Below are 56628 nucleotides of genomic sequence, written 5' to 3'. Positions count from 1 at the left end.
TGATCTACACCACGCTGGACTGGTGGACCACCTGCACCGGCAACTCCAGTGCCTTCGCCGCCACCAACCCGTTCTGGATCGCCAAGTACAGCTCCACCCCGCCGACCCCGCCGGCCGGCACCGCGACCTGGACGATGTGGCAGTACGCCGACTCGGGCGTCTTCCCCGGTGATCAGGACCGCTTCAACGGCAGCTACACCCAGCTGCAGGTGCTGGCCACCAACCACGACTGACCCGTCCCGCCGCGGCGGACCATGCCGCGGGTTAAGACCACCGTGAGCCCGCGGGCGGTCACCGGCATCCGATCCCGGTGGCCGCCCGCGGCTGCATCCCACGCCGGACGGACCAGCCGGGTCTCACGCCGGACGGACCAGCCGGGTCGGGCGGATCAGCTGGTGGGCACCCAGAACCGCAGCATGCCGCCCCGCTCGTCCTCCAGCACCCCGCCGTTGGCCTCGATCACCTTGCGGGAGCCGATGTTGTCGACGTCGCAGGTGATCAGCGCCTTCTCGATGCCGAGGCCGGCCGCGACCGGCAGCGCGGCCCGCAGCATGGCCGTGCCGTACCCGCGCCGGCGGGCCTTCGGGGCGATGTCGTAGCCGATGTGGCCGCCGTGCTCCAGCAGGGCCGGGGTCAGCCGGTGCCGGATCCGGATGGCACCCAGGAACTCCGCACCCTCGGCCCACCAGTAGGTGCTGGAATGCACCCAGTTCGGCGGCGGTGGCAGCGAGGTGTCGCCCTGCGCGTGCAGCTCGTCCAGGAACCGCGCGAGGCCGGAGTCGGTGTGCCAGTGCGGAGCGGACTCGCGCAGCTGCCGGCCGAGCGCGGAGTCGTCGTCCGGGCCGCCCCGGCCCTCGGCGGCGAAGTCGGCCATCGCCGCACGGAAGGACGGCGCCAGCGCGGTACTGGGTCGCACGAGTTCGGGCATCGGGCCATGGTGGCCGCCCGGCCGGTGCTCAGGCCAGCGAATTTCCGGCTTCGGCGGCGCGCAGCTGCTCGACCTCGGCGGTGATGGCGGCCATGATCTCGTCGGTGACCTGCCGCAGCAGGTCGGCGGTGAGCTCGGCGTCGTGGTACTTGCTCAGGTCCAGCGGCTCGCCGAGGCTGGCCTCGTGCCGGTGCCGGGGGAACGGCCGGAACCGGCCGCGCCGGCCCAACGTGCGGTGCGCACCCCACTGGCCCACCGGGATGACCGGGACGTCCGGGCAGGCCAGTGCCAGCCGGGCCACCCCGGTCTTGGCCTGCATCGGCCAGTAGTCCGGGTCGCTGGTGATAGTGCCCTCCGGGTAGATGATCACGCACTCGCCGTCGCGGAGCGCCTGCTCGGCCGCGCGCAGCGAGTCGGCGGCCTGGCTGGAGGATCGGTACACCGGGATCTGGCCGGCGCCGGTCATCATCCGTCCGATAACCGGCCAGCCGAACACGCCGGACTTGATCAGGAAGCGCGGGATCCGGCCGGACTGCCAGATCATCCGGGCCATCGTGGTGGTGTCGGCCTGCGAGATGTGGTTGACCGCCACCAGCACCCCGCCGCGGGCCGGCATCCGGTCCAGGTGGTGCCAGCGGATCTTGAAGAACACCGAGACCAGCGGATAGATGATCACCACGCACAGCCGGATCCAGAAGCCGGCCTTGGGCCGGTGCGCTCGGGTCATCGGCTGCTCCTCGGTGGCCGCTCCGGGGATGTCGCGGTGTTGCGGTCATTCCTACCCCGGCGGTCCGAGCGCCGGACGGCCGGGGCTGGGACGTGTCGCACCGGGCCGCCGGAAAGCAGCACCGTCTCCTGAGTCCGCCAGCCTGGCCCGTCCGAGCGGCAACCGCACGCTCTAGGATTGTCGCGGCTGGCGAGGCTTGCTCGCCCCGGCCGGCGTGGCGCAACTGGTAGCGCACCCGACTTGTAATCGGGCGGTTAGGAGTTCGAGTCTCCTCGTCGGCTCCACCTCGTGGTCAAGGTGATGCGGTCACTGACCGGACGACAGCTTGGCGACGAAGACGTACCGATCGCCGCGGTACCAGCTGTGCACCCACTCGATCGGCTCGCCCGCGGCGTCGAAGCTGTGCCGGCCCAGCACCAGCATCGGTGAGCCGGTGTCGGTGTTGAGCAGCTCGGCCTCGCGCGGCGACGCGGCGGCGGTCTCGATGGTCTCCTCGGCGGCCACCGGCGCCGTGTCGTAGACGTCGGCCAGCACCTGGTACAGCGAGGACGCCTTGCGGACGTGGGAGATCAGCCCGGGGAACCGCGCCGCGGACAGGTAGGAGGTCTCGACCGCCATCGGGGTGCCGTCCACCAGGCGCAGCCGCTCGATGCAGTAGACCGCCGCGGCCGGCTTGATCGCCAACCGGGCGGCGATGTCCTCGGTGGCGCGCTCGCGTACCGCATCCAGCAGCTGGGTGCTGGCCGAGTAGCCCGCCGCCGCGGCCTGCTCGGTGAAGCTCGTCATGTGCAGCGGCCAGGCGATCTTCGGCTCGGCGACGTAGGTTCCCGATCCCTGCCGGCGTACCAGCCGGCCCTCGCCCACCAGCTCGCTCAGCGCCTGCCGCACTGTGGTCCGCGACGTCGCCAGCTCCACCGTGAGGACCCGCTCGGTCGGCACCAGGCTGCCCGGTTCGAGCGTGTCGATCAGCTGCAACAGGTGCCGCTTGACCTGGTAGTACTTGGGCTCGCGGGCACCGGAGGGGTTGATGTCGAGGACCACTGCTTCCCTTCTCCGAGCCCGGTCTGCCGGCCGGGTGACCCGCTGATGACGAGAGACTACCGGCCGGACGCCCACAGGTTTACACCATTGACAACCCGTTCGGATCCCGGACACTATCAGAATTGTCTAGTCCATTTGGAGCGGAGCCGTCTTGTCGATCGATGCCGAGATCTCCCGGCTGGCGCTGTCGTGCACCCTGCTGGGCTACCTCGGCCCCACCCCGCCACTGTGGCTGCTCGGCGCCCTGGAGGCGGGCCTCGGCGGGGTGGTGTTGTTCGGCTCCAACCTCGGCGACGGCACCGGGGTCGCCGAGCTGACCGATCGGTTGCGGGCGGCGGCCGGCCGCGAGATCGTGATCGCCCTCGACGAGGAGGGTGGCGACGTCACCCGGCTGGACACGGTGCGCGGCAGCAGCTCGCCCGGCGCCGCCGCGCTCGGCCGGCTGGGCAACCTCGCCGTGACCGAGGAGGTGCACGCCGCGATCGGCGTCCGGCTCGCCCGGGCGGGCGTGACGCTGGACCTGGCGCCGGTCGCCGATGTCAACCTCGACCCGCTCAATCCGGTGATCGGCCTGCGGTCCTTCGGCGACGACGCCGGCGCGGTCGCCGAACAGGTCGCCGCCGCCGTGCGCGGCGTGCAGCGCGCCGGAATCGCCGCCTGCCTCAAGCACTTTCCCGGCCACGGCGCCACTCGCGCCGACTCCCATACCGAACCGGCCGTGCTGGAGCGCAGCCGGGCGGAGCTGGCCGCGGGAGAACTGCTCCCGTTCCGGGCCGGCATCGCGGCGGGTGCCCGCTCGGTCATGATCGGGCACCTGCTGGTCCCCGCCCTGGACCCCGACCGGATCGCCACCGTCAGCCCCGCGATCGTCACCGGGCTGCTGCGCGGCGAGCTCGGCTTCGACGGCGTGGTGGTCAGCGACGCGCTCGAGATGGCCGCGCTGGCCGGAACGCTCGGCATGACCGAGGGCTTCGTCCAGGCCCTGGTCGCCGGCGTCGACACGCTGGAAACCGGAGCACAGGACTACCCCCAGCTGGTCCAGGCCATTCCGTCGGCCGTGCAGGACGCGCTGCGCACCGGCCGGCTGACCGAGGACCGGTTGGTCGAGGCCGCCGAGCGAACCGCCCGGCTGGCCGGAGCCGGCAACGCCGGGAGCCCGGTCGGGAGTGCGGTGCCGGACGGCATCGAGTCCGGCTGCCTGGAGGTCCTCGGGACGTTGCCGGCGCTGCACCGCCCGCTGGTGGTCGAGTGCCGGACCCGGCCCGGGGTGGCGTCCGGGGAGCTGCCGTGGTCGCTGATCGACGAGCTGGCCGGCCTGCTCGACGGTGTCGACGGGCTGCGCGTCGACCGTCCGGTGGACGGCGGCGAGCTGCTGCGGCTGGCCGAGGGGCGGTCGCTGGTGCTGCTGGTGCGCGATCCGGACCGCGAGCCCTGGCAACGCCAGCTTCTCGAGGTGGCCGCCCGGCATCCCGACGCGGTGCTGGTCGACGCCGGCTGGCCGACGCCGGCACCACCCGGCCTGCCGGTGCTGCGGACCCGCGGCATCGCGCCGGGACTGTTGCGAGCGGCCGCGGCCGCCCTGGCCGGCCGGGCGGCGCCCCGGCGCCGGGAGGTGGACCCGGTGTGAGCACCGCACCCGCGCCGGACGGCAGCAAGCCGGACGGCAGCAAGCAGAACAGCACCGAGCAGAGCAGCGCCAAGCCCGGCGCCCTGATGGCGGCCGAGATCGCCGAGCAACCCGCCGTGCTGGAGCAGCTGCTCGCCGACGGGCTGGCCGAGATCACCGAGGTGGCGGCGAGGATCCGGCGGTACGCGCCGCGCTTCGTCGTGCTGGCCGCCCGGGGGACCAGCGACCACGCGGCGCTCTACGCCAAGTACCTGGCCGAGATCCGGATGGCGGTGCCGGCCGGGCTCGCCTCGCCGTCCAGCATGACCGTCTACGGCGCCCGGCCGGCGCTGGACGGCGTGCTGTTCCTGGCCGTCAGCCAGTCCGGCGGGTCACCCGACCTGGTGGACTCGCTCAGCGTCGCCCGGGCCTGCGGCGCGTTGACGGTGGCGGTGACCAACAACCCGGGTTCGGACCTGGCGGCCGCGGCCGAGGTGCACGTCGACGTCCGGGCCGGTGTGGAACGCGCCGTCGCCGCCACCAAGACCTACACCGCGGAGCTGCTCGCGCTGTACCTGCTGCTGGCCGGCGATCGGAACGGCACCACGCCGGCCGAGGCCGCCGCACCGCTGGCGGCCGCGGCCGAGCGCACCCTGGCGACCGGCGCGGGGAGCACGGCCGCGCGCCGGTACCGCCGGGTGGACCGCCTGGTGCTGACCGGCCGGGGATACTCCTACCCGACCGCCCGGGAGGCCGCCCTGAAGCTGATGGAGACGTCGTACCTGAGCGCGCAGGCCTTCTCCGGCGCCGACCTGCTGCACGGTCCGCTGGCGATGATCGACGCCGCGGTGCCGGTGATCGCCCTGGTTCCGCCGGGCCGCGGCGGGGCGGCGATGGCACCGGTGCTGGAACGGCTGGCAGCCCGCGGCGCCGACGTGCTGCCGGTCGGCCGCCCGGACGGGCTAGCGCTGGCCAGCACCGGGATCGCCGAGGAACTGCTGCCGATCCTGGAGATCCTGCCGCTGCAACAGCTGGCCTGGCGGCTGGCGCTGGACCGCGGCACCGACCCGGACCGCCCGCGGGGACTGGCGAAAGTCACCAGCACGTGGTGAGCGGGGACCGTCCGCAGCTGGACCTGCTCCGGCCGGAAGAGACCGTCGACCTGCTGCTCGACGCTGAATCGCGCGTGGTCCCCGCGGTGCGCGCGGTCGCCGGGGCGATCGCGGCCGGCGCCACCCTGATCGCCGCCAGGTTCGCCGCCGGCGGCCGGCTGCTCTTCGCCGGCGCCGGCACCTCGGGCCGGATCGCGGCCGCCGAGGCCGCCGAGCTGCCCGGCACGTTCGGCCTGGACCGGCACCGGATCGGCTGCCGGGTCGCCGGGGGCGGCGACAGCACCGACTCCGACGAGGACGATCTGGCCGGGGCGGAAAGGGATATCGCCGAGCTGGCCGTCACCGGCGCCGATGTGCTGGTCGCCGTCGCCGCCAGCGGCGCGACCCCGTACACCGTTGCCTTCGCCGAGGCCGCCCGCCGGGCCGGGGCGGCCGTGATCGCGGTGGTGGCGGTAGCCGGCTCACCGCTGGCAGACCTGGCCGAGGTCACCATTGCCCCGGTCCTCGGCCCGGAGGTGCTGCGCGGCTCGTCCCGGCTCACCGCGGGGACCGCGCAGAAGGTCGCCCTGAACGCCCTCAGCACCGCGGCGATGGCGCGCGCGGGCCGGGTGCACGGCGACCTGATGGTGGACGTGGTGCCAGCCAACGCCAAGCTGCGCCAGCGGGCCGCCGGGATCGTGGCCGAGATCGCGGGGGTGGGCCAGGCCCAGGCCGGCGAAGCCCTGCGGCGCTGTGACGACGACGCCCGGGCAGCTGTCCTGATGCTGGTGGCCGGCCTGGAACCGGACGTGGCCCGCCGCCGCGCCGCGGCGCACCGCTCGTTGCGCGAAGCCCTGGACGGCTGAGGTTTCTCCCGGCTCCGAACGGGACTCGGCGCGCTCTTGGTAACAGTCGGGTGTCGGCCCGCCGATGCCCTTGACACCGAAATGGTCTAGGCCAATACTTCGGATTCATCTAAACCAATCTGGCATTGGTCCGAACCCATCGGCGCACCATCCAACCTACGGAGGCCGGTTTTGAAGCGCACGCTAACGGGTGCCATCGTCCTGGCTGCGACCCTGGCCGTGGTGGCCACCGGCTGCAGCTCCGACAAGAAGTCGAGCGCCAAGGCCGACGCCTCGGTGTTGAGTACCGACGGAGCGGGCAAGACCATCAAGGTCTGGCTGCAGAGCGACGCCCAGAAGGGCTGGCCGGACGTGGTCGCCCAGGCGAGCCAGCGGTTCGAGCAGGCGACCGGCGCCAAGGTGGACGTCCAGTGGCAGCAGTGGTCCAACTACACCACCAAGCTGGACTCCACGTTCGCCGGCAGCAGCGGCATTCCGGACGTCGTGGAGCTGGGCAACACCCAGACCGCGTCCTACATCGCGGCCGGCGCCTTCCTCGACCTCACCCCGGCCAAGGGCCAGTTCGAGAACTCGGCCAGCTGGCTGCAGGGCCTGACCGAGTCGGGCACCTCGCCCAGCGGCAAGCTGATGGCGGTGCCGTACTACGCCGGCAGCCGGGTGGTCATCTACCGCAAGGACCTCTGGACCAAGGCCGGCGTCAGCACGCCGCCGACCACCCTGGACGAGCTGTTCGCCGACCTGGACAAGGTCAAGGCCGCCAACGCCTCCGACCCCCGGTTCTCGGCTTTCTACATGGCGGGCAAGAACTGGTACGCGGCGATGTCGTTCGTCTACGGCGCCGGCGGCAAGATCGCCGAGCAGAGCAACGGCCAGTGGGCCGGCACGCTGGAAAGCGCGCAGGCCCAGCAGGGCCTGGAGCGGTGGAAGGAGCTGGCCACCAAGTACTCGGTGGGCGGCGCCACCAAGGACGAGTCCGACCAGGACGCGATCATGGCCCTCGGCCACACCGGGGCGATCCTCGGCAACGGCTGGGAGGTCGGCGCGGTCACCGACAAGAAGAGCGGCAACCCGGCGTTGGCGTCCAAGCTGGACACCTTCCCGATGCCGGGCACCGCGGCCGGCCAGTACACCCCGTCGTTCCTGGGTGGTTCGGATCTGGCCGTCCCGGCCAAGGCCCCCAACGCCGGCCTCGGCGCGCAGTGGGTGAAGTACTTCACCGACACCACCAGCCAGACCGCGCTGGCCAAGTTCGCGATCCCGAACACCACCTCGCTGCTCGGCGTGTACCAGGGCCAGGCGCAGGCCAACCAGTCGACCGGCGAGGCGGCGAAGAACACCTGGTTCGTGCCCAACACGCCGAACTGGGCCAATGTCGAGAGCGGCAATATCCTGCAGAACATGCTCACCTCGATCGCGACCGGCAAGAGCAGCGTGGCCGACGCGGCCAAGGCTGCCGACACCGAGATCGCCAAGACGCTCAACGCCACCGGCTGACGGGTACCACCTCGCGGTCGCGCCGGACGGCGGGTCACCGATGAGCACGGTGCGGGCAGGCGGTAGTCCACCTGCCCGCACCGGTTCTTTGCAGGAAGAGGAGTAGATGACCGCCACGGTTCCCGGAGCGCCTCCGCCGGCACTGGTCCCCGGCACCACCGGCCGGCGCGGCCGCCGCGTCCGTGGCGGCGGCCTGCCCTACCTGCTGATCCTGCCCACGGTGCTCGTCCTGCTGGTGGTGGTGGCCCAGCCGCTGTTCAAGATCGTCCAGCTCTCGTTGCAGAAACAGGAATCCGGCAAGTTCGCGCTGTTCCACTCCGGCGCCAGCACCCCGTTCGTGGGTCTGGCCAACTTCCGGACGGTACTGAGCGACTCGACGTTCTGGACGGTGCTGGGCCGGACCGCCGCGTTCACCGCGATCAACGTGGTGCTGAGCATGCTGATCGGCATCGGGATCGCGGTGCTGCTCAACCGGGTCTCCACCTGGGCCCGGTTGACGCTGATCGCGGTGCTGCTGTTCGTGTGGGCCATTCCGACGACGGTGTCCACGCAGGTCTTCTACTGGCTGTTCAACAACCAGTTCGGCGCGGTCAACTACCTGCTGGACCAGCTGCCCGGGGTTCACATGCAGGGCCACGACTGGTTCGCCGATCCGCACCAGGGGCTGGCGGTGATCGCGGCCGTGGTGATCTGGGGCGCGGTGCCGCTGCTGGCGATCTCGCTGCACGCCGGAATCGGCCAGATCCCGAAAGAGGTCCTCGAGTCGGCCCGCTGCGACGGCGCCGGTCCGTGGCAGGCTTTCCGGCACATCACGTTGCCGTTCCTGGCTCCGTTGCTGGTGATTCTCACGACGCTGTCGGTGATCTGGGACTTCGGGGTGTTCAACCAGATCTGGTTCATGCGCACCGGCCATCCCGAGCCCGGGTACCAGACCATCGGCATCTACATGTACTCGACCGGTGTCGGGTCCAGCCACTACAACACCGGCGCCACCATCGGCGTGCTGATGATGCTCGGGCTGGTCGGGGTCATGGTTTCCTACATCCGCCAGCTGCTCCGGATCGGGGATGCCGCATGAACCGGAAGCGGGCCGGAAGATGAGCGTGACCACCGACCAGGTCCCGGCCGTGCCGGCCCTCTCGACGCCGCGGCCGCCGGCCGGACCGGCGCGCCGCCGTCGTCCCCGCCGGCGCAGCTACGCCACCGCCGGCTGGAACACCCTGGCCCTGGCACTGGCCGTCCTGTTCGGCTTTCCGATCTACTGGATGGTGAGCACCTCCTTCAAGACCAGCGCCGACATCAACCGCCTGGTTCCGCAGTTCTGGCCGCGGCACCCCACGCTGGACGGCTTCCGCGAGGTGCTCGCCGACCCGATCTTCCGGCAGGACCTGGCCAACACCTTCGTCATCACGCTCGCCGCGGTCGCCGTCAGCGTCGTCATCGGCTTCTTCGCTGCCCTTGCCATCGCCCGGTTCCGCTTCGCCGGCCGCCGGGTGTTCGTCTTCGCGGTGCTCATCGTGCAGATGATTCCCCTGCTGGCACTGACCATTCCGATGTCGCTGCTGCTGGACCGCTACCAGCTGAAGAACTCGCTGCCCGGCGTGGTGCTGGCCTACCTGATGTTCACCATGCCCTACACAGTCTGGACGCTGCGCACCTTCATCGCCAACATCCCTGTCGAGCTCGACGAGGCGGCGATGGTGGACGGCTGCAGCCGGTTCCAGACCTTCTACCGGATCATCCTGCCGCTGGTCGCCCCCGGCCTGATCGCCACCAGCGTCTACGGCTGGATCCTGGCCTGGAACGAGTTCGTGCTGGCCAACACGCTGCTTCTCGACAACAGCAAGCAGACCGCGATGATCTACCTGCTCATCTTCCAGTCCAGCCCCACGCACGGCGCCGACTACGGCGGCCTGATGGCGGCGGCCGGCCTCACCGCGCTGCCGGTGGTGGTGCTGTTCGTGCTGTTCCAGAGCCGCATCTCGGCCGGGCTCACCGCCGGCGCGGTGAAGGGCTGATCGGGGTGGACATCTCGGGGACCGGCGCCGCGGTCGACGTGCTCGCCATCGACGTCGGCGGCAGCGGCATCAAGGCGGCGCGCTACGACCGGGACGGGCTGGTGCTGGAGGCGTTCCGGGTGCCGACGCCCCCGCCGTCCCGGCTGGCCGACGAGGTCACCGGCGTGGCGCGCCGGCTGCGCGGGCCGGGCACCGCGGCGGTCGGTGTGGTCGCGCCCGGGGTGATCGCCGACGGGGTGCTGCGGTACGCCGTGAACCTGGGTGTCCGCGACCTGCCGCTGCGCGAGCTGGTGCGAGAGACGGTGGCGCTGCCGACGACCCTCGGCCACGACCTGGCCGCCGCAGCGCTGGCCGAGAGCGCGGCCGGCAAGGAGGACCTGCTCTTCGTCGGTCTCGGCACCGGGATCGCCGCCGGCCTGGTGACCGGCGGCGAGCTGTGGCGGGGCGCGAACGGAATGGCCGGCGAGCTGGGGCATGTCTGCGTGGTGCCCGGCGGCGAGCCGTGCGGCTGCGGCCGGCTGGGCTGCCTGGAGGTCTACGCCTCGGCGGCCGGCATCGCGCGCCGGTACGCCGTCCGGACCGGCTCCGCCGCTCCGGGCCTGGATGCCGCCGCCATCGCCGGGCGGCTGGCCGGCGACCCGGCCGCGGCGGCGGTCTGGGCCGAGGCCGTCGAGGCGCTGTCGGAGGCCCTGGCCACCGCCGTCCTGCTGCTGGACCCAGCCACCGTGGTGCTCGGCGGCGGGCTGGCGCTGGCCGGCCCGGCATTGTTCGACCCGGTCCGGGCCGGCCTGCGAGCCCGGTTGCGCTGGCGGCCGGCGCCGGAGGTCCGTCCGGCGCTGCTCGGCGCCGACGCGAGCCGGGCCGGTGCCGCACTGCTGGCCTGGCGACTGCTGGACGATGCCGAAGTTGACACGGCAGCTGCCGGAGAACTCCCGGAGGAGGGCGCAGGCCGATGACCGTGCTGACCGGAGCGCAGGTGGTGAGCCCGACCGGGGTGCTCGCCGACGGCGAGGTACGGATCGCCGGCGGCCGGATCGTGGCCGTCGGCACAGGTTCGGCGCCGGCCCAGGAGGAGCGGATTGACCTGGCCGGCTGCTGGCTGGTGCCGGGCTTCGTGGACCTGCACATGCACGGCGGCGGCGGCCACGACGTGACCCGGTCGGCTGCCGACCTGACCGCGGCGGTCCGGTTCCACCGCAGCCACGGAACCACCCGCACCCTGGTGTCCCTGATGGCCCAGCCGGTCGACCAGCTGTGCGAGCAGCTCGGCTGGATCGCCGAGCTGACCGCCGCCGGCGAGGTCCTCGGCGCCCACCTCGAAGGCCCGTTCCTGAGCGCGGCCCGGTGCGGCGCGCAACGGCCGGAGAACCTGCTGGCCCCCGATCCGCTGGTGCTCGGCAAGCTGCTGGAAGCTGGCCAGGGATCGGTCCGGACCATGACGGTGGCACCGGAGCTGCCCGGTGCCGCCGGGCTGATCGCCGACTTGCTCGCGGCCGGCGTGATCGCCGCCGTGGGGCACTCCGACGCCAGCTACGAGCAGGCGGCCGAGGCCTTCGCCGCCGGTGCCACGCTCGCCACCCACCTGTTCAACGCGATGGGCTCCTCGCTCGACCACCGCGCCCCGGGGCCGTCGGTGGCCGCCCTGGACGCGAGTGTGTTCGTCGAGATGATCAACGACGGCGTGCACGTGCACGACGCCCTGACCCGGCTGGTGGCCCGGGTCGCGCCGGAGCGGCTGATCTTCATCACCGACGCGATCAGCGCCGCGGGCATCGGCGACGGCGAGTACACCCTGGCCGACCAGACCGTGCGGGTCTCGGCCGGCAATGCCTGGTCGGAGGCGGACCGGCTGGCCGGCAGCACCCTCACGATGGACGAGGCGGTCCGCCGGGCGGTGCACCAGGTGGGACTGGGCATCGAGCAGGCGGTGGCCGCGGCAGCCACCACCCCGGCCCGGCTGCTGGGCCTGGCCGACGAGTGCGGCGCGATCCGGGCGGGCCTGGCCGCCGACCTGGTGGTGCTGGACGCCGACCTGCGGGTGCGGCGGGTGATGGTCGGCGGCGACTGGCTGGACGGCTGACGCCAGGTCCGGCAGCACCCAGAAGCCGGTGCCCACCCGCGGCCGGCCCGGACCGAGCCCGGACATGCCGGTGCGGCGGCGACCGGAGTCGCCGCCGCACCAGTTTGTCGTGCGAGAGGTGTTGCCCAGGACTACTGGACGACCCCCAGGGCGTTCACGATGCCGGCGCCGTAGAAGCCGTTGTACTCCGGCGTCCCGACGCAGGTGGCGGTGAACTCGGCCGACCGGCCTTCCTGGGTGTAGGACTGCACGCCGCCCGCCGGGCAGGCGTGGTCGGTCGCGGTCGCGGCCATCAGCGCCGCCACCGCGTCCGGGGCCATGGTCAGGCCACGGCTCGGGTCGGCGTCCTTGACACCGTGTGCGCTGACCGCCAGGGCGGCGACACCGGTGACGTGCGGGGCGGCCATCGAGGTGCCCTGCAGGTACTGGTAGAAGCCACAGTCGCCCTCGTCGTTGCAGGCCTTCTGCACGCCGAGCGCCGCACCGGCCGGGGTGATGTTGAGGTCGGCGTCGACGTAGCCGAGCTCGATCATCACGTGGGTCGGCGCGGTGGACAGGATCTCGTTCTCGTTGGTGCGGTAGCTCGGCGTGCCGAAGCCATCCCGGAACCAGCCGCCCGGAGCGGAGAAGTCCAGCTCACCGCTGGTGAGGTCGGTGGTGTAGTTGGAGTAGTCCGACTTCTTGCCCGACGGGCCGAGCGCCGAGGTGGCCAGCACGTGCGGGCCCTCGGCCGGCAGGTTCAGGCAGGTGGCGTTGGAGATGGTGCGCAGGTGCGGGTCGGCGCCGTAGTCCGGGCTGGAGGTGTCCGGACGCGGGTTGGACATGTCCTGGTGCTCGTTGCCGGCCGAGTTGACCAGGGTGACGCCGTGGGCGTGCGCGTAGTTCAGCGCGCGGGTCATCGCCTCGATGGTGACCTCCTGGGAGGCCGCCTCGGCCGGGCTGTCCTGCGGTGCCCCGCCGACGCAGTTGTAGAGCCACGGGTCGAGGTAGAAGGACATGTTGACCACGTCGATGCCGACGTCACCGGCGTAGGTGAGGGCGTTGGTCACCGGGCCGAGGAAGAAGTAGCCCGAGTCCTGGCCGCCCCGGATGTTGACCAGGGTGACCTTGGGCGCCACGCCGCTCAGGCCGAAGCCGTTGGCGGCGGCGGCGATGGTGCCGGCCACGTGGGTGCCGTGCTCGTTGTCGTCCCAGCTGGCCGGGTCGACGCAGCCGGCGAACTCGCACGGGCCGTCGATGTCGGGCATGTCGGTGACGAAGTTGCGCGACAGCTTGGTGCTGAAGTTGGTCTTCAGGTCCGGGTGGAAGCCCTCGATGCCGGTGTCCAGCACGCCGACGGTGACCCGGTGGTCGCCGGTGGTGATGTGGTGCGCCTCGGGGGCGTTGATCATGTCCATGCCCCACAGCAGGCTGTCCAGCGGGTCACCCTGCTTGGCCTTGGGCGCGCTCGGCGCGGCGGCCACTCCGGTGGCCAGCTGGGCCTCCTTCTCCACCGCGTTCGGGGAGGTGGTCGGCGCGTAGCCGATCGAGCGGTCGCGGCCGACGCCGGCCACGCCGGTCAGGCCCAGGGTCTGCGAGGCGAAGGCGGTGTTGGTCGAGGTGACCACGACCAGCCCGATCGCCTGGTTGACCGAGGTGACCGTCGCCCCGCTGCCCTGCAGCTGCTGGGCCAGCGCCTGGGCGGAGCTGCCGGTCTTGGCGAGCACCAGGTAGGACGTCGCGGCGCCCTGGGTGGACTGGGTGGTGGTGGCGCCCGTGGTGGCGGCGCCCGCGGTACTGATCGCTAGTGCGGGTACGGTCAGAGCTGCGGCGGCTGCCGCAACGACGATCCGTGATCTGCGCATGAAGGGTCGGCTCCTGGAGTAGGGGTGCGCCGAAGCGCCCGGTGATGGCGTCAATCTAGGCACCAGATGTGAAAATGTGAATCCCGAGTTGTCTTCCGGGCCCGGTAGCCTGCTGTCTACAACCGATCGTGCCCAGTTCGTTCGGCTGTGTTTGTCCTGGTTTCATGCCATGCCGAGCAGGGGAGGGCCGCCATGAGAGTCGCCCTGTTCGCGACCTGCCTGGTGGACGGCCTGTTCCCCGACGTCGGCCGGGCCACGGTGCGGCTGCTGCGCCGGCTCGGCCACGAAGTGAGCTTTCCCGACCAGCAGTCCTGCTGCGGCCAGATGCACCTCAACACCGGCTACCCGGCGCAGGCGCTGCCGCTGATCCGCCGGCACACCCGGGTGTTCCGGGGCTACGACGCGATCGTGGCGCCCAGCGGGTCGTGCACCGGCGCGATCCGCCACCAGCACGCCGACACCGCCCGCCGGTTCGGCGACGACAAGCTCGCCGAGGCCGCCGAGGCGATCGCCACCAGGACCTACGAGTTGTCGGAGTTTCTCGTCGACGCCACCGGCGTCACTGATGTCGGGGCGTACTTCCCGCACCGGGTGACCTACCACCCCACCTGCCACTCGCTGCGGCTGCTGCGGGTCGGCGCCAAGCCGCTGACCCTGCTGCGGGCCGTGGAGGGCATCGAGCTGGCGGAGCTGCCGGCCGCCGAGTCCTGCTGCGGGTTCGGTGGCACTTTCGCCCTGAAGAACAGCGCGGTGTCGCAGGCCATGCTGGCCGACAAGGTCGCCGCGGTGGTCGCGACCGGCGCCGCGGTGTGCTCGGCCGGCGACTCGTCCTGCCTGATGCACATCGGCGGCGGGCTGTCCCGGCTGCGGGTCGGCGCGCGCACCCTGCACCTGGCGCAGATCCTGGCCAGCACCCGCAGCGAACCGGCACTGGTATGACTTATCTGGGCATGCCGACCGCGCCGCCGGGCGTCGGGCAACTGCGCGGTAGCGAGCCGTTCCCGGCCGCGGCCGAGACGGCGCTGGCCAACGCCCAGCTGCGCCGCAACCTGGCCAACGCCACCAGCCACATCCGCGCCAAGCGGGCCGCGGTGGTCTCCGAGGTGCCGGACTGGCAGCAGCTGCGGGCCGCGGCGGCCGCCATCAAGGACGACGTGCTGGCCCACCTGGACGACTACCTGGTGCAGCTGGAGGCCCGGGTCACCGAGCGCGGCGGGGTGGTGCACTGGGCCCGGGACGCCCGCGAGGCGAACCGGATCGTCACCGAGCTGGTGGCCGCCACCGGCTCGCGCGAGGTGGTCAAGGTCAAGTCGATGGCCACCCAGGAGATCGGCCTGAACGAGGCGCTGGCCGAGGCCGGCATCGCGGCCTTCGAGACCGACCTCGCCGAGCTGATCGTGCAGCTGGGCGACGACCGGCCCAGCCACATCCTGGTGCCTGCCATCCACCGCAACCGGACCGAGATCCGCGACATCTTCCTGGCCGAGATGGCCGGCGTCGATCCCGGCCTGACCGACGACCCGGCCGCGCTGGCCGAGGCCGCCCGCCGCTACCTGCGGCAGAAGTTCCTCACCACTCCGGTCGCGATCAGCGGCGCCAACTTCGCCATCGCCGAGACCGGGACGCTGGCGGTGGTCGAGTCCGAGGGCAACGGCCGGATGTGCCTGACGCTGCCCCGGACGCTGATCACCGTGATGGGCATCGAGAAGCTGCTGCCTACCTTCGGCGACCTGGAGGTGTTCCTGCAGCTGCTGCCACGCTCGTCCACCGGGGAGCGGATGAACCCCTACACCTCGATGTGGACCGGTGTGCATCCCGGCGACGGCCCGCAGGAGTTCCACCTGGTGCTGCTGGACAACGGCCGGACCGCCACGCTGGCCGACGAGCGCGGCCGGACGGCGCTGCGCTGCATCCGGTGCTCGGCCTGCCTCAACGTCTGCCCGGTCTACGAGCGCACCGGCGGGCACGCCTACGGCTCGGTCTATCCCGGCCCGATCGGCGCGGTGCTCTCGCCCCAGCTGACCGGGGTGGCCGACAACGCCAGCCTGCCGTTCGCCTCCACGCTGTGCGGAGCCTGCTACGACGTCTGCCCGGTCGCCATCGACATCCCGTCCATGCTGGTGCACCTGCGGTCCCGGGTGAACGCCGACAAGGCGGCCGGCCACCGGCTGCCGACCGTCGAGGCGGCCGGCATGACGGCGGCGTCCTGGGCGATGCGCGGGCCGCGGCGCTGGCGCTGGCTGCTGCGCGCCGCCCGGCTGGGCCGGTGGGCCCGGCTGGACCGGCTGTCCCGGTCGGCGTGGGGACGCCGGCTGCTGCCGCCGCCGCTGTCGTCCTGGGCTGCCGCCCGGGACCTGCCGGAGCTCCCGGCCGGTTCGTTCCGCGACTGGTGGGCCGGTCAGCGATGACGGCCCGCGAGGAGGTGCTGGCCCGGATCCGCTCGGCGCTGGCCGGCGGTTCGGAGGGCTCCGCGGCGACGGGGCCGGCCGAGATCCCGCGGCACTACCGGCACGCCGGCGCGCCGGCAGCTGGCCCGGCGGAAGCTGATTCGGCGGGAACCGGTCCGGCCGAGGGTGCTGACTTGGTCGAGCTGCTGGTGGACCGATTGGTGGACTACCGGGCCAGCGTCACCCGCACCGAGCCCGCCGAGGTGCCCGCCGTGCTGGCCCAGCGGCTGGCCGGGCACGGCATCGGCTCGGTGCTGGTGCCGGACGGCTTTCCCGCCGAGTGGCTGGCCGCCAGCACCGCCGAGCAGCGCACCGACGAGGCGCTGACGCCCGCCCAACTGGACCGGATCGACGGCGTGGTGTGCACCTGCCGGCTGGCCATCGCCGAGACCGGCACCATCGTGCTGGACTCCGGCCCCGGCCAGGGCCGCCGGGCGGTCAGCCTGGTGCCGGACTACCTGCTGGTCGTGCTGCACGCCGGCCACGTGGTGGCCGGGGTGCCCGAGGCGGTGGCCGAGCTGGGCCCGGCCCGGCAGCCGGACCCGGGTCGTCCGGGAGAGCCGAGCCGGCCGCTGACCTGGATCAGCGGGCCCAGTGCGACCAGCGACATCGAGCTGAACCGGGTGGAGGGCGTGCACGGCCCGCGCACCCTGGACGTGATCCTCGTCCAGGCGGAGCCGGCCGGGGCCGCCCCGCCGGAGGGCGACCGAGCCGCCGCCGGCTGACCGGCCGGTGGTCGTCTGTTGCAGCTTGCCCTGTTGGTTGTGGTGTCTGCAAAGGCGTCCATAGGATTCTGGCGGTAACCGCCCGTCCCCCCGTGTGAAGGACCTGACGATGATCCGCGTCTGCGCGCTGGCCGACCTGCCACCCGGCGAGATGCTGCGGTTGAAGGGAAAACCGCCGATCGCCGTGGTGCACACCGAGGACGGCCAGGTGTTCGCCGTGGACGACACCTGCACCCACGAGAAGGCCTCGCTGTCCGAGGGCCTGCTGGAAGGCTGCTTCGTCGAGTGCTTCCTGCACAACGCCCGGTTCGACCTGCGCACCGGCGAGCCGGACGAGGACGGCCCGGCCGACCGGCCACTGCGCACCCACCAGGTCGCCGTGGTGGACGGCGACATCTACCTCACCGGCGCGCCCGCGGCACGGTCGGACCAACCGCGCGCGTCGTGAGGCGGATCGCCGTCGTCGGCGCCTCGCTGGCCGGCGTGTCGGCCGCCCGGGCGTTGCGCAAGCAGGGCTACGACGGCGAGCTGGTGATCGTCGGCGACGAGGCCGAGCAGCCCTACGACCGGCCGCCGCTGTCGAAGACGCTGCTGGCCGGCGAGGCGGACGAGGCTGACATCCGGCTGCTGCGCGACGGCGAGACCCTCGACGCCGACTGGCGGCTGGGGGTCAGCGCCACCGGGCTGCGGCCGGCCGACCGCAGCGTGTCGCTGTCCGACGGCACCGACCTGACGGTGGACGCGGTGGTTCTGGCCACCGGCGCCCGGCCCCGCCAGCCGTGGCCCGACCCGCCGGCCGGCGTGCATACCCTGCGCACCCTCGCCGACGCCCGGGCGCTGCGCGACCGGCTGCGGCCCGGTGCCCAGCTGGTGGTCGTCGGAGCCGGCTTCATCGGCGCCGAGGTGGCCTCCACCGCGCGCGGCCTGGGCGTGGACGTCACCGTCGTGGAAGCCCTGCCCACCCCGCTGGCCGCCGTGCTGGGCGAGGAGTTCGGGGCGGTCCTCGCGGGCCTGCACGCCGCGCACGGCGTCCGGTTGCTGTGCGGCGTCGGGGTCAGCCGGCTGGTGGGTTCCGTCCAGATGGAAGGGGTCGAGCTCGCCGACGGGCGGCTGATTCCCGCCGATGTGGTGCTGGTCGGAGTGGGCGTCCAGCCCAACGTGGAGTGGCTGGCGGGCTCCAGCCTGGACGCCCCGGGCGGGGTGCGCTGCGACGCCTACGGCCAGACCGGCATTTCCACGGTGGTCGCGGTCGGTGACTGCGCCAGCTGGTATTCCCCCGAGCTGGGCGGCTACTACCGGCTGGAGCACTGGACCGCCGCCCGCGAGCGGGCACCGATCGCGGTGAGCGCGCTGCTGTCCGGCGGGCGCGATCTGATCGCGGACCGGCCGCCCTACGTCTGGTCCGACCAGTACGGCCGGACGCTGCAACTGGCCGGGCTCCCCGCGGGCGCCGACTCGGTCAAGGTCGAGGAGGGCTCGGTGGCCGACCTCGACTTCCTGGCGGTCTACCGGCGCGGCGAGCGCCCGGTGGCACTGCTCGCCCTCGGGCAGGCCCGGGCCTTCCTGCGCCGGCGCAAGCAGCTCGTCGCGGAGGCTGCCGGCCGGGCCGGCCAGCCGACAGCCAGCGGCTGAATCCTTCCGGGCTGGGCGCAGCCATCCGGTGACACGGTAATTCCGCCTCCGCGCAGGCACCGAAAATGTGAATTTACCGATAATTATGTGAATTCACGTAGGTCACACACAATTACCGGCACCATTCGGCGCGATATCGGCATTCGGCCGAGAAATCCCAGCCGCACTGGAGGCACTGAATGAACCATGCCCGGTCCCTGCGCCGGCGAAGCCTGGCGGCGATCGCCGCCCTGGCCAGCAGCGTCGTTCTCGGAGTGGGAGTTCCGGCCCACGCCGCCGACTCCGGCGCCGACACCGACAGCGAGTCCGCCGAACTGATGGCGCGCTTCGGCGAGATGGATGCCGCTCGCACCGCGCCCACCGGCCTGGTGGCCCCCGGGGCCTACTCGGCCGCCTACGCCCAACTGTCTGGCCTGCCGGCAGCCGCCGGGTCCTGGACCGAGCTGACCAGGACGCCGTACAACGCAGACGATCCGCGCTACCGCGATCCGAGCGCGTCCAACTCCAGCGGGGGCGCCGGCTACGTCACCGGCCGCATCCAGGGCCTAGCGGTGGACAACGCCTGCGTGTTCGCCGGGGCAGCCGGTGGCGGTGTGTCGCGCTCCTGCGACGGCGGCACCCACTGGACGCCGATCAGTGACACGCTGCCCACCCAGTCGGTCGGCTACCTCGCGGTCGCTCCGGACGGCGCGCTGTGGCTGGCCACCGGTGACGGCACCACCGGCTCGTCCACCTATGTCGGCACCGGCGTGTACCGGCTGGCCAGCCCGGACAGCTCGAGCTTCACCCCGGCCAACCGGATCGGTGGTACCGAGCTGGAGAGCCAGGTGATCCGCAAGCTGGTCTTCGACGCGCCCAGCAACAAGGTGTTCGTGGCGGCCTCCCGCGGGGTCTACTCGCACCCGCTCAGCGGCGGCGCCAGCACCGCCTGGAGCAGCATCCTCGCGCCGTGCCGCAGCGGGCAGACCAGCTGCGCCGACGTGAACTCCAGCTACTGGGACATCGCCAACGACGTGGCCGTGCAGCCCGGCACCAATGGCCAAACCATCCTGGCCAACGTCGCCTGGCGCAGCGGAGCCGCCTACAACGGCTTCTACCTGTCCACCAACGCGGGCACCAGCTGGACCAAGATCAACCCGACCGGCGCCATCAACCCCAAGGACGTCGGCAACGCCACCTTCGGCTACGCCGCCGACGGTTCCCAGCTCTACGTGGTGCTGGAATCGCCGGCCCAGCTCAACGCCGGCGCGGCCAGCGCACTGGCTGGCGTCTACGTCTCGCGTACCGGCGCGGTGGCCGGCCCCTACGACCAGATCGCCAACACCTCGGTGCTGGCACAGAGCGGCTCGGCCGAGCGCAAGCAGCGGATCGGCGGCGGCTACCAGCCCGGCGTGCAGGCCTGGTACAACCAGTTCGTCGGTGTCGACCCGGCCAATCCCAACCACGTCTACCTCGGCCTGGAAGAGGTCTACGAGAGCTGGGACGGCGGCCTGAGCTGGAACACCATCGGGCGGTACTGGAACTTCGGCTTCGCCTGCTGGAGCTACCTGGACTCGCAGAACACCTGCGACGGCAACGTGATCCACTCCGACCAGCACACCATCGCCTTCGGCACCGGCTCCTCGGCCGGCCAGGTGTTCGTCGGCAACGACGGCGGCGTGTACCGCCGGTCGATAGCTCAGGGCACCACGTCGTGGACCTCGCTGTCCCGCTCGGGCCAGCTCGATGCCCTGCAGTACTACTCGGTCGCGGTCGGCAAGAACGTCCAGCCGGGTGCCGCGCCGGGCTCGGTCCAGGTCTGGGGCGGCCTGCAGGACAACGGCGTTTCGCTGCTGGACTCGACCAATTCCGGCCTGGTCTCGCCGTTCGGCGGTGACGGTGGCGACCAGCTCGTCGACCCGAACAACGGCTGCCGCACCGTCGGCGAGTACACCAACCTGACGCTGCAGATGACGCTCAACTGCGGCAAGGCCGACGGCAGCCCCAGCTCGGACAGCGCGATCATCGACATCGATCCGGAGGATCCGCTGGCCCGGTTCATCGCGCCGTTCAGCGCCGACCAGACCGACCCGGGCACCTGGGTGGCCGGCGGCGAGTTCGTCTGGGTGAACACCAAGACCTGGGCCTCGACCAGCGGCGACGACTGGACGCAGGCAGCCGACAGCGGCGCGGGCCACTCGATCACCTCGCTGGCCAGCCGCAACCACACCGTGTGGGCCGGCTGGTGCGGCGCCTGCAACCCGGGCAGCACGTTCAACCGCGGGCTGCTGTCCAACGTGGGCGGCAGTGGTTACCACCAGGTCGCGATGCCCTCGAACGTCCCGCTGCGGATGATCACCGGGGTCACCCCGGACCCGGCCGACCCGGCCAGCGCGTACGTGGTGTTCGGCGGCTACTCCCGCACCTGGACCGACGGGCCGGGCAGCTTCGCAGCCGGCACCGGCCACCTGTGGAAGGTGACCGCCACCGGCACCGTCGACGCGGCCGGCAACGAGCAGGCCAGCTGGACCGATGTCAGCGGCAACCTGCCCGACATCCCCGGTGACTACCTGCTGATCACCTCGTCCGGCCGGGTGGTGATGGGTACCGACCTCGGCGTTGTCGAGACCACCCTGACCTCGCTGCGGAGCGGCTCGCCGTCCTGGTCGCGGGACGCGGTGCCGGCCACCATCGCCACCAAGCTGGTGGCCGGTCCGGACGGCAACCTCTACGCCGCCACCTACGGACGGGGGATCTGGCGCACCACCCTGTAACGGCTGCGGCCGGCAACGGCCTCGGCTGGTAGGAGATCCATCCGGTAGTGGCTTCGGCGGCCGGGACGCGAACCTGCGCGTCCTGGCCGCCGATCGCGTCCGGGCGCAAGGTTAGGCAGCCGGTGAGAAGTTACTGCGGTCACACCGAGGCACGCTTGCTGCTGTCGTCACCGGCCGCCCGACATGTGGGCGGCCGGATGAGCACCAGGAGGCGACGGATGCCCAGCTGCAGTCTGTACCAGGTCCTGGCCACCGCCCGGTGGCACGGCGCACCGGCGCTGATGGTCGATGTCAAGTGCCGATCACCCCGCGACGGCGAGCTGATCTCCAGCGAGCGGCTGGAGCCCTACGTCCGGTCGCTGGTCGCCGGCGGGGTCGATGCGCTGTCCACCCCGACCGATCCGGTCTACTTCGACGGCAGCATCTCCACCGCCCGGCGGATCCGGGCGCTGGCCGATGTTCCGTTGATGCGCAAGGAGTTCTTCACCACCGTCGAGCAGATGGACGAGTCCGCCGAGGCCGGCTTCGACGCGGTGCAGCTGGCGCTGAGCAGCTTCGTCGACCCGGTGCTGTTCACCGCCCAGAAGGCCCGTGCCGAACAGCTCGGCCTGGAGGTGGTGGTCAGCGTCACCGACTCCCTGCAGCTGGAACGGGCTGTGGCGCTCGGGGCAAACGCGATCAGCATCAACTGCCGCGGGCTTGCCGCGCTGCGGTTGGAGAGCCGCAGCGCCGGGTACGGCCAGGTGCTGGCCAGCCTGGTTCCGCGGCACGTGTGGGTGGTGCTGGAGAGCACGGTGAGCGGCCGGGCCGACATCGATGCCGCCGCCCGGGCCGGTGCCGACGGCGTGCTGATGGGTACCACCGTCGCCAAGAGCGCCGACCCAGCCGGGCTGTTGCGCTCGCTGCGGCCCTCGGCCGCACCGCTGCGCGCCGTGCTCGAGCCGGTGCCGTCGGCCGTTGCGCTGCGGCCGGCGCCGGGACCGGAAACGCCTCCGGGTCCGCCGCTGCCGATCAGCGCCTGAGCACTACCGGATGCGACAAGCCGAACGCGCCGTCAGGCCGGGTCCAGCGACGATTCCTTGTGCGCCGCGCGCGCTCCGGTCTTGTCCGACTCGACGATCCAGTAGGGCTCGTCCTTGGAGGCGTTGAACTTCTGCCCGTCGTGGGTGAACGGCGCGGTCTTCTTCTGCACGGTGCGCCCGTGCGTCTTGCCCTGCGAGGTGTTCCAGCTGACCTGATCGCCTGTGCTGAGTGCCATCGACCCACCGTACAAGCCGGGGCATACCGAGCCCGGCGGGGTCCGAGGTGAGACAGTGACCGCATGACGCAACTTCCCGCCTGGTCCTACCAGGGCACCGTGCCGTTCACCGGCGACCTGTCCGTTCTCGAAGCGGTCCTGCACTCCGGCCGGGTGGCCGCCGCCGAACGCGGCTACACCGCCGAGCCGCAGCGGATCGAGACCGAGGAAGCGATGCTCAGCCGGCCGGACGGCAACCCGGAGTCCGACCTGCTGACCGCGGCGCAGGCGGCGGCCGCCGGCGTGGAGTTCAGCCCCACCCTGCTGCGGTACCGGATGGAATGGGCACCGGAGCCCGACGGCACCGAGCGCTGAACCGGCCAGAACCGAAGGGCCGACCCGCCGCGGCGCCGGCCGGCCCTCGGTTCGGAAGCTTGCCGCTGAAGCAGCACTGAGGAGAAGACGCCCGGGCAGCTGAGGAACATCCTGACGGTGTGGTCAGCCGCCCTGCGGTCGCGGTGCCCGGCTGCTTCCGGGCCGCCGGCTGGCTACGGTCGAGAGGTGGCCCGTACCGATCCGCCTGCCGCGACGGCACCCGGCCCGCCCGGTACTCCGCACACTCCGGCCGGCGCGGTCGGCGCCGCGCTGCGGCAGTTCTACGCCGACGCCACCCGGCTGGACCTGAGCCAGTCCGATCCGGTGGTCGCCGGCCGCAACGCGCTGGGGCTGCTGGCGCCGCTGGCCCTGGCCGCCGCGCTCGGCAGCCCGGCGGTCGGCGTCCAGGCGGCCATCGGCGCGCTGCAGACCGCCTTCGCCGACCGGCCCGGCCCGTACCGGCTGCGGCTGGCCCGGATGCTGGTCACCGCGCTGGCCGCCGGCGTCACGGGCGGGTTGGCCGCCGGGTTCGGCACCAGCCTGCTGGCCTCGGCGGTGCTGCTGGCGGCCTGCGCGTTCGCCGCCGGCCTGCTGCTGGCCGCCGGACCCAGCGCCGCCCAGGTGGGGGTGGCGGCGACCGCCTGCGCGCTGGTGCTCGGCCACCTGCCGCAGCAGCCGCTGGCCGCGGTGTACACCGGCCTGCTGGTCTTCGCCGGCGGTGCGCTGCAGGCGGTGCTGGCGATCGCGGCCTGGCCGCTGGGCCGGCACGGTCCCGAGCGGCGGGCCCTGGCCGCGCTCTACCGGCGGTTGGCGGGGCTGGCCGAGCAGCCGATCGACGCCGCCACCAGCCCGCCGCTGGGCGAGGCCATCGCCGCCACCCGGGCGGTGCTCAGCGGTGCCGGCCACGACCACGGGCCGAGCGTGGAGGCCTACCGGGTGCTGCTGGACGAGGCGATGCGGGCCCGGCAGGACATCCTGGTGCTGTCGGGCTACGCCGACCGGCTGCGCCAGGACGGGCTGGCCGAGGCGGACTCCGCGATCCGCGCCGAGCTGGGCACCGCCGCCGCGGTGCTGCGCAGCATCGCCGCCGCGCTGCAGGCCGGTGGCCCGGTCGACGCCCAGCGCACCGACCAGCTGCTGGGCAGTGCTGGCAGTGCTGGCCGGCAGGCGCTCGGCGGATCGCTCACCGAGCGGGCGGCGGCCAGCCGGCTCGCGAGCCTGGCCGGCCAGCTGCGGGCGATGGTGGAGACGGCCCGCACCGGTGCCGGCGAGGGCCGCCAGGACGAGGACGCCGGCCGGCCGGGTGCCAGCATCCGGTTGCGGGATCCGATCGGAGTGGTACGCGCCAACCTGCACCTGAGCTCCCCGGCGCTGCGGCACGCCGCCCGGCTGGCGGTGCTGGTGCCGCTGACCGACGTGCTCACCCGGGCGGCCGGCGTGGAGCGCGGCTACTGGGTGTCGCTGACCATCCTGGTGGTGCTGCGCCCGGACTTCGGCTCGACCTTCCAGCGCTCGCTGCTGCGGGTGGTCGGCACCCTGGTCGGGCTGTTGCTGACCAGCCTGGTGCTGCACTACCTGCTCGGCGACTGGCAGCCGGGCACCATCGTGCTGCTGGGCCTGCTGTTCTTCGGGGTGCGGCTGGCCGGCCAGCCGAACTTCGCCTGGACGTCGGTGTTCCTGGCCGGGCTGGTGGTGCTGCTGCTGTCGCTGGCCGGCTTCTCCGCGCACAGCACCGTGGTGGACCGGTCGATCGACACCGTGCTGGGCGGGGCCATCGCGCTGGCCGCGGCGCTGGTCTGGCCGAGCTGGGAACGCGGCCAGCTGGCCTCCCGGCTGGCCGACCTGCTGCAGGCCTACCGGGACTACCTGCAGGCGATCGTGGACGCCGGCGCTGGTGCGGCGCGGCGGTCGGCGACCCGCAGCCAGGCCCGGCTGGCCCGGTCGAGCGCCGAGGCGTCGCTGGACCGGGCGCGTGCCGAGCCGGTGGACTCCCAGGGGCTGGTGGAGCTCGGCAGCGCGGTGCTGGCGCACAGCCACCGGCTGGTGCACGCGCTGACCGCGCTGGACGCCACCCGGCGGGCCAGCGAGAGCTATGCCACGGTGCCCGAGTTCCGGGCCCTGGTGGACGCGGCGCTGGCAGCGATCGAGGCACTGGCCGGCGCGGTGCGCGACGGCCGGCGACCGGCCTGCCCGGCCGGCCTGCGCGACCTGCACGCCGAGCTGACCCGGGCGCTGGACCCCGCCACCCGTCCGGACGCCCCGCTGCCGCCGGAGCTGGCCGCCACCGTGATCGAGGCGACCGACCGGCTGGTGGACAGCCTGAACTCGCTCGCCGCGGTGCTCACCGAGCCACCCGGCCGCTGAGCACCGACGGTCCTGGCCGACTCCCTCCGAGGAGGAGTATGCTTGCCGATAGGCAAGTAAATAGAAGGCGGCGGGGCAATGCAGAAAGTGGCGGACGAGCGCCCGGTGCGGTTCGCCGGCGCGGACGTGGACCGGTTGCGGATCGCGCTGGGCCGGATCGCCCGGCAGGTGGACCGGCAGGTGTCCGGTGACGGAATGACCCGTACCCAGCTGTCGGTACTGGCCACCATCGCCCGGCTGGGCCCGCTGGGCCTGGGCGAACTGGCCGACATCGAAGGGCTGAACCCCACCATGCTGTCCCGGGTGCTGGGCAAGCTGGAGGCGTCCGGGCTGGTGTCGCGGGCCACCTCCGAGGCCGACCGGCGGGCCGTCCGGGTGCAGACCACCGCGGCCGGCCGGGCCCTGCAGCAGCGGCTGCGGCGCCAGCGCAGCCAGCTGTTCGCCGCCCGGCTGGCGGGCCTGCCGGACGAGCAGGTGGCCAACTTGCTGACCGCCCTGCCCGCGCTGGAGACACTCGCCGAGCACCTCACCCGGCCGGCACCCCAACCCGCTCCGCAGCCGGCCCGGGCGGGCCGGTGACCTCGGTCGCCGGAGCAAGCCGGCAGACCTTTGCCTCCCTCGCCAATCCCAACTTCCGCAGGTACTTCGCCGGCCAGGCCGTCTCGCTGGTCGGCACCTGGATGCAGACCGTGGCGCAGTCCTGGCTGGTGCTGCAGCTGACCGGCTCGGGCACCGCGCTCGGCCTGGTGGTCGCGCTGCAGACGTTGCCGGTGCTGCTGCTCGGGCCGTACGGCGGGGTGGTCGCCGACCGGGTGGACAAGCGCCGGCTGATGATCGCCCTGCAGGCCATGATGGGGCTGCTGGCCCTGGTGCTCGGCCTGCTCACCGTCTCGGGCCTGGTGCGGCTGTGGCAGGTCTACCTGCTGGCGGTGCTGCTCGGGCTGAACAACTGCTTCGAGAACCCGGCCCGGCAGGCCTTCGTGCTGGAGATGGTGGGCCCGGCCCACCTGCGCAACGCCGTCAGCCTGAACTCGGTGCTGGTCAACGCCGCCCGGGCGGTCGGCCCGGCGGTGGCCGGCCTGATCATCGCCACCGGCGGCACCGGGGTGTGCTTCCTGATCAACGCCGCCAGCTTCGTCGCGGTGGTATTCTCGCTGGCCACCCTGGACACCGCCGCGCTGCAGCCCGCGCCGCCGGCCAGCCGGGCCCGCGGCCAGCTGCGCGAGGGCCTGAGCTACGTCCGGCGGACCCCGGAGCTGGCCGTGCCGCTGGCCATGATGGGACTGATCGGGTGCCTGGCCTACGAGTTCTCGGTGACCCTGCCGATCGTGGCCAAGGAGACCTTCGGCGGCGGCGCGCAGGTGTACGGCTTCATGACCGCGGCGATGGGCCTGGGCGCGGTGGTCGGCGGGCTGTGGGTGGCGGCCCGCGGCCAGGTCGGCATCCGGGCGCTGGTGCGATCCGCGGCGGTGTTCGGAGCGGTGATCGCGGCGGCCGCCCTGGCCCCGACGCTGCCGCTGGAACTGCTCGCCCTGACCCTGGTGGGCGCGGCCAGCGTCGGCTTCCTGGCCAAGGGCAACTCCAGCCTGCAGCTGGCCTCCTCGCCCGGCATGCGCGGTCGGGTGATGGCGCTGTGGGCGGTGGCCTTCCTCGGCTCCACGCCGATCGGCGGCCCGATCGCGGGCGCGGTGAGCGAGCAGTTCGGCGGCCGGGCCGGTCTCGCGCTGGGCGCGGCGGCCTGCCTGCTGGCGGCGGCACTCGGCGCGCTGGTGCTGCGCCGGCTCGACCCGGCCCTGGCTGCTCCCGCCCGGTCGGTGGCCGTCCGGCAGGGCGACCCGCCGGAACACTCCCGGCGGTTGCCGGCAGGCGGTGCCGGCCGGCCGGCTACCGAGGAGATCCAGCAGCCCGGGGCGGCCTGAGCAGGTGCTCGGCCAACCGCTCCAGGAACTGCCGCTGGCTGGTGATCAGGCGTTCGGCGGCCTGCTCCGGCGTGCACCAGGCCAGCCGGTCCAGCTCGGGAAAGCGCTGGATGCGTCCCGACCCGCGCGGCCACTCCATCTCGAAGGTGCCCAGCACCACCGCATCGAGGTCCACCTCGGCCTCGAGCGCCCAGGCGGTGACCTGCTTGCCGCCGCTCTGGGTCACGGTGCCCAGCTCGACGAGCTCACCCTCGGGCACCGGCAGGCCCAGCTCCTCGGTGAACTCCCGCCGGGCGGCCTGCAGCGGCGTCTCGTCCGGGCCGTACTCGCCCTTCGGGATCGACCAGGCGGCACTGTCGCGCCGGCTCCACAGCGGCCCGCCCAGGTGACCGATCAGCACTTCGAGGTGCGGTTGCCGGCGGAACAGCAGCAGTCCGGCGCTGCGCTTGGCTGCCATGGGCAGCAATTGTCCCGCAGCCGGCGGCGGGGCTGAGCAGCCGTGTCCTCGACCGAGTTCGCGCTGCTGCTGCTGGCCGGTGCCGCCGCCGGGCTGGCCGGCGGCACGGCGGGGCTGGCCTCGGTGATCAGCTACCCGGCGTTGCTGGCCGCGGGCCTGCCGCCGGTGGCCGCCAACGTCACCAACTCGGTGGCACTGGTCTTCAGCGGCGCGGGATCCTCCCTCGGCGCCCGGCCGGAGCTGCGCGGCCAGGGCCGGCGGATGCGGGTGCTCGGGGTGGCCGGCACGCTGGGCGGCGCGCTCGGGGCGGTGCTGTTGCTGCTCACCCCGGCCGGCACCTTCGAGAAGGTGGTGCCGGTCCTGATCGGCGCCGCCTCGGCGTGCGTGCTGATCCCGCGGCCGCGGGCGCCGCGGCACACCACCGGCTCCGACGCCCGCTGGGTGGTGGCCGGGGTGTTCGGGGTGTCGGTGTACGGCGGCTACTTCGGCGCCGCCTCCGGCGTGCTGCTGCTCGCCCTGCTGCTGAACGCCACTCCCGACTCGCTGCCGGTCAGCAACGCGATCAAGAACGCGGTGCTGGCGCTGGCCAACGGCATCGCGGCACTGGGCTTCGCCTTCTTCGCCGACGTCCGGTGGCTGGCGGCGCTGCCGCTGGCGATCGGCTTCTTCGCCGGCGGCCTGCTGGCGCCGATGGTGGTCCGCCGGCTGCCGGCCGGGCCGCTGCGGCTGCTGATCGCGACCCTGGGAGTGGCGATCGCGATCCGGCTGGGACTGCGGGCCTACTGACCGCCGGCCGGGCGCAGCTGGTCGTCGACGAACTCCGGACGTCCGGCGTACCAGCCGGTGGCCGCCGAGCAGAGCAGCGCGAGCATCAGCAGCACCAGCGGCCAGGTCCAGCTGCCGGAGACGCCGAGCAGCACGCCGACCAGCAGCGGGCCGGTGCCGGCCAGCAGGTAGCCGATGCCCTGGACGAACGCCGACAGCGCCGTGGTGGTGGCCAGCTCGCGGGAGCGCAGCCCGATCATGGTCAGGCTGAGCGGGAACATCCCGCTGCCGACCCCGCCGAGCAGCATCCACAGCCAGGCGCCGCCGACCGGTGCCGCCAGCATGCCCAGGTAGGACACCGCGCTGGCCAGCGCCAGCCCGAGCACGATCAGCCGCTGGCCGCGCACCGCCAGCGCCGGGATCACCATCGACACCGGAATGGACAGCGCCGAGTAGAAGGCCACCAGCAGCCCGGCCCGGCCCGCGGAGAGGTGGTGGTCGCGGAAGAAGTCGGTGAACCAGCCGAAGGCGATGTAGGCCTGGAAGGACTGGGTGGCGAACATCAGGGTCAGCGCCCAGGCCAGCTTGCTGTGCAGCAGCCGGCCCAGCGGCACCCGGTCCGGCAGCTCGGCGCGCTCCGGGCGGTCGCCGGCCAGCGTGGGCAGCCAGGGCAGCACCGCGACCGCGGTCAGCGCGGCCCACGCGCCGATGCCGAACCGCCAGTTGTGCCCGCCCAGGTCGGCCAGCGGCGCGGACAGCCCGGCGGCGGCGGTGATGCCGAGCGCCAGCACGGTGGTGTACACCGCCGTCATCGTCCCGATCCGGTCCGGGAAGTGCTTCTTGACCAGCGACGGCATCAGCACGTTGGCGATCGCGCCGCCGGTCAGGGCCAGCATGCTCAGCACCGCGAACAGCCAGACGCTGCCGGCCACCGCCCGCAGCACCAGGCCGGCGGTGGCGGCCAGCAGCGCCGCTGTCACCAGCCGGTGCTCGCCGAACCGGTGCGCCAGCCGCGGGCCCAGGAAGCCGATGCCCGCGAATGCGATCACCGGCAGCGTGGTCAGCACCCCGGCGACCGAGGACGAGGCGTGCAGGCCCTGCTCGATGTCGGTCAGCAGCGCGCCGACGCTGGTCACCGCGATCCGCATGGTGAGCGCGGTGAGCACCAGGGCGGCCAGGATCAGGCCGCGGTGCGGCTCGTGCCGCCGGTCCGTGCCGGCCGGCCCGGAATTGCGGAGCTGGACGGCGGAGGAGGCAGGCGGGGTCACGCTCAAGGACAACGGCCGGACGTCGGGACGGCATTCCCGCCGTGACCGGCGCCTCAGGCCGGCACGTCCTTTCGGCCGGGACCGGGCTTGGTGCGTCCGGCCCGGGACTGGCAGGATGCGGCGGTGGCGACATATCGGATCTGCGTGTTTTGCGGGGCCAGTGCCGGGGCGTCCCCGGAGTACGTGGCACAGGCCTACCTGCTCGGCGGCGAGCTCGGCCGGCGCGGCATCGGGCTGGTCTACGGCGCCGGCGGGGTCGGCGTGATGGGCGCGGTGTCCGACGGCGCGCTGGCGGCCGGCGGCGAGGTGATCGGGGTGATCCCGCAGGCCCTGATGGAGCGCGAGTACGGCCGCCTCGACCTCAGCGACCTGCGGGTGGTGGCCACCATGCACGAGCGCAAGGCGTTGATGCACGAGCTGGCCGACGCCTTCGTGGTGCTGCCCGGCGGGCTCGGCACCCTGGAGGAGATGTTCGAGACGCTGACCTGGGCGCAGCTCGGCCTGCAGCACAAGCCGCTGGTGGTGCTCAACATCGGCGGGTACTACACGCCGCTGCGCAACCTGCTCGGCCACGGCGTCGCCGAGGGATTCCTGACCGCGCGGGACGCGGCGCTGGTGCACTTCGCCGACACGGTGGACGAGATCTGGCCGGCACTGCGGCTGGCCGGCACGGCGCGGGACTGACCCGTCCCGAGCGCAGGCTACTCCAACTTCTGCCCTATTTATTAACTCCAGACGTTTATAGACGGTACACACCTTATATGCGATGCTGTGGACGCTTCGCGCCCAGCGTCGGTAGTGCCGCGGCCCCGTGCGAAGCGCACCGCGTACCTCGGCCGAGGCACTAGTGGGGAAGTCGTGTGAACACCGTTGCCGCCCCAGCAGCCGCTCCACCCGCCGCTGCTCCACCCGCCGGGTATGCCCCCGCGAACCTGTCGCTGCACGGCGTCCGCCAGCTCCGGCAGGCCCGGCTGGACGAGACGCTGGCCAAGCTCGCCGCCCTGAACATCGCGGTCCCGCCGGTGCAGTACGTCACCTGGATCGGCGACCTGCAGCAGGGCGACGGCGGCAAGGGCGCCATGGTCGACCGGTTGGGCCCCAGCCACCAGCTGGTCGTGCGGACCCAGGGCGGCGACAACGCCGGCCACACCACGGTCTACACCGGCGCCGACGGCCGGGACGTGGTGATCAAGAACCACATCGTGCCGTCCGGGCTGCGCCACCCGGGCTGCATCGGGGTGCTGGGCAACGGCGTGCTGGTCAATCCGGAACGGCTCTCCGACGAGCTGGCGGCGTTCTCGGCCCTGGTGCCCGACATCGCCGGCCGGGTGCTGGTCAGCTCCCGGGCGCACCTGGTGCTGCCGCTGCACCGGCTGGTGGACGGCTACCAGGAGGACCTCAAGCGGCAGTCCGCCCACGAGATCGGCACCACCCAGCGCGGCATCGGCCCGGCCAACGTCAGCAAGGTCAACCGGATCGGGATCCGGGTCGGCGACGTCGCCGACCTCGACCTGGTCGAGCAGCGGCTGAGGGCCAACGTGCAGTTCTTCAACCTCGAGCAGTCCGAGCTGGCCCGCAACCTGGACTGGCTCGCCGGCTACCGCGAGCTGCTGCTGTCGCTGGCCACCGACTCGCACCGGCTGATCAGCACCGCGGTGGCGGCCGGCTACTCGGTGCTCTTCGAAGGCGCCCAGGGGCCGCTGATCGACCTCGAGCACGGCATCTACCCCTACGTCACCACCTCGCCGACCGCGATCTACTCCGTCGGCAGCGGCAGCGGGGTGGACCTGAGCAGCGTGACCCGGCGGGTCGGGGTGCTCAAGCTCTACCAGACCATGGTCGGCAACGGCGCGTTCGTCTCCGAGGACCACGGCCCGCTGGCCGACCGGCTGCGCCGGCTCGGCGCCGAGGTGGGCACCACCACCGGACGGCCGCGGCGCTGCGGCTGGCTGGACCTGGTGCACGCGCACTGGGCGGTCGGGCTGAACCGGTACACCAGCGTGGTGCTGACCAAGCTCGACGTCCTCGACGACTTCGACGAGATCGGGGTGTGCATCGCCTACCAGCGCAACGGCGTGATCGAGGCGCACTTCGAGCCGGAGCACCAGGTGCTGATGGAGTGCACCCCGGTCTACCGCTACTTCCCCGGCTGGAAGTCCGACACCACCGGCCTGCACAGCTACTCCCAGCTGCCGGTGCAGGCTCGCGAGCTGATCGACTTCGTCGCCGACTACCTCGGGGTGCCGATCGGCGGGGTCACCAAGGGCCCGCGGGACAGCGACATCCTGGTCCCGGCCGGCTCCGAGCTGGTGCCGATGCTGGCCGGCGCCTCCCCGGCCGGCTGAGCCGCCCGTGCTGGACCGCTACACCAGCCCCGAGCTGGCCGCGCTGTTCTCCGACCGGTGCACCTTCGAGCTGTGGCGCGAGGTGGAACTGGCGGTGCTGGAGGCCTGGGTGCACGCCGGCGTGGCGCCCGCCGCGGCGCTGGCCGCGGCGGCCGCCGTCCCCGCTCCCACGCCGGAGCAGGTCGCAGAGGAGGAACGCCGGACCCGGCACGACGTGGTGGCCTTCGTGCACGCCTGGACCGCCGGCATGCCGCCGGCCGCCGCCGGCTGGGTGCACCGCGGGGTGACCAGTTCCGACATCGTCGACACCGCCACCGGGCTGCGGCTGGCCCGGGCCGGCGACCTGCTGGTGGCTGCCGCCGATCGGCTGGTGGCCGTGCTGCGCGAGCACGCCCTGGCCCACCGGCACACCGTCCGGGTCGGGCGTACCCACGGCCGGCACGCCGCGCCCACCGTCTGGGGCTTGCGGGTGGCCGACCTGGCGTTCGGGGCGGCCCGCTGCCGGGACCGGCTGGCCGAGGCCCGGGACGCGGTGGCGGTGGCCAAGGTGGCGGGCCCGGTCGGCAGCTACGCCGGGCTCGGTCCCGGGATCGAGCAACGGGTCGCGGCCGGCCTGGGCTTGCGGACCGGCCCGGCCGCCACCCAGGTGGTGCTGCGGGACTCGATCGCGCACTGGACCTGGTGCCTGGCGCTGCTCGCCGGGATCTGCGAGGCGGTCGCGCTGGAGGTGCGGCACGGCGCCCGCTCGGAGCTGGCCGAGCTCGCCGAGCCCTTCGCGCCGGGCCAGGCCGGCTCCTCGGCGATGCCGCACAAGCGCAACCCGGTCACCGCCGAGAAGATCTGCGGCCTGGCCCGGGTGGTGCGCGGCTACGTCACCCCGGTGCTGGAGGGGGTGGCGCTCTGGCACGAGCGCGACATCTCGCACTCCTCGGTGGAGCGGATCTGCCTGCCGGACGCCGCGGCGATCACCGAGCACCTGCTGGCCAGCACCGCCGACCTGGTCACCGGCCTGGTGGTGGACGCCGACCGGATGCGTGCCACCCTCGACGCCGCCGGCGAGGTGGTGTTCAGCGCCGCCGCGCTGGACGTGCTGCTGGAGGCCGGCCTGGACCGGCGGCAGGCCTACCGGCTGGTCCAGCAGCATGCCGCGGGGCCGGACTTCCTGTCCTCGCTGTACCAGGCGGCCCGGGCCGCCGGCGCCGAGCTGACCCCCGAGCGGTGGGCGGCGGTGGCCGACCTGGACCGGGAGCTAGCCGAGGCCGGCGTGGTCTTCGACCGGCTCGCCGGGCTGCGCTGAGCAGGCGGCCAGCAACTGCCGGGCGGTCGCGGCGTCCGGGGCCACCGCCACCGGCATCGGGTTGCCGCCGGCCAGGTCGAACGGGGTGCCCGCGGCCGTCTCGGTGTGCCCGCCGGCCTCAGCATGCAGCAGCAGGCCGGCGGCGTGGTCCCAGGGCAGCTCCCAGTTCACCAGCATCGCCGACCGGCGGCCGGCCGCCAGCTCCAGGTAGACCAGGCCGGAGGTGTCGAAGAAGGCCGGCGAGATGCCGGTGCCGAACAGCGCGTTGAACCGCCTGCGGTCCTCGGCCCCCCACCAGCGCGGTTGCGGCAGCGCCACGTCCAGGCCGCGCAGCCCGGCCGGCGGCCGGGCCACCCGGAGCCGCTGGGAGTTGAGGTAGGCGCCCTGGCCGGCCACCGCGGTCGCGGTCAGCTCCAGCAGCGGCGCCACCGTCCAGGACGCCAGCAGCCGGCCGCCCTGGGCCAGGGCGACCAGGGTGGCGAACCGCGGGCTGCCGGTGGCGAACGCCTCGGTGCCGTCGATCGGGTCGACGATCCACACTGGCGCCGGGCCGTGCAGCGCGTCCAGCACGGCGGGGTCGGCGGCCACCGCCTCCTCGCCGACCACCACCGAGCCCGGCAGCAGCTCGAGCAGCAGCCGGCCCAGCGCCCGCTCGGCGTCGTGGTCGGCGATAGTCACCAGGTCGCCCGGTGCCTTCTCCAGCACGTCGGCCTCGGCGAGCCGGCCGAACCGGGGCACGATCAGCTCGCCGGCCACCCGCCTGATCTCCTCGGTGACGAAGGCGAGTTGCGGGCCGCTCAGCACGGCGGCCACGCTACCCGGCGGCGGGCTCGGCCCGCGCGAACGCCAGCAGCGCCACCGCCAGTGCGAGCACCGCGCAGCCGGCCGTCAGCAGGAACGAGCCGCGCACCCCCGGCCCGCCGCCGACGCTCAGCCCGGCGATCGAGGAGCCGAGTGCGCTGCCGGCCAGGAACAGCGTGGTGACCCAGGCGAAGGCCTCGGTCACGGTGCCGGCCGGCGCGGCGTCGGCGATCAGCACGAACCCGCAGGCCAGGATCGGCGCCAGGAAGAAGCCGGCTCCGAACAGCAGGCCGAACATCCAGACCGGCCGCGGGGTCAGCGCCAGCGGCAGGTAGCCCACCACCATCGCGGCCAGCAGCCAGCGCAGCCGCAGCACCGCGCTGCCCTGCCAGCGCCGGCTGCCGTAGAGCAGGCCGCCGACCAGCCCGCCCAACGAGGCGGTGCCCAGCAGGCCCCCGGAGTAGGAGGACGAGCCGGCCTGCTCGGCGTAGGCGACCACCACGACGTTGAGCACGCCCAGCGAGCTGCCTACCCAGAACATGCTGCCCAGGATCACCACCACCGTCCGGGACCGCAGCGCCCCGGCCCAGTGCGGGGTGTGGGCCGGTGGCCGCCAGTGCCGGACCGGCTCCCGGCTGACGAACACCAGGGTGCCGACCAGCATGGTCGCGCTCAGCACGTACAGCGCCACCTCGGGGGCGACGGTGGCGAACAGCACCGCGGCCAGGAACGGCCCGAGGATGTAGAGCAGCTCCTGCAGCGAGGTGTCCAGCGCGTAGGCGACCTCGACCAGCGCCCGGTCCGGCAGCACCACCGACCACAGGCTGCGCAGCGCCGGCTCCAACGGCGGCGAGAGCAGGCCCGCCAGCAGCACGCAGGCCATCGGGTAGCGCAGGTCGGCGTCCCCGGCGGCGGCGAGCAGGCAGAAACCGGCGGCCGAGCCGAAGCCGGCGACCGTGAGCACCAGCACCTGGCCGGTCCGGTCGATGGCCCGTCCCAACGCCGGGCCGCCCACCGCCGAGGCCAGCGCGAAGGTGGCGATCACCACCCCCACCTCGGCGAACGAGCGGCCGTGCGCGCGCAGGAACAGCACGATGGACAGCGTCGCCATCCCGTTGGGCACCCGGCCCAGCAGGTTGGAGCCGATCAGGGCCAGCGCGTGCGGCTGGGCCAGGCACGCGCGGTAGCTGGCGAGCCCCGGATGGGCCTGCACCGGCGCGGTCACCGCAGCCCGGCGACCAGCGGGCCGGCCAGCGCCGAGGCCACCGCCAGCACGCTGAGCTGGGTGTTGGCCCGCGGCGTGCTGGGCAGCACCGAGGCGTCGGCGATCACCAGGTTGTCGAAGCCGTGCACCCGGCCCCGGCCGTCCACCACCGCCCCCTGCGCCGGGTCGGGGCCCAGCGCGCAGGTCCCCACCGGGTGCCAGTAGGTGCCCAACGTCGTCCGCACCCGGGCCAGCCCCGCCGGGCTGCGGTCGGTGAGGTCGGGCACCTCGACCACCGTGGCCAGACCCGCCAGCTCCGGGGTGCCGGCCAGCTCCCGGGCCAGCTCCACGCCGTCGGCCAGCACCTGCAGGTCGGTGCCGTCCGGGTCGCTGAGGTAGTTCTGGTCGGGGACCGGCTCGCCGTCGCGCAGCCGGACGGTGCCCCGGGACCGCTGCTTCATTCCGAAGGCGGTGATGCCGACCTCGTACTGGCCCGGCACCGGGGTGCCGAACAGCGGCGCGCCGGCGGTCGGCAGCAGGTGCAGGTCCCACTGGCCGGCCGGGCAGACCGACGAGGCGGCCTTGACCGCCACCTGGCTGGCGTAGAGCTTGCCGCGGCCCTCGATCTCGGCCAGCGCGTCGCGCAGCCGGTCCGAGGCCGCCAGCCGCAGCGTCACCCCGGGATGGTCGGACAGGTTCGCCCCGACGCCGGGCAGCTCGTGCGCCGGGCTCACCCCGTCAGCCGCCAGCCGCCGCGGATCGCCGATGCCGCTGCGCATCAGCACCGCCGGCGAGCCGAAGGCACCGGCGGCGAGCACCACGGTGCCGGCCGAGAACCGCCGGAGCCCGCCGTCCTGGTTGACCAGCACGCCGGTCACGGTGCCGCCGCTGAACTCCAGCCGCTGCACTTGTGAGCCGGCCAGGATGTCCAGCCCCTTCCCGTCCCGGGGGCCGTCGAGGTAGCCGAAGGCGGCGTTCCAGCGCAGGTCGCCGACCGCGTTGATCGGGGGCATGCCGACCCCGGCGCCGGCCGTCCGGGCGGCCAGGTCCTCGACGAACGGATAGCCCAGCCGCTGCGCGCCGCTCACCCCGGCCGCGGAGAACGCCGAGATCTCCTCCTCGGCCACCGGACGGACCCGCAACCGATCCAGCGCGGCGCCGCGGTACGGCTCGAGCGCCGCCGCGGTCAGGGCCGGCGTGCCGGCGAGCTCGGCCCACTCGTCGTAGTCGGCGTCCGAACCCCAGGTGTGCCAGCAGCCGTTGATGCAGGAGCTGCCGCCGAGCACCCTGCCGCACCAGGTGTTCGGCGGCGCGGCCGGGTTCCACAGGTCGTCGCGGGGCAGCTCGCGGGCGTCCAGGATGCCGGCCGGCCAGCCGTCGCGGTCCGGGCCGTAGTCCGGACCGGCCTCGATCAGCAGCACCGACAACCCTGGCAGCTGCCTGGCCGCCGCGGCCAGCACGCAGCCGGCCACCCCGCCGCCGACGATGATCAGGTCATAGCTGCTGTGCTGGGGAGCTGGCACGGCGGAAGGATCCTTTCGCTAGAAGAAGAAACCGGCGAACCGGTCAACATACCTCGCCCGGGACACAACTGCCGAGGGAGGTCAGCCGGCTCAGCCAGCTTGGTCCGGCGCGGCCTGCCAGTGCGGCGCCAGGTGCTCGACACCGCCCAGCTCGACCAGCCGGGGCCGGCCGCCGTCGAAGGCGATCCGGGTGACCGAGCAGACCGCCACCGGCCCGACCCGGCGGTAGTCGGCCGGCGGCAGGCCCAGGAAGTGGCAGACCAGCAGCCGCACCGGGGCCTTGTGGGTCAGCAGCGCGACCTTCGTCCCGTCCCGGCCGGCCATCGCCTCGGTGGCCACGGCCAGCACCCGGGCCAGCACCGCCAGGCCGGTCTCGCCGCCCGGCGGCGGGTGCCGCGCCGGATCGCGGCACCAGCGCCGGTAGTCGGGCTCGGTGTGGACCTGCTCGGGCCGGCGGCCCTCCCACTGCCCGAAGCGCAACTCCCGCAGCCGGGGCTCGAGGCGGGCGACGAGGCCGTACCGGCCGGCGAGCGGCGCGGCGGTCTGCACGCTGCGCCGGGCCGGGCTGACCACCAGCCGGTCCAGGCCGGCAAGGCCCGCGGCGTCGGCCAGCTGGTCGGCCATCAGCCGGCCGGCCGGCGACAGCGGCGGGTCGTGCTCGCCGCAGAACGTCCCCGCCACCGTGCAGTCGGTCTGGGCGTGCCGCAGCAGCACCAGCTCGCCGGACCAGCTGCCGGCCGCCGGCCCGTACTCCGGCACCGCGAGCATGGGGATCCCTTCGGCGCTGCTAGGTCCTGGCGCCGTCGAGGGCGTGCCGGCAGCTGCAGTCGAACTCGGCCGGCAGCGCGTTGACGATCCGGGTGACGGCCTCGACGAAGCGTCCGGAGTCGGCGCTGAAAGCCTGCAGCACCCGGGCGTGGCTGACCACGCCGGTGTCCTCCTCCTCGGCACCCACCACCTCGGCCAGCGCCACGTCGTAGTCGGTGACGTAGGACAGGTTCATGTAGCAGAGCTCCTGCTCGCGGGCCAGCACCACCTCCGGGTACTGGGTCATGTTGAGCACGTGCCAGCCCTGCGACCGGTACCAGCGGCTCTCGGCCAGCGTGCCGAACCGCGGGCCCTGGGTGACCACCACCGTGGCGGCGTCGTGGAAGCCACCCTCGATGCCGGTCAGCGCGCCCTTGGCCAGGTCCCGCATCCGCAGGCAGTACGGGTAGGCCGAGCTGATGTGGGCGGAGCCCTTCTCCGGGGAGTCCTTGCCGAAGAAGGTGTCGATCCGGCCGCTGGTGCGGTCGATGAACTGGTCCACCAGCACCAGGTCGCCGCGGCGGTACTCGGTCTGCAGGCTGCCCACCGTGTTCAGCCCGAGGATCTGGCGCACCCCGAGCTCCCGGAACGCCCACAGGTTGGCCCGGTACGGGATCTCGTGCGGCAGGTACTCGTGGTCGCGGCCGTGCCGGGGCAGAAACGCCACCGGCCGGCCGTCCAGCAGCGACAGGCTGATCGGCGCGCTGGTAGGGCCGTACGGGGTCTGCGGGCTGACCTCGGAGACCGGTTCCAGGAACTTGTAGAAGCCGGTGCCGCCGATGATCGCAAGTACGGGTGGTTCCATGTCGCTCCTCGGTTCGCTGGGAAAGGTGTGGCTGGGGATGGCTAGGGGGACGGGGCCAGGGCGGCCTGGTGCACCGCTGCCTGCAGCGCGTCGCGCAGCGCCGCCTCGGTCAGCACCGGCCCGGCGAACTCGGCGTAGGCCCGGACCAGGTTCTCGGTGCTGGACCGGCGCACCGACAGCCACTGCCGGTCGGGCAGGGCCAGCCGGACACCGTCCACCCGCTGCGTCGAGAGCACCGCGAGGTCCAGGCCGGTGGCCGCCAGCAGCCCGGTGGCGACGGCGGGGAGGTCCAGCGCGCCGGCCGGGCAGCCGACCGAGGTCTCCAGGTAGTGCCGGCGCCCGTACCGCTCGCGCAGCAGCCGGACGGCCTCCGCCAGGCTCTGGCCGGTGTCGGCCAGCAACCGGGCCAGCAGGGCGACGGCCACCGACGGATCCCGGTCGGCGCCGAACGGGGCGAAGGCCAGGTCGCCGACATTGCCGCCGGCCGCGCAGATCCGCCCGCCGGCCAGCAGCTCGGCCATGTGCTTGAAGCCCACCCCGGTGACCAGCACCTCGCCGCCGTGCTCGGCGGCGATCCGGCCGGGCAGGCTGGCGGTGGTCGAGGTCACCGCGATGTCCCGGCCGGGCAAGGTGGGCCGGCTGCGGTACAGCTGCTCCAGCAGCAGCGCGTACAGCTCGCCGGCGCCCAGCACCCCGCCGTCCGGGCCGAGCAGGAAGACCCGGTCGCCGTCGCCGTCCAGCACGATGCCGAAGTCGGCCGCCAGCGCCGGCACTGCCGCGCTGACCCGATGCCGGGACGCGGGTAGCGACGGGTCCGGCACCAGGCCGCCGAAGTCCGGCCGGGGGTCGCAGCCGATCGCGGTCACCGTCCAGCCGAGCAGCTCGGCCAGCCGGACCATGGCTGCCCCCGCGATGCCGTGCAGGCCGTCCACCACCACGTGCCAGGGCCGGCCCGGCCCGGTGCCGACCCGGGCCAGCACCCGGGCCAGGTGCGCCTCGATCACCGGCCGGGCCGGGCCGGGTGCCGGTGCGGCGCCCGGCTCCGGAGCCGGTGTTCCGGACTCGGCCAGCGCCAGGTACCGGTCCTCGATCTCGGCCTCCACCGCGGCCGGGATGCTGCCCGCCACGCCGAACTTGACCTTCAGGCCGTTCCAGCCGGCCGGGTTGTGGCTGGCGGTCACCAGGAACGCCAGGTCGGCGGCCCCGGCCGACACCGCGGCCGAGGCGACCGGGGTGGGCAGCCCGGCATAGCACAGCGGGGTCACCGCCGGCCGGCGCTGTGCCACGGCGGCGTGCACCGCCGCGGCCACCTCCGCACCGCCGGTCCGGCCGTCGTAGCTGATCAGCACCCGGCGCAGCGGGACGCGGCTGGCCAGCACGTCCAGCACCGCGGTGGCGAGCAGGCCGGCCGCCGCCGGGGTGAAGCCGGCTCCGATCTCGCCGCGCCAGCCGTCGGCGCTGGACTTCAGCCTCAGCACGGTGGCCGCCTCAGCACGGGGCGCCTCAGCACGGTGCGCCTCAGCACGGGGCGCCTCAGCACGGTGCCCGCCAGCCCGCCAGGTCGGCCAGGGTGGCGTGCCGGCCCCGGGCGCCGACCGCGGTGACGGCCAGCGCGCCGCAGATGTTGCCGACCGCCAGCCGGCGGGGCAGCGCCAGCCCGGCCAGGGTGGCCAGCACGTAGCCCGCGGCGAAGGCGTCCCCGGCGCCGGTCGGGTCCATCAGCTGCACCGCCTCGGCGGGGGCGTGCAGCACGCCCTCGCCGGAATGCCCGGCCGAGCCGTCCGCGCCGAGCGTCTGCACCACCTCGGTACGCCCGGCCCAGCCGGCCGGCAGTCCCGCCTGCACCGCCGGCCACTCGTTGCGGTTGACCAGGATCGTCCGGCAGCGGGCCAGGTACTGCGCCGACGAGCGCTGGTGGGCATAGATGCCGCCCGGGTTCCAGAACAGGTTCTCACCCAGGGCGGTTCCGGCGGTGGCGGCGAAGATCTCGGCCAGCGCCGGGGCGGCCGGGTCGAAGATCACCAGCGCGTCGTAGTCGCCGGCCAGCGCCTGCCGGACGTGCTCGCCCGCCAGCTCGTCGTTGGCGCCGGGCAGCAGCAGCATGAAGTGCTGCTCGCCGAGCACCGGAATGACCACCCGGCCGGTCGGGCTGCCCGCGATCCGGACGATGGGGGAGACGTCGACCCGCTGCGCGCGCAGGTCGGAGACCAGCAGCTCACCGGTGTCGTCGGCACCGACCGCGGCCAGCAGCGACACCTCGGCGCCGAGGGCCGCCAGCGCGCAGGCGCAGTTGCCGGCATGCCCGCCGGGCGCGGTGACCCGGTCCCGGACCCGTACCGCGCCCTCGTCGCCCGGGTCGTGGTCGGCGATCAGGATCTCGTCGTGGTTCAGCGAGCCCGCCACCAGCACCCGGGCGCGCCGGCCGGCCTGCCGCAACGCCTCGATCTCGGTGCCGGCCAGCCGGGTGCCCGACGTCAGGCTGGTCATCGCGATCCGTCCGCGGCCCGGGCGGCGATGCCGCTGATCTCGACCAGGCAGCCGGCCTCGACCAGCGCGGCGACGCCGACGAAGGCGCTGGACGGGCCGGGCTCGCTCAGCCGGGCGTTGCGCACCGCCGAGACTGCCGCGAAGTTCGCGGCCAGGTCGCAGACGTAGATGGTCAGGCTGACCAGGTCGGCGAGTTCCAGGTCCGCCGCGGCCAGCACGGCGGCCAGCCGGTCGAAGACCACCCCGGCCTGGCCGGCCGCATCGCCGGGGTGCAGCAGCCGGCCGTGCTCGTCGGTCGCGACCTGGCCCGAGACGAAGACCAGGCTGCCGGCCACCTCCGAACGCAGCGCGATGCCCGGGCTGTACCGGCCGACCGGCTTGGAATGACCCGCTGGCACAAGGGGAATCCGGTCCCAGGTCATGACGGCTCCTCCCGGCTCAGGACCTCGTCGTACGGGCCGAAGGACGAGGTCAGGGCGGCCAGCTGCAGTTCCCGCACCTCGACGCCGGCGGGCAGCTCGAACAGCCAGCCGATCACCTCGGCCACCTCGTCGGCCGACAGCGACCCCGGCCGGCACCCGGCGGCCGCCGAGGGCAGGCTGCCCTGGAAGGCGGTGTCCACCCGGCTGGGCAGCAGCGCGGTGATCCGGACGCCGGCGTTGCGGGCCTCCCGCCGGGCCACCTCGAGCAGCGCGGCCAGGCCCGCCTTGGACGCGGCGTAGGCGGCCCGGCCCGGGAACGGGTACCGGGCCGAGTCCGACAGCACGCCGACCACCAGCCCGCCGGGGCGGGCCTGCAGCGGCGGCAGGAACTGCCTCAGCACCAGCATCGAGCCGCGCAGGTTGGTGGCCAGCGTCCGGTCCCAGACCGCGTCGTCGATCTCGGCGATCCGCTGCCAGATGCCCGAGCCGGCGTTGAGCACCAGGCCGGTCAGCGGCGACTGCCAGTCGATCGCTAAGTACCCGGCGGCGACCTGGTCGGCGTCGGAGACGTCCACCGCGCGGACGCTGACGTCGGTGCCGTACGCCGCGGCCTTCTCGCCGACCAGCTGCAGCTCGTCCAGGGTGCGGGCCCACAGCACCAGGTCGAAGCCGGCGGCCGCCAACCGCAGTGCGGTCTGGGCGCCGATCCCCCTGCTGGCGCCGGTAACCAGCACCGTGGCCTGCCGGGCCGTCACGGGCGGTCCGCCCCCGCGGTCGCCCGGGATGCGCCCGCTGCCCGGTCCGGGCCGGTCGTTCGGGGTGCCTCCGCCGCCCGGTCCCCCTCGGACCGGCCGGCGGGCACCGTGACCAGGGTCCGGCCCTGGCGCAGCTCCATCCGGTCCAGCAGCTCCGGCAGCACCCGGGGGGCGTGGTCGGCCACCAGTTGCAGCGCGAGGTCGACCGACTTCACCGAGCCGGACCGGTCGCCGCCGACCGAGGTCAGGCTGCCGTCCCGGACCAGGCCGGTGCCGGGCCGGCAGCCGGCGGCCAGCTCGGTCAGCGCATCGCGCTTGGCGGCGTGGATGGCCAGGGTGGCGCCGGCCGCCAGCCCCGCGGCCGCCACCAGCAGCGCCCCGGAGCACACGCTGTAGAGCGCGGCTCCGGAACGGTGTGCGGCCCGCAGGTAGTCCAGGTAGGCCGGCGCTTCCAGCACCTGCCGGACGCCCCGCCCGCCCGGCACCACCACCACGTCGGGGGAGCTCACCTCATCCAGCCCGGTCTGGACGGACAGCCGCAGGCCGCCGGCGGTCTCCAGCTGCGCCCGGTCGGCGACCAGGGCAACCTCCAGCCACGGCGGCGGCCCGGCCCGGGTGAGCTCGGCGGCCTTGGACAGCACGCCGTAGGCGCCCAGCAGGTCCAGGTCGTCTACTCCAGGGAAGGCCAGCAGCCGTACGGCCACCGTGCCGGGCGCCCGGTCACGAGGCATGTTCGACGCTCGGCCGGTCGCCGGCGACGTGCATGCCGGCGTCCAGCTCCAGCAGGCTGTGCGCCACCGCCGCCTCAGTGATGGACGGGTGGCCGCCGGCCGGCGACTTCAGGATGCGCGCGGCGGCGGCCGGGAAGCCGCCGAGGCCCAGCCGCTTGGCGGCGGCCGCGATCCGGATCAGGTCGATGATCACCCCGGCGGCGTTGCTGGAGTCCTGCACCTTGAGCTTGAGGTCCACCGAGATCGGGGTGCCGGCCCAGCCGACCGCCTCGATGTTGAGCATCCCCACCTTGTTGTCGTTGAGGTGGGCGACGAAGCCGGCGGACGGGATGACCTCCACCTTGCTGGTGTCCAGGCCGTCCTGGGCGAGCGCGTTGAGCTTGGAGGCGCGCTTGCTCTCGCCCACCACGCGCAGGTTCTTGAAGTCCTCGTTGCCGCCCAGGTTGAGCTGGTAGGAGCTCACCAGCGACAGCCCGCGGTCGGTGAGCAGGCCGAGCAGCGCGCGGTGCACCACCGAGGTGCCGAGGTGGCTGGCCAGGTCGTCGCCGACCAGCGGCAGGCCGCGGCGCTCGAACTCGGCCAGGGTGGCCGGCACCCGGGCGACCGACTCGGGGGTGCAGTTGACGAACGCCGTGCCGGCTTCCAGGGCGAGCTGGGCGTAGGCGTCGGCGGCCCACTGCAGGCCGGTCGGCAGCGAGTAGAGCAGCACCTCCGCGCGGCTGTCGCGCAGCTGCCGCAGGATCCGGGTCCAGGCCGGGCCGGACGGCTCGCAGTCGGCCGCGGTGAGCCCCGGCGTGACCGGGAAGCGCACCTCGGGCAGCGGCACGTCCAGCCGCGGGTAGTTGTTCGGGGCGGCCAGCACCGCCTCCGAGAACGGCAGGCCCACCTTGCTCGGGTGCACGTCGAAGGCGGCGACGAAGTCGATGTCGGCCACCCCCAGGCCGCCGATCTCGGCGTGCTTGATGCCGGGCAGCTCGCTGGCCGGCACTCCGTGGTTGATCAGCTGCCGGTAGTACTGGGCGCCCTGGAACAGGGCCGAGATGTTGTTGCCGACCCCGCAGACGGCTAGGCGAAGTGGTTCGGGCATCGGGGGACTCCTCTGCTGCGTGGTGGAACAACTCTGTGCTTGGGAAAGGGGGTGGTCAGTCGGTGCGGGACGAGGCCAGGGCGACGGCTTCGGCCAGCCGCTGCTGCGCCCACAACCCGTCGGGAAAGCTCGCCAGCACCCGGTCGGGATCCGGCCGGCCGGCTATCGCGGCCAGTACCTGCGGGTAGGGATCCAGCGAGGTAGGTCCGTACCGGGCGGTCTTGCTGGTCGCGTCGCGGCTGTGCACGGTGAGCTCGGCCGAGGCGTCGTCGGCCTCCAGGTGCAGCTGCAGGCAGCGTTGCGAACCTTCGATCTGCACCTCGATCGCCCGTACTCCGCGGGTCAGCCGGGACAGCGAGACGCCGGCCAGGCAGCCGGACTCCGGCTCGCGCAGCCACACCTCGGCCAGGTCCTCGGTCCGGGCGCCGGCCGGCTCCAGCACCGGCGGGTCGAGGTCCTGGCGCACGGTGCTGGTGTGCGCGGCGACCGCCGTCCAGTTGCGGGGGATCAGCCAGTGCAGCAGGTCGAACAGGTGCACGCCCTGGTCGCCCAGGGTGCCGGCGCCGGCCTGGTCCGGGCGCTGCCGCCAGGAAGCCGGCGACTCGCCCACCGGTTCCCCGGCAGACGGTTCCCCGGTGGACAGGAAGAAGTCGTGGAAGAAGCTGGCCTGCACCCGCAGCAGCGTCCCGATCCCGCCGGCCAGCTGGTCGCGCAGCTCCCGGACGGCCGGATGGCCGCGCCACTGGAAGTTGACCGCGCAGCGCTGCGGTGCGATCGAGGCCAGGTCCACCAGCTCGGCGGCCGCGGCGGGCGTGGTGGCCAACGGCTTGTCCACGAAGACGAAGGCGCCGGCCTCCAGGGCGGCTGCCACCAGCGGCTGCCGGGTGTCCGGCGGGGTGACGATCACCGCCAGCTCGATGCCGCGCTCGCGCAGTGCCGCGACCGGGTCGGTGCTGAGGTGGCCGATACCGTACCGGCCGGCGAGGTCGGCGGCCCGCTGGTGGTCGCGGAAGTAGCAGAGGGTGTCCAGCTCGAGTTCCGGGTGCCGGGCGAGCCAGTCCAGATGCTGGGCACCGAATCCGCAACCGAGGACCGCTACACGCATGTCCGCCTCCTCCGCACCCAGAGCGTCGGAGTGGTTGTTGTGGTTCCAAACCGCCCTAAAATGCTGTTTCCCGGCCCTAAGATTCCATAGATTACGACCCAGGGCAAGGTTGGCGAACAGAGCTAATAGGTAAGCAGCGCGATGCTCCGCCTATGCCGTGCAGACAGGCGGGAAGAAAGTTCGGCGAGGGTGGGACCTCAGCTGGTTGCCGCCGTGCGCCACAGGTCGACGCCGCCCTCGACCGCGTACCGGTCGATCTCGTCGAGCTCGTCGGCGGTGAAGGACCGGTGCTCCAGCGCGGCGATGTTCTGCTCGAGCTGGCGCACCGACGAGGCACCGACCAGCACCGAGCTGACCCGCTCGTCGCGGGCGGCCCACGCGATGGCCAGCTGGGCCAGCGACTGCCCGCGCCGTCCCGCGATCTCGTTCAGTGCCCGGATGCGCTGCAGGTTCTCCTCGCTGAGCAGCTCGGCCGGCAACGAGGAGTTCTCCGCCATCCGCGAGCCCTCGGGCACCCCGTCGAGGTACTTGTCGGTCAGCATCCCCTGCGCCAGCGGGGAGAACGCGATCACGCCGGCGCCGACCTCCGCTGCGGTGTCGAGCAGGCCGCCTTCGATCCAGCGATTGAGCAGCGAGTAGGACGGCTGGTGGATAAACAGCGGGGTGCCCAGCTCACGCAGGATCCGGGCGGCCTCGGCGGTGCGCTGCGGGGAGTAGGAGGAGATGCCGGCGTAGAGCGCCTTGCCGGTGCGGACCGCGTGGTCCAGCGCCCCCATGGTCTCCTCCAGCGGGGTGTCCGGGTCGTTGCGGTGGTGGTAGAAGACGTCGACGTAGTCCACCCCCATCCGGCGCAGCGAGTCGTCGAGGCTGGCCAGCAGGTACTTGCGCGAGCCGAGGTCGCCGTACGGCCCGGGCCACATGTCCCAGCCGGCCTTGGTCGACAGGAACAGCTCGTTGCGGTACGGCCGGAAGTCCTGGGCGTAGAGCTTGCCGAAGTTCAGCTCCGCCGAGCCGTACGGCGGGCCGTAGTTGTTGGCCAGGTCGAAGTGGGTGACGCCGAGGTCGAAGGCGCGCCGCAGGATCGCCCGTTGGGTCTCCAGCGGCCGGTCGTCGCCGAAGTTGTGCCACAGGCCCAGCGAGATCAGCGGCAGCTGGATCCCGCTGCGGCCCACCCGGCGGTAGGTCATCGTCTGGTAGCGGTCGTCGGCGGCGAGGTAGCTCATGCCTCCGATTCTGCGCTCCGGCCGCGGCCCGGCCGCCGATGGGTCAGCGCCGATGGGTCAGCCGGCGACCACCGGGTCGATGCTCATCGGGCAGCCGCGCACCGACAGCGGCACCACCAACCGTTCGGTGCGGTTCGGCGGGTAGATCGCCACCGAGTCGGACTTGTCCGCCTGGCAGGTGGAGGCGACCACCAGTTCTGCGGTGACCGACTTGCCCGGCGCCAGCTGCAGGGTGCGGGCGGGCTTGCCGCTGCGGGTCGCGGGCTGGCCCAGCGGGGCGCCGGCCCTGACCAGTTGCACGCCCGGGTAGCCGGTCAGCGAGCAGGTCTTGGCCGAGCGGTTGGTGAACTGCAGGAAGGCGTACTGGTGCCCGGCGGCCCCGGACGCGCGCAGCGCCTCGATGGCCAGCGCCGCCGTCGGGCAGCCGCCGGCCTCGATCGGCCCGGCCACCGGGCTGCCGGTCGGCGTGCTGGGCGCCGGTCGCGGGCTCGGCGTGGTCGGGGTGCGGGTGGGCCGGCTCGCGATGCCGGCCGGTGAGCTGCTGGCGGGCTCGGAGCCGGCCGGATCGGCGCTGACCGGCTGGGAACCGGCCGGCGTGCTGGCCGCCGGGGCCGCCGCCTGCTGCTGGTCAGCCTGCCCGCAGGCGGTGGCCAGTACCAGGACGGCGGCGAGCAGCAGGCAGCCGCGGGTGCGCAAGATGGCAGTCATCGGCGCGGACCCTAGTTGATCCGCAGGTCGGTGCCGTGCGGCATCTGGGACTGCTTGGTCGCGGCGGTGGAGGAGATGGCGTTCCACAGCCGGTTCCAGGCGTCGATGTTGGTGATGCTGCCGCAGCTGCCGGCCTGGTTGCACGCGGTGACCTCGGTGAGCGGGCCGCCGAAGTACAGCCGGGGCTTGCCGGCCGCGGTGCCGGTCAGCGAGATGTTCTTCCACTGCAGCGGCATGGCGTAGTTGTAGATCTGCGGCAGGTTGATCGTCCGGCTGGGGGCCGCGCCGCCGGACAGCCACTGCAGGTCGGCCATCGTCCAGCCGTTGTTGCACCGGCTGTTCGGCACCGAGGTGGAGCACCCGTCGGCCGAGCCGTTGAAGACGTACTTGCTGGTGGTGGCCGACAGGTAGCCCGACACCCAGGCGCGGCTCTCGCTCACCGTCGCCGAGAAGCCCGGCTCGATGTCGTTGGCACCGGCGATCACCACGCCGGGGTACTTGCTGGCGGCGTAGGACAGCACCGGGTTGACCACGTTGCGCGCCCAGGACACCCCGGCCGAGTAGTTGACGTCGACGTCGTTGTTGGTCCCGATGGCCAGGGTCAGCGGGGCGTAGGGCTTCTGGGCGCTGACGTAGCCGTCCAGGTAGGCCTTCATCCCGGCCACCACGGTGGGGTAGCTGACGTACTTGGCGATCGCCGACAGCAGCACCCCCTTGCGGTACTCGTCCTGGCCGCCGATCTGCAGCAGGATCAGGTAGCTGTGCCCGGACGGGTTGTAGCTGGCGTCGGTGGCGCCCATCCTGCGCATCATCGGCAGGTCGATGCTGGCGTTGCCGGTCAGGTTGCGGATGTAGTGGCTGGTCGAGACCGGTGCCGGCGAGGTCTGCGGCGGCACGTTGGTCGGGACGGCCCGAACGCTGGCGGCCGAGCTGCGGCCGTAGAGGTTGATGCCGCGCACGGTGAAGGTGTAGGTGGTGCCGTTGACGAGCCCGGTGACCACCGCCGAGACCGCGGTGCCGGCCACGCTGACCGTCCGGTTGCCGGGCATCACGAGGATCTCGTAGCTGCTCACCGGCGCCGCGGTGGCCACCGAGGGGGTCCAGTTCAGGGTGACCTGCTTGCTGCCGGGCCAGGCGGCCAGGCCGGTGGGTGCTGCCGGGGAGGCGGAGCCGGAGGTGGTGATCCGCTGGCAGCCCTGCGAGACGTCCTTGCCCGGGCCGACGTTGAGCGCGGTCGCGCAGACCAGGTGCTCGAAGCCGTCCAGCACCAGGTTGACCGAGTAGCCGTGGTTGCTGCCGTAGCGCGACCAGGCGGTTCCCATGCCGGTGGCGGCCTGGTTGGCGGTCAGCAGCTGCTTCTCCACACCGTCACTGGTGATCCGCACGGTGACCGGGGAGGCGGTGTCGGGGTCGAGCGCCCAGCCGGAGATCGCCACGGTGTCGGTGACGCCGACCCGGGCGATGCTCGCTCCGCCGCCCGCGGGGTCGGCGGTCCGGGTGACGGTCTGGCAGCCGAACCGGGTGTTGACCGTGCCGCTGCCGGTGTTCATGGCGTAGGCGCACAGCTGGTGGGTGCCGGCGGTCGCGGGGGTGAAGATGGTGAAGCCGTGGTTCTGGCCGAAGCCGGGGTAGCGGGTCGCCACGTCCGACCGGGCCACCGAGGCCAGGCCGCTGGCGACCCAGTGGCCGTCGAGGTAGATGCGCACGGTGATCGGGCTGGTGACGTCCGGGTCCAGCGCGTAGCCGGTGGCCAGGAATCCGCCGGGCTGCTGCGGGCTGGAGCCCAGCACGCCCAGCGGATTGCTGTTCATCGTGACGGTGCGGCAACCGATCCGGGTGTTGACGGTGCCGGCGCCGACGTTGAGGCCGTAGGCGCACAGCTGGTGGGTGCCGGCCGGTACCCGGGTGAAGATCGAGTAGCCGTGGTTCTGGCCGTAGCCGGGGTAGCGGGTGGCCAGGTCCGAGCGGGTGCCGGATGCCAGGGCGCCGGCTACGTAGTGGCCGTCGAGGTAGATGCGGACCGTGATCGGGCTGGTGGTGTTGAGGTCCAGCGCGTAGCCGGTGGCCAGGAACCCGCCGGGCTGCTGGGTGGCGTTGTCCAGGGTGCCGACCGGGTTGTCCACCAGGGTCACGGTGCTGCAGCCGAGCCGCGGGTTGACCGAGCCCGCGCCGATGTTCATCGCGTACACGCAGACCTGGTGGCTGCCGGCCGGCATGGCGAGCAGGAAGGAGAAGCCGTGGTTGGGGCCGCCGGCCGCGTACTGGGCCGGCAGGTCGGTGCGCGCCACGGTGGCCAGCCGGCCGGAGGAGTACTTGCCGTCGAGGTAGGTGCGGATCAGCACCGGCGCGGTGGGCTGGTTCGGGTCGATCGCCCACCCGCTGACCGTGAAGCCGCCCGGCTGCTGGGTGCTGACCTTGAGCTGGCCGACCGGGTCGTTGTCGACCCGGACGCTGCGGCAGCCGAGCTGGGTGTTGCTGCCGCCGACGTGGTTGAGTGCCAGGGCGCACACCTGGTGCAGGCCGGTCTTGCCGGCGTAGCTGACGGTGAAGCCGTGGTTGGGGCCGATCGCGGGTATCGCGACGCTGACGTCCGGGCGCGGGGCCTGGGCGATGACGGCGGTGGCGTACCGGCCGTTGTCGTAGATCTCGACCCGCAGCGGGTCGAGGGGGTCGTCCTGGTCGGCGGTCCAGCCGGAGATGGTGATGGTCCCGTCGGAGCCGCGCACGGCCACGGTGTCGAGCACGCCGATCGGGTTGCTGCCGGGGATCGCGGCCGCGGTCGGGGCGAGGGCGGCCACCGGGATGAGCAGGCCCAGCACGAGAGCTACCACCCCTGTGACGGCCGTCCGGCGGGTGACCAGCCGGCGGGTGACCAGCCGGCGGGCGGCCCGGGAGGTCGGTACCGCCTCCCGGGGAGTCGGTGCGCCGGGGAAGAACCTGCCGGCCCAGCGAGGCGTGCGAGAGGAGGTACCGATGCGCATCTGTGCTCGTCCTGACGTGTCCTGGTCGTTGACCGACCCCCGGGCGTGCCCTGGACCCGCGAACGGGCTGGCACTCTGGTCACTCTGGTCTCTTCTGTTTCGACCGCACCGTAACTATCAGTGACGAGTTAGCTGCTCAGCGTTTTGAAATTGTTACCTACTGTTGCCGTGTCGTGAGCCGGTAGCGCGGGTGGCTGGCGTTAATCAGGGCGCTGGCCTGCCCGGCCGGAAGCGTGGCTGACGGGTTGCGATGCGTCAGCAGCACCATCGTCCGCGAGACGGCAGGGGTGAGCCGTTCGGCGTGCTGGATAAGGAGAAGCCGGCCGGAGGCCTACCGGTGCCGCTGGGTCGGTGCGCGGCTCAGTCGCCGACGCGGTGGTCGGCGAACCGTTCGCGCAGGGTCCGCTTGGAGAACTTGCCCACGCTGGTCTTGGGGATCTCGTCCAGGAAGACCACGTCGTCCGGCAGCCCCCACCGGTCCACCCGCTCGGCCAGGAACGCCAGCAGCTCGGCCTTGTCCAGCGACTGGCCCTCCCGCAACACCACGCAGGCCAGCGGCCGTTCCATCCAGCGGGGGTGCGGCACGGCGATCACCGCCGCCTCGGCGACCGCGGGATGGGCCATGATCTGGTTCTCCAGCTCCACCGAGGAGATCCACTCGCCGCCGGACTTGATCAGGTCCTTGGTGCGGTCGACCAGCCGCACGTAGCCCAGCTCCGAGATCGCCGCGACGTCGCCGGTGCGCAGCCAGCCGTCGGCGGTGAACTGCTCGCCGGGGGAGTCGGTGCGGTAGTACTGCCGCGCGATCCACGGGCCGCGGGTCTCCAGCTCGCCGGTGGCCTGGTCGTCCCAGGGCAGCTCCTCGCCGGTGAGCGGATCCACGATCCGGGCCTCGACACCGGACGGCGGGATGCCCACGGTGGCGCGCAGGTCCGCCTTCTGCTCCTCGGGCAGGTCGGCGTGCTCGGCGCGCAGGGTGCACACCGTGCCCAGCGGCGAGAGCTCGGTCATTCCCCAGGCCTGGGTGATCGGCAGCCCGATGGCTTGCCGCCAGCCCTCCGACAGCGCCTTGGGCACCGCCGAGCCGCCGCAGATCACGCTGCGCAGGGCCGACAGGTCCCGTCCGGCCAGCAGCGGCAGCATGCCCATCCAGATGGTCGGCACTCCGGCGGTCACGGTGACCCGTTCCGCTTCCAGCAGGTCCACCAGGGCGGCCGGGGTCATTCCCGGGCCGGGCATCACCAGGCCGGCGCCGGCCATCACGGCGGCGTAGGGCAGCCCCCAGGCCATCGCGTGGAACATCGGCACCACCGGCATCAGGACGTCGGTGTCGTTGATGGCGAAGGTCGAGGGCAGCTGGGGCGCCAGGGTGTGCAGGTAGGTGGAGCGGTGGGAGTACAGCACGCCCTTGGGGTTGCCGGTGGTGCCAGTGGTGTAGCAGAGCGCCGCGGCGGTGTTCTCCTCGCCGACCATGCCGTAGTAGTCGAGCTCCTCGCCGGCCACCTCCTGCCAGGTCAGCACCCGGGAGTCCTCCGGCAGCGGGGCCGGTGCCCCGTCGTCGAAGACCACCACGTGCCGGACGGTGCCGAGCTTGGGCAGGTACTGGGAGAACAGCGGGAGCAGCGAGCGGTCGACGAAGACCACCTCGTCCTCGGCGTGGTCGACGGTGTAGATCAGCTGCTCGGGGAAGAGCCGGATGTTGAGGGTGTGCAGCACCCGGCCGGTGCCCGGCACTCCGAAGTAGAGGGCGGTGTGGTTGGCGGTGTTCCAGCCGAACGAGCCGACCCGGCCGTCGGCGCTGACGCCCAGCCGGTCGAGGATGCCGGCGACCTGCCGGGACCGGACCGCCAGGTCGGCGAAAGTGATCCGCTCCTGGCCGGCCGCCTGCTGGGTGACGATGCTGCGCTTCGGATACATCCGCTCGCTGCGGCGCAGGATGGAGTCGATGGTCAGCGGAACGTCCTGCATCAACCCGAGCATTCGCCGATCCTGCTGCACCCGGGCGGCGGAGGCAACCGGCGACCGGCTGCCGCGCGCAACCTGGCGCGGTCACTGCGCGCGCCGGATCTGGAACACCTGGGTGCAGACCCGGTCGGCGGTGAGGAAACCGGCCGCCGAGCGGCGCCAGCCGGCCAGTGCCGGGTCGGTGCTGGCATCCAGGTCGCCGGCGCCGGCGAGATAGGCCTGCAGCGAGTGCCTGCCGTGCACGGTGCGCTCGCCGTGCGCGGTCTGCACGGTGATCCAGTTGCCCCGCCGCGGGTTGTCCGCGCCGTCCAGCTCGGGCACCGGGTCGCCGGAGTTCTGCAGCGCCAGCACCGACACCGAACCGGGTACCGGGGCCAGCCCGATCGGCGAGCCGGCCGTGACCAGGTGGGTCACCGTGAAGCCCGAGCCGGCTTGCAGCTGCCCGGCCAACCGGGCCGCGATCATGCCGCCCAGGCTGTGGCCCACCAGCATGATCGGCTCGTCCGGCCGGACGCCGGCCTGCCGCAGCGCCTGCACCACCCCGCGTTCGTAGACCGAAGACTGGTTGGCCAGCGCCCGCAGGTCGGTGCCGACGTCGCTGGCCTGCGGGGTGCGGCGGCGCGGATCGAGGTTCCACACCGAGGTACCGGTGATGTCGACGATCACCCGGCGGCCGGCCGGGCCGTCCAGGATCCGGACGTCCACCGCCCCGCCGCCGTCGTCGTGGGCGTCGCGCAGCGCCAGGGCCCGGATCAGGTCGGCGGTGCCGCGGGGCGGCCCGGCCCGGTCTGCGCCCGGGCCGGACGGCCGGACGGTCACCACCGGGGTGCCATCGGGATACCGGCCGCCCAGCAGCCCGGCCAGCCTGGCCGTCGCGCCCGGCGCCGGCACCCCGCCGGTACTGGCCAGGGTGGCCAGCTGCACCGCCAGGTCGGCCAGGTACGGGTCTGCCGTGAGCCGGGCCTGCAGGCCGGCCGGCCCGGGAACCAGCGCGGCCGGCAAATCCAGCCCGGCGGCGACGGCGGGTGCCAGCCGCCGGTCCAGCTCGTCGGCGGCCCGGTACCCGCCCGTGGCCAACCGCAGGCCGGCCGCCACCGCCGCACAGTCCGCCAGCGCCGCGGCCGTACCCGCCGTAGCGATGCCGACCTGGGCGGCGACCTGCGCCGCGCCGACCGGGTCGAGCGCCGCGGCCGCGATCATGGCGGGCTCGGCCAGGCAGTGGCCCAGCACCCGCAAGCCTGCTGCCAGCGAGTCCGCGACGCCGTCCAGCACGGTGGCGAAGGCGGCAAGCTGCTCGACGTCGGCGGCGATCGAACCGCTGCCACCTCGCACGCTGACCGGTCCGGCTCCATCGGCAGGCATTTCCGTCACGGCAGCCGAACCACCCGCTCGGCGGTGGCCAGACCGGTGTGCGCGAGCCGGGCCAGCGCCGCGGCCCGGTCCCCGGCCCGCTGCCGGTGGGCCCGGATCGCGGCCGACAGCTCGGCCAGCCGGCTGCTGGACTGGCCCAGCTGCCCGAGCAGCTCGTGCAGCACCGCGGCGAAGGCCCGCGCCGCCGGCGAGTGCCAGGCCAGCTCGGCGGCCCGCGACCGCAGCTCGGAGCGCCGCCCGGCGAGCTCGGCGGCGGCTGCGGCCAGCTCGCGGCTGAGGGCGTCCAGGCGAGGAGAATCCAGCAGGGAGAACGGAACCGGCAGGTGCATGGACCCGACGATGCCGCCAGCGTGCCGGTCGCCGGGCCGGCTGGCAGGATCTGTGGAACGCCGGCCCGACTGTGGACAGCGCGCCGGACGTCCCCCCGCTCGGCACCGACACGGCGACTAGGCCATTCTTGTCTGGCGGGCGTGGTTCAATAGGCCCGAATGACATTGATGCAATTTCCGCCTGATTTCCCGATCGGAGGCCGCATGGATCCCGCGCCCGCCGCCCACGACGCTGCCCGCAGCGAGTACCAGGCCGTCGAGGGCACGGCTGCCGGTGCCCCGGGGATCGGCGACGGTGACGGCCTCACCCGCCGGGACCGGGAGATCCTCGCTTTCGAACGGCAGTGGTGGAAGTACGCCGGCGTCAAGGAACAGGCGATCCGCGAGCTGTTCGACATGTCCTCCACCCGCTACTACCAGGTGCTCAACAGTCTGATCGACACCCCCGAGGCACTGGCCGCCGACCCGATGCTGGTCAAGCGGCTTCGTCGGCTGCGGGCCAGCCGTCAGCGCCAGCGCTCGGCGCGGCGTTTGGGCATCGAAGTTTGATTTAAACTTCACGTCCGTGGCTCACACCGCTCCTCCTCCCGCTATCCGTCGACCCGTCGAGCGGTTGCTGGGCGCCCTGCTGGTAGTGGCCGGCATGGTGCTGGCCTTCATCGCCTACTCCGCGCTCGGTCATCCCGGTGGCCAGCAGGCCGAGCGCACCCTGCTGCACCCGCTGCCCACCCCGCCGTCACTGGCGGCCGGTGCCGCCGCCCAGGGCCTCGGCGCCTCCCAGGCCGCCGGCCATCCCGGAGTGGCCAGCACCGCACCGGCCGGCGCCGGCAGCAGCGCGTCGGCAACCAGCGCCGCGCCGTCCGCGACAGGCACCGGGCAGGTCACCGGCCTCGCCGCCCCGGGCAGCCCGGCCAGCACCCCGCTGGTGGTGCTGGACAACACCGGCCGGCCGGAGGAGGCCCGCTACGCCACCGAGCGCTTCGAGCACGGCGGCTGGACGGTCACCGACACCAGCACCTTCGAAGGCGACATCCTGTCCACCGCCGCCTACTACGACCCCGCCATACCCGGCGCCCGGACGGCGGCCGAGGCGCTGCAGGCCCAGTTCCCCGAGATCCAGCGAGTCCGGCCGAAGTTCGCCGGACTGGGCTCGGGCGCGGTAATCGTCATCCTGACCTTCGACTACAGTCAGGGCCAGACAACTTCATAGCTCGGCTCATCCAGAGGGGCAGAGGGACCGGCCCGTTGAAGCCCCGGCAACCACCGTGAGAACCAGCACGCGAGCCAGATGACCGTCGCGCCAGCTCAGCTGGCCCGGCCGCCGCGTGCCGAAGACTCCGTATGGCAGGTGCCAACTCCGGCCTGGCCACGCGTCCGCGTGCGCCCGGGAAAGATGAGGAGAAAGGCCTCGCACATGACTGCAACCCTCCGTTACTCGCCCGCCGCCACCCCGGCCTCGGCCCTGGTCTGCCGCAACTGCGGCGCCGGCTACCCACTGGGTGCCCAGCACGCTTGCTTCGAATGCTTCGGCCCGCTGGAGATCGGCTACTCGCCCGACCGGCTGGCCTCGGTCACCCGGCAGGACATCGAGGCCGGCCCGCACTCGCTGTGGCGCTACGCCGGGCTGTTACCGGTCGGGCAGGACCCGGCCACCCGGGTGGACTCCGGGACCGGCATGACGCCACTGGTCCGGGCCGACCGGCTGGCTGACCGGCTCGGCTTCACCGCGCCGCTGTGGATCAAGGACGACTCGGCCAACCCGACCCACTCGTTCAAGGACCGGGTGGTCTCGGTGGCCATCACCGCAGCCCGCGAGCTGGGCTTCCGCCGGATCGCCTGCGCCTCCACCGGCAACCTCGCCAACTCCGTCGCCGCGCACGCGGCCCGGATCGGCATGGACTCCATCGTCTTCGTGCCGGCCGACCTGGAACCGGCCAAGATCACCCAGACCGCCGTCTACGGCGGCACCCTGGTCGCCGTGGACGGGTCCTACGACGACGTCAACCGGCTGTGCAGCGAGCTGGCCGAGACCGACGAGTTCGAAGCGACCGCGTTCGTCAACGTCAACGTCCGGCCGTACTACGCCGAGGGGTCGAAGACCCTGGGCTACGAGGTCGCCGAGCAGCTCGGCTGGCGGTTGCCCGAGCAGGTGGTCGTCCCGATGGCGTCCGGGTCGCTGCTGACCAAGGTGCACAAGGCGTTCGGAGAACTGACCCGGATCGGGCTGGTCGACCCGCTGGACTACCGGGTCTACGGCGCGCAGTCCGCGGGCTGCGCGCCGATCGCCGACGCCTTCGCGGCCGGCCGGGACACCGTGCTGCCGGTGCGCCCCACCGGCATCGCCAAGTCGCTCAACATCGGCAACCCGGCCGACGGCCCCTACGCCCTGGACGCCATCCGGCGCACCGGTGGCGCGGTCGGCCGGGTCGGGGACGACGAGATCGTCGCCGGCATCCGCGACCTGGCCCGCACGACCGGCGTCTTCGCCGAGACCGCCGGTGGGGTCACCACCGCGGTGCTGCGCAAGCTGGTCGAGGGCGGGCTGCTCGACCCGACGCTGGAGACCGTCGTGCTGAACACCGGTGAGGGCCTCAAGACCCTCGACCCGCTGCTCGACGTCGTCGGCCCCTCGCACCGGGTGCAGCCGTCGCTGCGGTCGCTGCGCGAGGCCGGTCTCATCGGCTGATGAAGGCCCTACCACACCGGGTGAGACCCGGCGGACAGGACCGGTGACCTGGGCTCTTGGGTCCTGTACCGTTCCGCGCGGTTCGAGTTCCACGTTCGTGTTCGACGGGCGGGAGAGCGAGACCCCGGCCCCTCGATCAAGGGGTGCCGTCCGCACGCACGAACGTGGGAGCACACGTGGCACAGGGCACCGTGAAGTGGTTCAACGCCGAGAAGGGCTTCGGCTTCATCGCCGTCGACGGCGGCCAGGACGTCTTCGTCCACTACTCGGCCATCCAGATGGACGGGTACAAGAGCCTCGAAGAGGGCCAGCGGGTCAACTTCGAGGTCGTCCAGGGCGCCAAGGGCCCCCAGGCGGAC

Annotated in this window: 53 protein-coding genes, 1 tRNA gene and 1 riboswitch (1 of these 55 only partly in view); of the genes, 29 read left to right on the top strand and 25 right to left on the bottom strand. The window is 73.2% G+C overall.

All coding sequences use genetic code 11. From position 1 onward, the window contains the following. Positions 1-233 carry the 3' end of a lysozyme gene (locus VLJ82_RS05305; protein ID WP_408662283.1) on the top strand. Its footprint begins 520 nt before the window's first position, so the window shows 233 of its 753 coding nt (coding positions 521-753); its start codon lies off the left edge, out of view; its stop codon occupies positions 231-233. A gap of 155 nt (positions 234-388) precedes the next feature. Here the strand turns inward: VLJ82_RS05305 and VLJ82_RS05300 are convergent, their stop codons facing one another. Both VLJ82_RS05300 and VLJ82_RS05295 read right to left on the bottom strand, forming a co-directional pair. After that, entirely contained in the window at positions 389-928 is a 540-nt protein-coding gene (locus tag VLJ82_RS05300) for a GNAT family N-acetyltransferase (RefSeq protein ID WP_408662282.1), read from the bottom strand. Between the two features lie 28 nt (positions 929-956). Continuing rightward, entirely contained in the window at positions 957-1655 is a 699-nt protein-coding gene (locus VLJ82_RS05295; RefSeq protein WP_408662281.1) for a lysophospholipid acyltransferase family protein, read from the bottom strand. A 208-nt stretch (positions 1656-1863) separates the two neighbouring features. On the opposite strand from VLJ82_RS05295, the gene VLJ82_RS05290 reads away from it, so the two are divergent. Then, a tRNA-Thr gene (locus VLJ82_RS05290) sits at positions 1864-1939 on the top strand. Between the two features lie 22 nt (positions 1940-1961). Here the strand turns inward: VLJ82_RS05290 and VLJ82_RS05285 are convergent. Further along, positions 1962-2696 carry a GntR family transcriptional regulator gene (locus VLJ82_RS05285; protein WP_408662280.1) on the bottom strand — a complete coding sequence of 245 codons (735 nt, stop codon included), beginning with the start codon at positions 2694-2696 and terminating at the stop codon, positions 1962-1964. A 151-nt stretch (positions 2697-2847) separates the two neighbouring features. Between VLJ82_RS05285 and VLJ82_RS05280 the strand changes: the two genes are divergently transcribed. From VLJ82_RS05280 to nagA, 8 genes are all read left to right on the top strand, one after another. Next, positions 2848-4323 carry a glycoside hydrolase family 3 N-terminal domain-containing protein gene (locus VLJ82_RS05280; protein WP_408662279.1) on the top strand — a complete coding sequence of 492 codons (1476 nt, stop codon included), beginning with the start codon at positions 2848-2850 and terminating at the stop codon, positions 4321-4323. Positions 4324-4409: 86 nt separating this feature from the next. After that, positions 4410-5414, top strand: coding sequence for an SIS domain-containing protein (locus VLJ82_RS05275; protein ID WP_408662301.1), 1005 nt, complete (start codon positions 4410-4412; stop codon positions 5412-5414). Next, the gene (locus tag VLJ82_RS05270) at positions 5411-6259 is read left to right on the top strand and encodes an N-acetylmuramic acid 6-phosphate etherase (RefSeq protein ID WP_408662278.1); all 849 of its coding nucleotides are present in this window, start codon (positions 5411-5413) and stop codon (positions 6257-6259) included. The genes VLJ82_RS05275 and VLJ82_RS05270 overlap by 4 nt, the downstream gene beginning before the upstream one ends. A 171-nt stretch (positions 6260-6430) precedes the next feature. Next, positions 6431-7753 (top strand): extracellular solute-binding protein, encoded by a 1323-nt coding sequence (locus VLJ82_RS05265; protein WP_408662277.1) that lies wholly within the window; start codon positions 6431-6433, stop codon positions 7751-7753. 106 nt (positions 7754-7859) lie between these two features. Then, positions 7860-8831 carry a carbohydrate ABC transporter permease gene (locus VLJ82_RS05260; protein WP_408662276.1) on the top strand — a complete coding sequence of 324 codons (972 nt, stop codon included), beginning with the start codon at positions 7860-7862 and terminating at the stop codon, positions 8829-8831. A 19-nt stretch (positions 8832-8850) separates the two neighbouring features. After that, a complete protein-coding gene (locus VLJ82_RS05255) occupies positions 8851-9771 on the top strand; it encodes a carbohydrate ABC transporter permease (protein WP_408662275.1) in 921 nt (306 codons plus the stop codon). 5 nt (positions 9772-9776) lie between these two features. Then, positions 9777-10727 (top strand): ROK family protein, encoded by a 951-nt coding sequence (locus VLJ82_RS05250; RefSeq protein WP_408662274.1) that lies wholly within the window; start codon positions 9777-9779, stop codon positions 10725-10727. After that, positions 10724-11851: an N-acetylglucosamine-6-phosphate deacetylase gene (gene nagA / locus VLJ82_RS05245; protein WP_408662273.1), complete on the top strand. Its 1128-nt coding sequence runs from the start codon at positions 10724-10726 to the stop codon at positions 11849-11851. Before VLJ82_RS05250 ends, nagA begins: the two co-directional genes overlap by 4 nt. A gap of 131 nt (positions 11852-11982) precedes the next feature. On the opposite strand, the gene VLJ82_RS05240 is transcribed toward nagA, so the two are convergent. Beyond that, complete coding sequence (locus VLJ82_RS05240; RefSeq protein WP_408662272.1) at positions 11983-13695, bottom strand: S8 family serine peptidase; 1713 nt, start codon at positions 13693-13695, stop codon at positions 11983-11985. Between the two features lie 192 nt (positions 13696-13887). Between VLJ82_RS05240 and VLJ82_RS05235 the strand changes: the two genes are divergently transcribed. The 7 genes from VLJ82_RS05235 (at position 13888) to VLJ82_RS05205 (ending at position 22274) form a co-directional block, all read left to right on the top strand. Further along, entirely contained in the window at positions 13888-14634 is a 747-nt protein-coding gene (locus VLJ82_RS05235; protein WP_408662271.1) for a (Fe-S)-binding protein, read from the top strand. Next, positions 14631-16103 (top strand): LutB/LldF family L-lactate oxidation iron-sulfur protein, encoded by a 1473-nt coding sequence (locus tag VLJ82_RS05230; protein WP_408662270.1) that lies wholly within the window; start codon positions 14631-14633, stop codon positions 16101-16103. Before VLJ82_RS05235 ends, VLJ82_RS05230 begins: the two co-directional genes overlap by 4 nt. Further along, positions 16100-16867, top strand: a complete 768-nt coding sequence (locus VLJ82_RS05225) for a LutC/YkgG family protein (RefSeq protein WP_408662269.1) — start codon at positions 16100-16102, stop codon at positions 16865-16867. The genes VLJ82_RS05230 and VLJ82_RS05225 overlap by 4 nt, the downstream gene beginning before the upstream one ends. A gap of 109 nt (positions 16868-16976) precedes the next feature. Beyond that, positions 16977-17315: a bifunctional 3-phenylpropionate/cinnamic acid dioxygenase ferredoxin subunit gene (locus tag VLJ82_RS05220; RefSeq protein ID WP_408662268.1), complete on the top strand. Its 339-nt coding sequence runs from the start codon at positions 16977-16979 to the stop codon at positions 17313-17315. Next, positions 17312-18499, top strand: a complete 1188-nt coding sequence (locus tag VLJ82_RS05215; protein WP_408662267.1) for an NAD(P)/FAD-dependent oxidoreductase — start codon at positions 17312-17314, stop codon at positions 18497-18499. Before VLJ82_RS05220 ends, VLJ82_RS05215 begins: the two co-directional genes overlap by 4 nt. 179 nt (positions 18500-18678) lie before the next feature. Then, positions 18679-21252 carry a WD40/YVTN/BNR-like repeat-containing protein gene (locus VLJ82_RS05210; protein WP_408662266.1) on the top strand — a complete coding sequence of 858 codons (2574 nt, stop codon included), beginning with the start codon at positions 18679-18681 and terminating at the stop codon, positions 21250-21252. A 218-nt stretch (positions 21253-21470) separates the two neighbouring features. Then, a complete protein-coding gene (locus VLJ82_RS05205) occupies positions 21471-22274 on the top strand; it encodes a hypothetical protein (protein ID WP_408662265.1) in 804 nt (267 codons plus the stop codon). Positions 22275-22306: 32 nt separating this feature from the next. Here the strand turns inward: VLJ82_RS05205 and VLJ82_RS05200 are convergent, their stop codons facing one another. Continuing rightward, entirely contained in the window at positions 22307-22510 is a 204-nt protein-coding gene (locus VLJ82_RS05200; RefSeq protein WP_408662264.1) for a DUF2945 domain-containing protein, read from the bottom strand. Between the two features lie 63 nt (positions 22511-22573). On the opposite strand from VLJ82_RS05200, the gene VLJ82_RS05195 reads away from it, so the two are divergent. From VLJ82_RS05195 to VLJ82_RS05180, 4 genes are all read left to right on the top strand, one after another. Next, a complete protein-coding gene (locus VLJ82_RS05195) occupies positions 22574-22864 on the top strand; it encodes a hypothetical protein (RefSeq protein ID WP_408662263.1) in 291 nt (96 codons plus the stop codon). Positions 22865-23050: 186 nt separating this feature from the next. Continuing rightward, positions 23051-25228: an FUSC family protein gene (locus VLJ82_RS05190; RefSeq protein ID WP_408662262.1), complete on the top strand. Its 2178-nt coding sequence runs from the start codon at positions 23051-23053 to the stop codon at positions 25226-25228. A gap of 78 nt (positions 25229-25306) precedes the next feature. Then, entirely contained in the window at positions 25307-25807 is a 501-nt protein-coding gene (locus VLJ82_RS05185; protein ID WP_408662261.1) for a MarR family winged helix-turn-helix transcriptional regulator, read from the top strand. Next, positions 25804-27147: an MFS transporter gene (locus VLJ82_RS05180; RefSeq protein WP_408662260.1), complete on the top strand. Its 1344-nt coding sequence runs from the start codon at positions 25804-25806 to the stop codon at positions 27145-27147. Before VLJ82_RS05185 ends, VLJ82_RS05180 begins: the two co-directional genes overlap by 4 nt. Here VLJ82_RS05180 and VLJ82_RS05175 read toward each other — a convergent pair. Next, positions 27113-27604 (bottom strand): NUDIX domain-containing protein, encoded by a 492-nt coding sequence (locus VLJ82_RS05175; RefSeq protein ID WP_408662259.1) that lies wholly within the window; start codon positions 27602-27604, stop codon positions 27113-27115. The two genes, VLJ82_RS05180 and VLJ82_RS05175, sit on opposite strands and share 35 nt — an antisense overlap. Before the next feature lie 42 nt (positions 27605-27646). Between VLJ82_RS05175 and VLJ82_RS05170 the strand changes: the two genes are divergently transcribed. Beyond that, positions 27647-28390 carry a sulfite exporter TauE/SafE family protein gene (locus VLJ82_RS05170; protein WP_408662258.1) on the top strand — a complete coding sequence of 248 codons (744 nt, stop codon included), beginning with the start codon at positions 27647-27649 and terminating at the stop codon, positions 28388-28390. Here the strand turns inward: VLJ82_RS05170 and VLJ82_RS05165 are convergent. Then, positions 28384-29637, bottom strand: coding sequence for a CynX/NimT family MFS transporter (locus VLJ82_RS05165; RefSeq protein ID WP_408662257.1), 1254 nt, complete (start codon positions 29635-29637; stop codon positions 28384-28386). The two genes, VLJ82_RS05170 and VLJ82_RS05165, sit on opposite strands and share 7 nt — an antisense overlap. Positions 29638-29760: 123 nt before the next feature. Here VLJ82_RS05165 and VLJ82_RS05160 point away from each other — a divergent pair, with 123 nt between their 5' ends. The 3 genes from VLJ82_RS05160 (at position 29761) to purB (ending at position 33279) form a co-directional block, all read left to right on the top strand. Then, entirely contained in the window at positions 29761-30321 is a 561-nt protein-coding gene (locus VLJ82_RS05160; RefSeq protein WP_408662256.1) for a TIGR00730 family Rossman fold protein, read from the top strand. Between the two features lie 176 nt (positions 30322-30497). Continuing rightward, positions 30498-31982: an adenylosuccinate synthetase gene (locus tag VLJ82_RS05155; protein WP_408662255.1), complete on the top strand. Its 1485-nt coding sequence runs from the start codon at positions 30498-30500 to the stop codon at positions 31980-31982. Positions 31983-31989: 7 nt separating this feature from the next. Continuing rightward, positions 31990-33279, top strand: coding sequence for an adenylosuccinate lyase (gene purB, locus VLJ82_RS05150; protein WP_408662254.1), 1290 nt, complete (start codon positions 31990-31992; stop codon positions 33277-33279). On the opposite strand, the gene VLJ82_RS05145 is transcribed toward purB, so the two are convergent. The 18 genes from VLJ82_RS05145 to VLJ82_RS05060 form a co-directional block, all read right to left on the bottom strand. After that, positions 33232-34083 (bottom strand): inositol monophosphatase family protein, encoded by an 852-nt coding sequence (locus VLJ82_RS05145; protein WP_408662253.1) that lies wholly within the window; start codon positions 34081-34083, stop codon positions 33232-33234. The two genes, purB and VLJ82_RS05145, sit on opposite strands and share 48 nt — an antisense overlap. Positions 34084-34093: 10 nt before the next feature. Continuing rightward, positions 34094-35305, bottom strand: coding sequence for an MFS transporter (locus VLJ82_RS05140; RefSeq protein WP_408662252.1), 1212 nt, complete (start codon positions 35303-35305; stop codon positions 34094-34096). Then, positions 35302-36807 (bottom strand): GMC family oxidoreductase, encoded by a 1506-nt coding sequence (locus VLJ82_RS05135; protein ID WP_408662251.1) that lies wholly within the window; start codon positions 36805-36807, stop codon positions 35302-35304. The genes VLJ82_RS05140 and VLJ82_RS05135 overlap by 4 nt, the downstream gene beginning before the upstream one ends. A gap of 90 nt (positions 36808-36897) precedes the next feature. Then, entirely contained in the window at positions 36898-37575 is a 678-nt protein-coding gene (locus VLJ82_RS05130) for a histidine phosphatase family protein (RefSeq protein WP_408662250.1), read from the bottom strand. A gap of 19 nt (positions 37576-37594) precedes the next feature. Then, positions 37595-38419 (bottom strand): MTAP family purine nucleoside phosphorylase, encoded by an 825-nt coding sequence (locus tag VLJ82_RS05125; RefSeq protein WP_408662249.1) that lies wholly within the window; start codon positions 38417-38419, stop codon positions 37595-37597. Positions 38420-38460: 41 nt separating this feature from the next. Then, positions 38461-39897 (bottom strand): phosphoglucomutase, encoded by a 1437-nt coding sequence (locus tag VLJ82_RS05120; RefSeq protein WP_408662248.1) that lies wholly within the window; start codon positions 39895-39897, stop codon positions 38461-38463. 55 nt (positions 39898-39952) lie between these two features. Next, positions 39953-40906 (bottom strand): carbohydrate kinase family protein, encoded by a 954-nt coding sequence (locus VLJ82_RS05115; protein ID WP_408662247.1) that lies wholly within the window; start codon positions 40904-40906, stop codon positions 39953-39955. Then, positions 40903-41328: a RidA family protein gene (locus VLJ82_RS05110; protein ID WP_408662246.1), complete on the bottom strand. Its 426-nt coding sequence runs from the start codon at positions 41326-41328 to the stop codon at positions 40903-40905. Before VLJ82_RS05110 ends, VLJ82_RS05115 begins: the two co-directional genes overlap by 4 nt. Beyond that, positions 41325-42083 (bottom strand): SDR family oxidoreductase, encoded by a 759-nt coding sequence (locus tag VLJ82_RS05105; protein ID WP_408662245.1) that lies wholly within the window; start codon positions 42081-42083, stop codon positions 41325-41327. Before VLJ82_RS05105 ends, VLJ82_RS05110 begins: the two co-directional genes overlap by 4 nt. After that, positions 42080-42814: a DJ-1/PfpI family protein gene (locus VLJ82_RS05100; protein ID WP_408662244.1), complete on the bottom strand. Its 735-nt coding sequence runs from the start codon at positions 42812-42814 to the stop codon at positions 42080-42082. The genes VLJ82_RS05105 and VLJ82_RS05100 overlap by 4 nt, the downstream gene beginning before the upstream one ends. Beyond that, positions 42804-43901, bottom strand: coding sequence for a myo-inositol-1-phosphate synthase (locus tag VLJ82_RS05095; protein WP_408662243.1), 1098 nt, complete (start codon positions 43899-43901; stop codon positions 42804-42806). Before VLJ82_RS05095 ends, VLJ82_RS05100 begins: the two co-directional genes overlap by 11 nt. Before the next feature lie 55 nt (positions 43902-43956). Then, a complete protein-coding gene (locus VLJ82_RS05090; protein WP_408662242.1) occupies positions 43957-45006 on the bottom strand; it encodes a Gfo/Idh/MocA family protein in 1050 nt (349 codons plus the stop codon). A 197-nt stretch (positions 45007-45203) separates the two neighbouring features. Further along, complete coding sequence (gene mgrA / locus VLJ82_RS05085; protein WP_408662241.1) at positions 45204-46229, bottom strand: L-glyceraldehyde 3-phosphate reductase; 1026 nt, start codon at positions 46227-46229, stop codon at positions 45204-45206. Positions 46230-46286: 57 nt separating this feature from the next. After that, complete coding sequence (locus tag VLJ82_RS05080) at positions 46287-46937, bottom strand: DUF4232 domain-containing protein (RefSeq protein WP_408662240.1); 651 nt, start codon at positions 46935-46937, stop codon at positions 46287-46289. Between the two features lie 11 nt (positions 46938-46948). Continuing rightward, a complete protein-coding gene (locus VLJ82_RS05075) occupies positions 46949-49918 on the bottom strand; it encodes a fibronectin type III domain-containing protein (protein WP_408662239.1) in 2970 nt (989 codons plus the stop codon). A gap of 360 nt (positions 49919-50278) precedes the next feature. Next, entirely contained in the window at positions 50279-51898 is a 1620-nt protein-coding gene (locus VLJ82_RS05070; protein ID WP_408662238.1) for a long-chain fatty acid--CoA ligase, read from the bottom strand. A 69-nt stretch (positions 51899-51967) separates the two neighbouring features. Then, positions 51968-53245, bottom strand: a complete 1278-nt coding sequence (locus tag VLJ82_RS05065) for a thioesterase domain-containing protein (RefSeq protein ID WP_408662237.1) — start codon at positions 53243-53245, stop codon at positions 51968-51970. A gap of 5 nt (positions 53246-53250) precedes the next feature. After that, a complete protein-coding gene (locus tag VLJ82_RS05060) occupies positions 53251-53583 on the bottom strand; it encodes a hypothetical protein (RefSeq protein WP_408662236.1) in 333 nt (110 codons plus the stop codon). A 204-nt stretch (positions 53584-53787) separates the two neighbouring features. Here VLJ82_RS05060 and VLJ82_RS05055 point away from each other — a divergent pair, with 204 nt between their 5' ends. The 4 genes from VLJ82_RS05055 to VLJ82_RS05040 all read left to right on the top strand — a co-directional run. Next, positions 53788-54132: a DUF3263 domain-containing protein gene (locus tag VLJ82_RS05055; RefSeq protein ID WP_408662235.1), complete on the top strand. Its 345-nt coding sequence runs from the start codon at positions 53788-53790 to the stop codon at positions 54130-54132. A 16-nt stretch (positions 54133-54148) separates the two neighbouring features. Next, complete coding sequence (locus VLJ82_RS05050) at positions 54149-54793, top strand: LytR C-terminal domain-containing protein (RefSeq protein WP_408662234.1); 645 nt, start codon at positions 54149-54151, stop codon at positions 54791-54793. A gap of 3 nt (positions 54794-54796) precedes the next feature. Then, a riboswitch (SAM riboswitch) is annotated at positions 54797-54983 on the top strand. Between the two features lie 14 nt (positions 54984-54997). Then, positions 54998-56269: a threonine synthase gene (gene thrC / locus VLJ82_RS05045; RefSeq protein WP_408662233.1), complete on the top strand. Its 1272-nt coding sequence runs from the start codon at positions 54998-55000 to the stop codon at positions 56267-56269. A 176-nt stretch (positions 56270-56445) separates the two neighbouring features. Next, a partial coding sequence (locus VLJ82_RS05040; protein ID WP_408662232.1) for a cold-shock protein occupies positions 56446-56628 on the top strand: 183 nt, incomplete at its 3' end.

The sequence above is a fragment of the Jatrophihabitans sp. genome (assembly GCF_035474675.1).
Taxonomy (GTDB): Bacteria; Actinomycetota; Actinomycetes; order Mycobacteriales; family Jatrophihabitantaceae; genus Jatrophihabitans_A.
This window is presented reverse-complemented; position numbering and strand designations above follow the sequence as displayed.

What these genes read in the sequence shown, in the direction of transcription:
- VLJ82_RS05300 (WP_408662282.1), bottom strand. Translation starts at nt 928, where the DNA reads ATGCCCGAACTCGTGCGACCCAGTACCGCGCTGGCGCCGTCCTTCCGT.
- VLJ82_RS05295 (WP_408662281.1), bottom strand. Translation starts at nt 1,655, where the DNA reads ATGACCCGAGCGCACCGGCCCAAGGCCGGCTTCTGGATCCGGCTGTGC.
- VLJ82_RS05275 (WP_408662301.1), top strand. Translation starts at nt 4,410, where the DNA reads ATGGCGGCCGAGATCGCCGAGCAACCCGCCGTGCTGGAGCAGCTGCTC.
- VLJ82_RS05260 (WP_408662276.1), top strand. Translation starts at nt 7,860, where the DNA reads ATGACCGCCACGGTTCCCGGAGCGCCTCCGCCGGCACTGGTCCCCGGC.
- VLJ82_RS05255 (WP_408662275.1), top strand. Translation starts at nt 8,851, where the DNA reads ATGAGCGTGACCACCGACCAGGTCCCGGCCGTGCCGGCCCTCTCGACG.
- nagA (WP_408662273.1), top strand. Translation starts at nt 10,724, where the DNA reads ATGACCGTGCTGACCGGAGCGCAGGTGGTGAGCCCGACCGGGGTGCTC.
- VLJ82_RS05240 (WP_408662272.1), bottom strand. Translation starts at nt 13,695, where the DNA reads ATGCGCAGATCACGGATCGTCGTTGCGGCAGCCGCCGCAGCTCTGACC.
- VLJ82_RS05235 (WP_408662271.1), top strand. Translation starts at nt 13,888, where the DNA reads ATGAGAGTCGCCCTGTTCGCGACCTGCCTGGTGGACGGCCTGTTCCCC.
- VLJ82_RS05230 (WP_408662270.1), top strand. Translation starts at nt 14,631, where the DNA reads ATGACTTATCTGGGCATGCCGACCGCGCCGCCGGGCGTCGGGCAACTG.
- VLJ82_RS05225 (WP_408662269.1), top strand. Translation starts at nt 16,100, where the DNA reads ATGACGGCCCGCGAGGAGGTGCTGGCCCGGATCCGCTCGGCGCTGGCC.
- VLJ82_RS05220 (WP_408662268.1), top strand. Translation starts at nt 16,977, where the DNA reads ATGATCCGCGTCTGCGCGCTGGCCGACCTGCCACCCGGCGAGATGCTG.
- VLJ82_RS05210 (WP_408662266.1), top strand. Translation starts at nt 18,679, where the DNA reads ATGAACCATGCCCGGTCCCTGCGCCGGCGAAGCCTGGCGGCGATCGCC.
- VLJ82_RS05205 (WP_408662265.1), top strand. Translation starts at nt 21,471, where the DNA reads ATGCCCAGCTGCAGTCTGTACCAGGTCCTGGCCACCGCCCGGTGGCAC.
- VLJ82_RS05200 (WP_408662264.1), bottom strand. Translation starts at nt 22,510, where the DNA reads ATGGCACTCAGCACAGGCGATCAGGTCAGCTGGAACACCTCGCAGGGC.
- VLJ82_RS05195 (WP_408662263.1), top strand. Translation starts at nt 22,574, where the DNA reads ATGACGCAACTTCCCGCCTGGTCCTACCAGGGCACCGTGCCGTTCACC.
- VLJ82_RS05185 (WP_408662261.1), top strand. Translation starts at nt 25,307, where the DNA reads ATGCAGAAAGTGGCGGACGAGCGCCCGGTGCGGTTCGCCGGCGCGGAC.
- VLJ82_RS05175 (WP_408662259.1), bottom strand. Translation starts at nt 27,604, where the DNA reads ATGGCAGCCAAGCGCAGCGCCGGACTGCTGCTGTTCCGCCGGCAACCG.
- VLJ82_RS05130 (WP_408662250.1), bottom strand. Translation starts at nt 37,575, where the DNA reads ATGCTCGCGGTGCCGGAGTACGGGCCGGCGGCCGGCAGCTGGTCCGGC.
- VLJ82_RS05125 (WP_408662249.1), bottom strand. Translation starts at nt 38,419, where the DNA reads ATGGAACCACCCGTACTTGCGATCATCGGCGGCACCGGCTTCTACAAG.
- VLJ82_RS05115 (WP_408662247.1), bottom strand. Translation starts at nt 40,906, where the DNA reads ATGACCAGCCTGACGTCGGGCACCCGGCTGGCCGGCACCGAGATCGAG.
- VLJ82_RS05110 (WP_408662246.1), bottom strand. Translation starts at nt 41,328, where the DNA reads ATGACCTGGGACCGGATTCCCCTTGTGCCAGCGGGTCATTCCAAGCCG.
- VLJ82_RS05100 (WP_408662244.1), bottom strand. Translation starts at nt 42,814, where the DNA reads ATGCCTCGTGACCGGGCGCCCGGCACGGTGGCCGTACGGCTGCTGGCC.
- VLJ82_RS05095 (WP_408662243.1), bottom strand. Translation starts at nt 43,901, where the DNA reads ATGCCCGAACCACTTCGCCTAGCCGTCTGCGGGGTCGGCAACAACATC.
- VLJ82_RS05090 (WP_408662242.1), bottom strand. Translation starts at nt 45,006, where the DNA reads ATGCGTGTAGCGGTCCTCGGTTGCGGATTCGGTGCCCAGCATCTGGAC.
- mgrA (WP_408662241.1), bottom strand. Translation starts at nt 46,229, where the DNA reads ATGAGCTACCTCGCCGCCGACGACCGCTACCAGACGATGACCTACCGC.
- VLJ82_RS05080 (WP_408662240.1), bottom strand. Translation starts at nt 46,937, where the DNA reads ATGACTGCCATCTTGCGCACCCGCGGCTGCCTGCTGCTCGCCGCCGTC.
- VLJ82_RS05075 (WP_408662239.1), bottom strand. Translation starts at nt 49,918, where the DNA reads ATGCGCATCGGTACCTCCTCTCGCACGCCTCGCTGGGCCGGCAGGTTC.
- VLJ82_RS05070 (WP_408662238.1), bottom strand. Translation starts at nt 51,898, where the DNA reads ATGCTCGGGTTGATGCAGGACGTTCCGCTGACCATCGACTCCATCCTG.
- VLJ82_RS05065 (WP_408662237.1), bottom strand. Translation starts at nt 53,245, where the DNA reads ATGCCTGCCGATGGAGCCGGACCGGTCAGCGTGCGAGGTGGCAGCGGT.
- VLJ82_RS05060 (WP_408662236.1), bottom strand. Translation starts at nt 53,583, where the DNA reads ATGCACCTGCCGGTTCCGTTCTCCCTGCTGGATTCTCCTCGCCTGGAC.
- VLJ82_RS05055 (WP_408662235.1), top strand. Translation starts at nt 53,788, where the DNA reads ATGGATCCCGCGCCCGCCGCCCACGACGCTGCCCGCAGCGAGTACCAG.
- thrC (WP_408662233.1), top strand. Translation starts at nt 54,998, where the DNA reads ATGACTGCAACCCTCCGTTACTCGCCCGCCGCCACCCCGGCCTCGGCC.